Source organism: Vibrio sp. DNB22_10_4, assembly GCF_052879755.1.
The window spans coordinates 344,467-402,137 of the sequence record NZ_JBNNXW010000002.1 but is presented as its reverse complement, the minus strand read 5'-3'; the positions used below and the strand labels follow the sequence as shown (position 1 = coordinate 402,137).

50 protein-coding genes and 2 tRNA genes (2 of these 52 only partly in view) are annotated in these 57,671 nt (G+C 47.3%); 38 read left to right on the top strand and 14 right to left on the bottom strand.

Annotated elements, in window-relative coordinates; translation table 11 throughout:
- Positions 1 to 721, bottom strand: partial view of a serine-type D-Ala-D-Ala carboxypeptidase gene (gene dacB / locus ACVA6Q_RS09905; RefSeq protein WP_353496991.1) — the 5' portion only. 719 nt of this gene lie to the left of the window's left edge; the window shows 721 of its 1,440 coding nt (coding positions 1-721); it begins with the start codon at positions 719 to 721; its stop codon lies beyond the left edge, outside the window.
- 423 nt (positions 722 to 1,144) lie between these two features.
- Between dacB and greA the strand changes: the two genes are divergently transcribed.
- Positions 1,145 to 1,618, top strand: coding sequence for a transcription elongation factor GreA (greA, locus tag ACVA6Q_RS09900; RefSeq protein ID WP_353496990.1), 474 nt, complete (start codon positions 1,145 to 1,147; stop codon positions 1,616 to 1,618).
- A 182-nt stretch (positions 1,619 to 1,800) separates the two neighbouring features.
- Here greA and yhbY read toward each other — a convergent pair whose 3' ends face one another.
- Positions 1,801 to 2,097, bottom strand: a complete 297-nt coding sequence (gene yhbY, locus ACVA6Q_RS09895) for a ribosome assembly RNA-binding protein YhbY (protein WP_042473875.1) — start codon at positions 2,095 to 2,097, stop codon at positions 1,801 to 1,803.
- Between the two features lie 112 nt (positions 2,098 to 2,209).
- Between yhbY and rlmE the strand changes: the two genes are divergently transcribed.
- The 17 genes from rlmE (at position 2,210) to ACVA6Q_RS09810 (ending at position 20,566) form a co-directional block, all read left to right on the top strand.
- On the top strand, positions 2,210 to 2,839 hold the full coding sequence (gene rlmE, locus ACVA6Q_RS09890) for a 23S rRNA (uridine(2552)-2'-O)-methyltransferase RlmE (RefSeq protein WP_353496988.1): 630 nt from the start codon (positions 2,210 to 2,212) through the stop codon (positions 2,837 to 2,839).
- Positions 2,840 to 2,945: 106 nt separating this feature from the next.
- Positions 2,946 to 4,919 carry an ATP-dependent zinc metalloprotease FtsH gene (gene ftsH / locus ACVA6Q_RS09885; RefSeq protein ID WP_353496987.1) on the top strand — a complete coding sequence of 658 codons (1,974 nt, stop codon included), beginning with the start codon at positions 2,946 to 2,948 and terminating at the stop codon, positions 4,917 to 4,919.
- Between the two features lie 55 nt (positions 4,920 to 4,974).
- Positions 4,975 to 5,805 carry a dihydropteroate synthase gene (gene folP, locus ACVA6Q_RS09880; protein ID WP_446647384.1) on the top strand — a complete coding sequence of 277 codons (831 nt, stop codon included), beginning with the start codon at positions 4,975 to 4,977 and terminating at the stop codon, positions 5,803 to 5,805.
- Between the two features lie 19 nt (positions 5,806 to 5,824).
- Positions 5,825 to 7,162, top strand: a complete 1,338-nt coding sequence (gene glmM / locus ACVA6Q_RS09875) for a phosphoglucosamine mutase (protein WP_353496985.1) — start codon at positions 5,825 to 5,827, stop codon at positions 7,160 to 7,162.
- A gap of 279 nt (positions 7,163 to 7,441) precedes the next feature.
- On the top strand, positions 7,442 to 7,777 hold the full coding sequence (secG, locus tag ACVA6Q_RS09870) for a preprotein translocase subunit SecG (protein ID WP_353496984.1): 336 nt from the start codon (positions 7,442 to 7,444) through the stop codon (positions 7,775 to 7,777).
- A gap of 34 nt (positions 7,778 to 7,811) precedes the next feature.
- Positions 7,812 to 7,895, top strand: a tRNA-Leu gene (locus tag ACVA6Q_RS09865).
- A gap of 55 nt (positions 7,896 to 7,950) precedes the next feature.
- Positions 7,951 to 8,027 (top strand) — tRNA-Met (locus tag ACVA6Q_RS09860).
- Positions 8,028 to 8,263: 236 nt separating this feature from the next.
- Positions 8,264 to 8,719: a ribosome maturation factor RimP gene (gene rimP, locus ACVA6Q_RS09855; protein WP_353496983.1), complete on the top strand. Its 456-nt coding sequence runs from the start codon at positions 8,264 to 8,266 to the stop codon at positions 8,717 to 8,719.
- A gap of 33 nt (positions 8,720 to 8,752) precedes the next feature.
- Positions 8,753 to 10,240 (top strand): transcription termination factor NusA, encoded by a 1,488-nt coding sequence (gene nusA, locus ACVA6Q_RS09850; RefSeq protein WP_446647383.1) that lies wholly within the window; start codon positions 8,753 to 8,755, stop codon positions 10,238 to 10,240.
- A 22-nt stretch (positions 10,241 to 10,262) separates the two neighbouring features.
- Entirely contained in the window at positions 10,263 to 12,968 is a 2,706-nt protein-coding gene (gene infB / locus ACVA6Q_RS09845; protein WP_446647382.1) for a translation initiation factor IF-2, read from the top strand.
- Between the two features lie 108 nt (positions 12,969 to 13,076).
- Positions 13,077 to 13,493, top strand: coding sequence for a 30S ribosome-binding factor RbfA (rbfA, locus tag ACVA6Q_RS09840; RefSeq protein ID WP_103879120.1), 417 nt, complete (start codon positions 13,077 to 13,079; stop codon positions 13,491 to 13,493).
- Positions 13,493 to 14,443, top strand: coding sequence for a tRNA pseudouridine(55) synthase TruB (gene truB / locus ACVA6Q_RS09835; protein ID WP_446647381.1), 951 nt, complete (start codon positions 13,493 to 13,495; stop codon positions 14,441 to 14,443). The genes rbfA and truB overlap by 1 nt, the downstream gene beginning before the upstream one ends.
- 334 nt (positions 14,444 to 14,777) lie before the next feature.
- On the top strand, positions 14,778 to 15,047 hold the full coding sequence (gene rpsO, locus ACVA6Q_RS09830) for a 30S ribosomal protein S15 (protein WP_005380094.1): 270 nt from the start codon (positions 14,778 to 14,780) through the stop codon (positions 15,045 to 15,047).
- Positions 15,048 to 15,376: 329 nt separating this feature from the next.
- A complete protein-coding gene (gene pnp, locus ACVA6Q_RS09825; RefSeq protein ID WP_353496979.1) occupies positions 15,377 to 17,509 on the top strand; it encodes a polyribonucleotide nucleotidyltransferase in 2,133 nt (710 codons plus the stop codon).
- Between the two features lie 173 nt (positions 17,510 to 17,682).
- Complete coding sequence (gene nlpI, locus ACVA6Q_RS09820) at positions 17,683 to 18,618, top strand: lipoprotein NlpI (RefSeq protein WP_112459596.1); 936 nt, start codon at positions 17,683 to 17,685, stop codon at positions 18,616 to 18,618.
- Positions 18,619 to 18,738: 120 nt separating this feature from the next.
- On the top strand, positions 18,739 to 19,152 hold the full coding sequence (locus ACVA6Q_RS09815; RefSeq protein ID WP_353496978.1) for a MarR family winged helix-turn-helix transcriptional regulator: 414 nt from the start codon (positions 18,739 to 18,741) through the stop codon (positions 19,150 to 19,152).
- 73 nt (positions 19,153 to 19,225) lie between these two features.
- Positions 19,226 to 20,566: an MATE family efflux transporter gene (locus ACVA6Q_RS09810; protein WP_446647380.1), complete on the top strand. Its 1,341-nt coding sequence runs from the start codon at positions 19,226 to 19,228 to the stop codon at positions 20,564 to 20,566.
- A gap of 62 nt (positions 20,567 to 20,628) precedes the next feature.
- Here the strand turns inward: ACVA6Q_RS09810 and ACVA6Q_RS09805 are convergent, their stop codons facing one another.
- The 3 genes from ACVA6Q_RS09805 to ACVA6Q_RS09795 all read right to left on the bottom strand — a co-directional run bounded on the left by ACVA6Q_RS09805 (position 20,629) and on the right by ACVA6Q_RS09795 (position 24,734).
- Positions 20,629 to 21,507 carry a U32 family peptidase gene (locus ACVA6Q_RS09805; protein WP_446647379.1) on the bottom strand — a complete coding sequence of 293 codons (879 nt, stop codon included), beginning with the start codon at positions 21,505 to 21,507 and terminating at the stop codon, positions 20,629 to 20,631.
- 12 nt (positions 21,508 to 21,519) lie between these two features.
- On the bottom strand, positions 21,520 to 22,533 hold the full coding sequence (gene ubiU, locus ACVA6Q_RS09800; RefSeq protein WP_446647378.1) for a ubiquinone anaerobic biosynthesis protein UbiU: 1,014 nt from the start codon (positions 22,531 to 22,533) through the stop codon (positions 21,520 to 21,522).
- 161 nt (positions 22,534 to 22,694) lie between these two features.
- Positions 22,695 to 24,734: a putative bifunctional diguanylate cyclase/phosphodiesterase gene (locus tag ACVA6Q_RS09795; protein ID WP_353496974.1), complete on the bottom strand. Its 2,040-nt coding sequence runs from the start codon at positions 24,732 to 24,734 to the stop codon at positions 22,695 to 22,697.
- Between the two features lie 179 nt (positions 24,735 to 24,913).
- Between ACVA6Q_RS09795 and ubiT the strand changes: the two genes are divergently transcribed.
- The 7 genes from ubiT to ACVA6Q_RS09760 all read left to right on the top strand — a co-directional run bounded on the left by ubiT (position 24,914) and on the right by ACVA6Q_RS09760 (position 29,448).
- A complete protein-coding gene (gene ubiT, locus ACVA6Q_RS09790) occupies positions 24,914 to 25,441 on the top strand; it encodes a ubiquinone anaerobic biosynthesis accessory factor UbiT (RefSeq protein ID WP_353496973.1) in 528 nt (175 codons plus the stop codon).
- Positions 25,425 to 25,940 (top strand): GNAT family N-acetyltransferase, encoded by a 516-nt coding sequence (locus tag ACVA6Q_RS09785; RefSeq protein ID WP_353496972.1) that lies wholly within the window; start codon positions 25,425 to 25,427, stop codon positions 25,938 to 25,940. Before ubiT ends, ACVA6Q_RS09785 begins: the two co-directional genes overlap by 17 nt.
- Positions 25,941 to 26,106: 166 nt before the next feature.
- The gene (locus tag ACVA6Q_RS09780) at positions 26,107 to 26,544 is read left to right on the top strand and encodes a DNA polymerase III subunit psi (protein ID WP_353496971.1); all 438 of its coding nucleotides are present in this window, start codon (positions 26,107 to 26,109) and stop codon (positions 26,542 to 26,544) included.
- A gap of 16 nt (positions 26,545 to 26,560) precedes the next feature.
- Positions 26,561 to 26,995 (top strand): ribosomal protein S18-alanine N-acetyltransferase, encoded by a 435-nt coding sequence (rimI, locus tag ACVA6Q_RS09775; protein WP_353498728.1) that lies wholly within the window; start codon positions 26,561 to 26,563, stop codon positions 26,993 to 26,995.
- A 172-nt stretch (positions 26,996 to 27,167) separates the two neighbouring features.
- Positions 27,168 to 27,959 (top strand): hypothetical protein, encoded by a 792-nt coding sequence (locus tag ACVA6Q_RS09770; RefSeq protein ID WP_353496970.1) that lies wholly within the window; start codon positions 27,168 to 27,170, stop codon positions 27,957 to 27,959.
- Between the two features lie 217 nt (positions 27,960 to 28,176).
- A complete protein-coding gene (locus ACVA6Q_RS09765; protein WP_353496969.1) occupies positions 28,177 to 28,944 on the top strand; it encodes an SDR family NAD(P)-dependent oxidoreductase in 768 nt (255 codons plus the stop codon).
- A 9-nt stretch (positions 28,945 to 28,953) separates the two neighbouring features.
- Entirely contained in the window at positions 28,954 to 29,448 is a 495-nt protein-coding gene (locus tag ACVA6Q_RS09760; RefSeq protein ID WP_446647377.1) for a hypothetical protein, read from the top strand.
- Positions 29,449 to 29,536: 88 nt separating this feature from the next.
- Here ACVA6Q_RS09760 and ACVA6Q_RS09755 read toward each other — a convergent pair whose 3' ends face one another.
- Positions 29,537 to 31,150: a transmembrane adenylate cyclase gene (locus ACVA6Q_RS09755; RefSeq protein ID WP_446647376.1), complete on the bottom strand. Its 1,614-nt coding sequence runs from the start codon at positions 31,148 to 31,150 to the stop codon at positions 29,537 to 29,539.
- A 325-nt stretch (positions 31,151 to 31,475) separates the two neighbouring features.
- On the opposite strand from ACVA6Q_RS09755, the gene ACVA6Q_RS09750 reads away from it, so the two are divergent.
- A complete protein-coding gene (locus ACVA6Q_RS09750; RefSeq protein WP_446647375.1) occupies positions 31,476 to 32,612 on the top strand; it encodes a BamA/TamA family outer membrane protein in 1,137 nt (378 codons plus the stop codon).
- A 255-nt stretch (positions 32,613 to 32,867) separates the two neighbouring features.
- Positions 32,868 to 34,457, top strand: a complete 1,590-nt coding sequence (prfC, locus tag ACVA6Q_RS09745) for a peptide chain release factor 3 (protein WP_353496964.1) — start codon at positions 32,868 to 32,870, stop codon at positions 34,455 to 34,457.
- A 236-nt stretch (positions 34,458 to 34,693) separates the two neighbouring features.
- Here the strand turns inward: prfC and ACVA6Q_RS09740 are convergent, their stop codons facing one another.
- The 4 genes from ACVA6Q_RS09740 to ACVA6Q_RS09725 form a co-directional block, all read right to left on the bottom strand.
- Positions 34,694 to 35,659: an ABC transporter permease gene (locus tag ACVA6Q_RS09740; protein WP_418641981.1), complete on the bottom strand. Its 966-nt coding sequence runs from the start codon at positions 35,657 to 35,659 to the stop codon at positions 34,694 to 34,696.
- A 2-nt stretch (positions 35,660 to 35,661) separates the two neighbouring features.
- Positions 35,662 to 36,792 (bottom strand): ABC transporter permease, encoded by a 1,131-nt coding sequence (locus ACVA6Q_RS09735; protein ID WP_353496962.1) that lies wholly within the window; start codon positions 36,790 to 36,792, stop codon positions 35,662 to 35,664.
- Entirely contained in the window at positions 36,789 to 38,366 is a 1,578-nt protein-coding gene (locus ACVA6Q_RS09730) for an ABC transporter ATP-binding protein (protein ID WP_446647374.1), read from the bottom strand. The genes ACVA6Q_RS09735 and ACVA6Q_RS09730 overlap by 4 nt, the downstream gene beginning before the upstream one ends.
- A 113-nt stretch (positions 38,367 to 38,479) precedes the next feature.
- The gene (locus ACVA6Q_RS09725; RefSeq protein WP_353496960.1) at positions 38,480 to 39,475 is read right to left on the bottom strand and encodes a BMP family lipoprotein; all 996 of its coding nucleotides are present in this window, start codon (positions 39,473 to 39,475) and stop codon (positions 38,480 to 38,482) included.
- 324 nt (positions 39,476 to 39,799) lie between these two features.
- Between ACVA6Q_RS09725 and ACVA6Q_RS09720 the strand changes: the two genes are divergently transcribed.
- From ACVA6Q_RS09720 to deoD, 7 genes are all read left to right on the top strand, one after another.
- On the top strand, positions 39,800 to 39,925 hold the full coding sequence (locus ACVA6Q_RS09720; RefSeq protein ID WP_446647373.1) for a DUF5363 family protein: 126 nt from the start codon (positions 39,800 to 39,802) through the stop codon (positions 39,923 to 39,925).
- Positions 39,915 to 40,688, top strand: coding sequence for a TatD family hydrolase (locus ACVA6Q_RS09715; protein WP_446647372.1), 774 nt, complete (start codon positions 39,915 to 39,917; stop codon positions 40,686 to 40,688). Before ACVA6Q_RS09720 ends, ACVA6Q_RS09715 begins: the two co-directional genes overlap by 11 nt.
- Before the next feature lie 205 nt (positions 40,689 to 40,893).
- Positions 40,894 to 42,159: a NupC/NupG family nucleoside CNT transporter gene (locus tag ACVA6Q_RS09710; RefSeq protein ID WP_353496957.1), complete on the top strand. Its 1,266-nt coding sequence runs from the start codon at positions 40,894 to 40,896 to the stop codon at positions 42,157 to 42,159.
- 456 nt (positions 42,160 to 42,615) lie between these two features.
- Entirely contained in the window at positions 42,616 to 43,392 is a 777-nt protein-coding gene (deoC, locus tag ACVA6Q_RS09705) for a deoxyribose-phosphate aldolase (RefSeq protein WP_353496956.1), read from the top strand.
- Between the two features lie 251 nt (positions 43,393 to 43,643).
- The gene (deoA, locus tag ACVA6Q_RS09700; RefSeq protein WP_446647371.1) at positions 43,644 to 44,978 is read left to right on the top strand and encodes a thymidine phosphorylase; all 1,335 of its coding nucleotides are present in this window, start codon (positions 43,644 to 43,646) and stop codon (positions 44,976 to 44,978) included.
- A gap of 16 nt (positions 44,979 to 44,994) precedes the next feature.
- Complete coding sequence (locus tag ACVA6Q_RS09695) at positions 44,995 to 46,215, top strand: phosphopentomutase (protein ID WP_353496954.1); 1,221 nt, start codon at positions 44,995 to 44,997, stop codon at positions 46,213 to 46,215.
- Between the two features lie 84 nt (positions 46,216 to 46,299).
- Complete coding sequence (deoD, locus tag ACVA6Q_RS09690) at positions 46,300 to 47,019, top strand: purine-nucleoside phosphorylase (protein ID WP_353496953.1); 720 nt, start codon at positions 46,300 to 46,302, stop codon at positions 47,017 to 47,019.
- Between the two features lie 69 nt (positions 47,020 to 47,088).
- Here the strand turns inward: deoD and ACVA6Q_RS09685 are convergent, their stop codons facing one another.
- Complete coding sequence (locus tag ACVA6Q_RS09685; RefSeq protein ID WP_353496952.1) at positions 47,089 to 47,691, bottom strand: YtjB family periplasmic protein; 603 nt, start codon at positions 47,689 to 47,691, stop codon at positions 47,089 to 47,091.
- Positions 47,692 to 47,798: 107 nt separating this feature from the next.
- Between ACVA6Q_RS09685 and serB the strand changes: the two genes are divergently transcribed.
- Entirely contained in the window at positions 47,799 to 48,767 is a 969-nt protein-coding gene (serB, locus tag ACVA6Q_RS09680; protein ID WP_418641984.1) for a phosphoserine phosphatase, read from the top strand.
- A 78-nt stretch (positions 48,768 to 48,845) separates the two neighbouring features.
- Here serB and ACVA6Q_RS09675 read toward each other — a convergent pair whose 3' ends face one another.
- On the bottom strand, positions 48,846 to 51,191 hold the full coding sequence (locus ACVA6Q_RS09675) for a PilZ domain-containing protein (RefSeq protein ID WP_446647370.1): 2,346 nt from the start codon (positions 51,189 to 51,191) through the stop codon (positions 48,846 to 48,848).
- 255 nt (positions 51,192 to 51,446) lie between these two features.
- Here ACVA6Q_RS09675 and radA point away from each other — a divergent pair, with 255 nt between their 5' ends.
- Together radA and fusA are read left to right on the top strand one after the other, a co-directional pair.
- Positions 51,447 to 52,826, top strand: coding sequence for a DNA repair protein RadA (gene radA / locus ACVA6Q_RS09670; protein ID WP_338165214.1), 1,380 nt, complete (start codon positions 51,447 to 51,449; stop codon positions 52,824 to 52,826).
- A gap of 292 nt (positions 52,827 to 53,118) precedes the next feature.
- Complete coding sequence (fusA, locus tag ACVA6Q_RS09665) at positions 53,119 to 55,200, top strand: elongation factor G (protein ID WP_446647369.1); 2,082 nt, start codon at positions 53,119 to 53,121, stop codon at positions 55,198 to 55,200.
- A 69-nt stretch (positions 55,201 to 55,269) separates the two neighbouring features.
- On the opposite strand, the gene ACVA6Q_RS09660 is transcribed toward fusA, so the two are convergent.
- Positions 55,270 to 56,217 (bottom strand): LysR substrate-binding domain-containing protein, encoded by a 948-nt coding sequence (locus tag ACVA6Q_RS09660; protein ID WP_446647368.1) that lies wholly within the window; start codon positions 56,215 to 56,217, stop codon positions 55,270 to 55,272.
- 91 nt (positions 56,218 to 56,308) lie between these two features.
- On the opposite strand from ACVA6Q_RS09660, the gene ACVA6Q_RS09655 reads away from it, so the two are divergent.
- Complete coding sequence (locus ACVA6Q_RS09655) at positions 56,309 to 56,518, top strand: DUF1127 domain-containing protein (protein WP_353496947.1); 210 nt, start codon at positions 56,309 to 56,311, stop codon at positions 56,516 to 56,518.
- A gap of 42 nt (positions 56,519 to 56,560) precedes the next feature.
- Here ACVA6Q_RS09655 and ACVA6Q_RS09650 read toward each other — a convergent pair whose 3' ends face one another.
- Positions 56,561 to 57,671 carry the 3' portion of an AMP-binding protein gene (locus tag ACVA6Q_RS09650; RefSeq protein ID WP_353496946.1) on the bottom strand. Its footprint extends 578 nt past the window's final position, so 1,111 of the gene's 1,689 nt are visible here — the last part of the coding sequence; its start codon lies off the right edge, out of view; it ends in the stop codon at positions 56,561 to 56,563.

The following is a 57,671-nucleotide window of genomic DNA, read 5'->3' as shown; positions in this document are numbered from 1 at the left end:
GCTCAGGTGACGAAACGGCAAACTTGAGTGGTATTGGCGACTTTCGCTCAACAGCGCAGCCACTAAGCGAGTATTGATTGTTAGGGCTTACTTCAAGCTGCAGATCGCAATAGCTCTGCTCTTGGTAGTCCTTAGAGACGCTCTTAGCGGAGGTCGACGCACTAATAGGTTGATGTGAAGGCACATTGATGCGTGTCGTACCATTCTTATTAGTGTATAACGCGCCTTGAACACAGTTGCCATCAAGCGTAATCGCAGAGGCTGGTGCGCTATAGCAAACGCCAAGAATATCCCAAGGCCAGCCAACACCGCGCTGGTAACCCGTAAACACGCTGTCATCCAACCAAACATTATTAAATCGAGCTCCCACCTCTGATTTGGCCTGTTTTAGCATTGTGGTGAGTGAAGCACGACTAAATGTTGGGTCACCCGAGTATTTGATAATGAGGTCATTGCCTGAGGTATAGAGCGTGGTCTCAAATCGAAAGCTATCAGGTAGCGCCAGCTTGGCTGCCAGCGCTGTAACGACTTTTAGTGTGCTGGCAGGGGGAAAAAACTGCTCAGTATTGTTCTCAATTAGCGCCTGTTGCGGAGCTGAGAGTGGCGCGATGAGCTGTGCACTGCGGCTTCCGTAAGGAAGGTGTTTGGTTGCATCGACACCGCCTGCAAACGTCGCAGTGGAGAAAATAAGTAAACAGGTGAGTGGGAGTTTGGCTGTCATAGCGAATTCATCAGGATGGGCTTAATTTTTAATGTAGGCTAACAACCTATTAAGTCGAGATAAAGCGTTAAATTTTCGCAAAAAAGTCGCTTCGAATAGTCTTCGTACAGTGCAGCGAAACGGACGCAAGCTCGCTCACACTTTCATACTGTCGTCAGCGTGGTTTACCTTGCGAAATCAAAGCCAACTAGGCTATATTGTTGTGTTGCTCTAAAAGAATAACTCTGATTGTTATCAGAAAGAGCACCACAGCCAGTGCCAGCAATAAGTGTTCCCTTATTAGCTCAGAATCCGAATCACAGTGATTTGTATCCACGGATTGATTACACTAGGCTTAATCCAGTTTATTTTTCAAATTGTACTCAGGCTTGCTTGAGTAGGATTTTATTGTCCAAAGGGTGCTTTGGAAAAGAGGTTGTTATAATGGAAAAGGTTCCAATGACTGTACGTGGCGAACAGCAGCTACGTGAAGAGCTAGATCGTCTACTTAAACTTCGTCCACAGATTTCTGAAGCAATTGCAGAAGCTCGTGAACTTGGTGACCTAAAAGAAAACGCAGAGTACCACGCGGCTCGTGAAGAGCAGGGCATCTGTGAAGCGCAAATTCGTGATATCGAGTACAAGCTATCTGTCGCGCAAGTGATTGACGTGACTAAGCTAGACAACACAGGCAAGATCATCTTTGGTTCTACCGTTACTTTGATTGATATCGATACGGATGCTGAGCAAACTTACCAAATCGTGGGTGATGACGAAGCGAACATCAAAGCCGGCCGTATCTCAGTCAGCTCACCAATCGCTCGTGGCCTTATCGGTAAAATGGAAGGTGACGAAGTAACTATCGTGACCCCAGGCGGTCAAAAAGACTTCGAAATCGACAAAGTAGCTTACGTTTAAACTGCGTTGTTGACTGAAAGGTTGTGAGAAAGTCGCCAAATTGGCGGCTTTTTTTGTGCCTGCATGTTGGTGGTGTTGTCCTCGTTTGGCAAACACACCTTGTCAGAAAAATGAAAAGGCCGCCTAAGCGACCTTTCCCACTTTGAAACAAATTGTTTCTATAAAACCAACTGCTGGGCTAATTACTTGCGTGGCAGTTCGATTTTTTTTTGCTCTGACTGACGGTAAAGAACAAGAGTCTTACCGATAACCTGAACTTTTTCTGCTTTTGTCTCGCGCACAATCGCGTCGATAATCAGCAGTTTAGTTTCACGGTCTTCTGACGCCACTTTCACTTTAATCAGTTCGTGGTGGTCAAGAGCGATTTCGATTTCCGCTAGTACAGCCTCTGTTAGTCCATTTGCGCCCATAAGCACAACGGGTTTAAGTGCGTGTGCTAGGCCTTTTAGGTGCTGCTTTTGTTTGGTGCTTAGGTTCATAACGCGGCCAAATTTATTTACTATTAGGGTTGAAAAGTCGTATTTTAACGCCATCTAATGACGAAGACTATACTTTATTCTAAGGGCATGCCCTTATTGAGTTGGAAATTGAATGAGTAAGCAAAAACATTCGGCCAGTTCGGGTCGTTGGCTAAAAGAGCATTTTGATGATAAATATGCCAATGAGGCCAGAAGAAAAGGCTATCGTTCACGTGCTATCTTTAAGATTGAAGAGATTCAAAACAAGGATAAGCTACTGAAACCTGGGATGACTGTGGTTGACCTTGGTGCTGCTCCTGGTGGGTGGTCTCAGTACGCTGCTAAAGTCGTTGGCGACGAGGGACAAGTGATTGCTTGTGACTTGCTGCCGATGGATCCTATCTCTGGTGTGAGCTTCCTTCAGGGCGATTTTCGTGAAGAAGCGGTGCTTGATGCACTACTAGAAAGAATCCAACCGGATATGGTCGACGTAGTAATGTCAGATATGGCTCCTAACATGGCTGGAAACTTATCTGTTGATCAACCTAGAGCTATGTATCTTGTTGAACTAGCATTAGATATGTGTCATCAAACTTTAGCCCCTGGCGGCAGTTTCGTAGTGAAAGTGTTCCAAGGCGAAGGGTTTGATGATTACGTAAAACAGGTGCGTGAAGCCTTCAAAGTGGTGAAGATTCGCAAGCCGGACTCATCTAGAGCTCGCTCTCGTGAGGTGTTTATTGTAGCTAATGGCTTCAAAGGCTGAACATTAGTTTACAAAGACAAAATTAACAATGTAGCTACAGCCTAAAAACTGTAGTACCCTACCTTTAATTACAATTAGTTATCGAGAGGCTGACACCTTGAGTGACATGGCAAAGAATTTAATTTTGTGGTTAGTCATCGCCGTTGTGTTGATGTCGGTATTCCAAAGCTTCGGACCGGGGGAAAGTAACGGTCGAGCGGTAGATTACACCACGTTCGTACAGGAAGTTGGCAATGGCCAGATTCAGGAAGCTCAATTCAAAGACAGCGAGATAACCTTTACTCGCCGTGGTGGTGGCAGTCGCTTTGTGACTTACATGCCGGTTTATGATCAAAAACTTCTTGATGACCTAATTAACCAAAACGTAAAAGTTTCGGGTACTCCACCAGAAGAGCAGAGCCTGCTAGGCACTATCTTCATCTCGTGGTTCCCAATGATTCTTCTTATCGGTGTCTGGATCTTCTTTATGCGCCAGATGCAAGGCGGCGGTGGCAAAGGCGCCATGTCGTTTGGTAAGAGTAAAGCTCGCATGATGAGCGAAGAACAGATTAAGACCACGTTTGCTGACGTTGCAGGTTGTGACGAAGCAAAAGAGGACGTTAAAGAGCTAGTAGACTATCTACGTGATCCAAGCCGATTCCAGAAACTGGGCGGTAAGATCCCAACGGGTGTTCTAATGGTTGGTCCTCCTGGTACAGGTAAAACGCTCCTTGCTAAAGCCATTGCTGGTGAAGCGAAGGTTCCGTTCTTTACTATCTCAGGTTCTGACTTCGTAGAAATGTTCGTGGGTGTGGGTGCATCTCGTGTACGTGACATGTTCGAGCAAGCGAAAAAAGCGGCACCTTGTATCATCTTTATCGATGAGATCGATGCGGTAGGTCGTCAGCGTGGCGCTGGTGTAGGTGGTGGTCACGATGAGCGTGAGCAAACCCTTAACCAAATGCTGGTTGAGATGGATGGTTTCGAAGGTAACGAAGGTATCATCGTTATTGCAGCAACTAACCGTCCTGACGTACTTGACCCTGCACTACTTCGTCCTGGTCGTTTCGACCGTCAAGTTGTGGTTGGTCTACCTGATGTACGTGGCCGTGAGCAAATTCTGAAAGTACACATGCGTAAAGTACCTCTAGCGTCAGACGTAGAGCCATCATTGATCGCACGTGGTACACCTGGCTTCTCTGGTGCAGACCTTGCTAACCTAGTGAACGAAGCTGCTCTATTTGCAGCGCGTGGTAACAAACGCAACGTATCTATGGTTGAGTTTGAGCTAGCGAAAGATAAGATCATGATGGGTGCAGAGCGCCGTTCAATGGTGCTTTCTGAAGAGACTAAAGAGTCAACGGCATACCACGAAGCGGGTCACGCTATCGTTGGTCGCTTAGTGCCTGAGCACGATCCTGTGTACAAGGTATCTATTATTCCACGTGGTCGTGCGCTAGGTGTAACTATGTACCTACCAGAGCAAGACCGTGTGAGCATGTCTCGTCAGCACCTTGAATCGATGATCTCAAGTCTATACGGCGGTCGTCTAGCTGAAGAACTTATCTACGGTAAAGACAAAGTATCGACAGGCGCATCAAATGATATCGAACGTGCGACAGACATCGCTCGTAAGATGGTGACACAATGGGGCTTCTCTGAAAAACTGGGTCCTTTGTTGTACGCAGAAGATGAAGGTGAAGTATTCCTAGGTCGTAGCGTTACTCAAACGAAACACGTATCGGGTGAAACGGCTAAGCTGATTGACGAAGAAGTACGTCTCTTGATTGACCGTAACTACGATCGCGCTAGAAAGATCTTAGAAGACAACATGGATATTATGCATGCTATGAAAGATGCTCTCGTGAAATACGAGACCATCGATGCAGGTCAAATTGATGACCTGATGGAGCGTAAAACAGATATTCGTGAGCCAGCAGGTTGGGCTGACCAAGCAGCAGCCCAGCAAGAAAAGGCAGAGGCGAAGCCTGAGCCTAAAGCTGAAGAACCGAAAGTAGAAGAGCCAGCAGCGCCAGCCGCGGACTCAGAAACTAAGGCTGAAAATGTGTCTTCTGAGCCAACTAAGAAAGACTCAGAATAACCACTACTGATTAAGCCCCGAGCCTAGCTCGGGGCTTTTGTCGTTTAAAGCAGTTATGATTTTACAAGCAAACCAGAAAACTCTCTCTCTCGATACACCACAAGTGATGGGTATCGTCAATGTCACCCCTGATTCTTTTTCTGACGGTGGCAAATTCAATTCAGTGGATGCTGCGCTTGAGCAGGTTGAAGCGATGATCGCTTCAGGTGTGACGATTGTTGATATCGGTGGTGAATCAACGCGTCCAGGGGCACCTGATGTTGAGCTGCAAGAAGAGCTGGCACGTGTTATCCCCGTGATTAGGGCAATACGTGAGCGATTTGATGTTTGGATTTCCGTCGACACCAGTAAGGCAGAAGTCATGCGCCAAGCCGTAGAGGCCGGTGCCGATATCATCAACGACGTCCGTGCCCTACAAGAGCCCGGCGCTCTGGAGGTAGCCGCAGCCGCGGGTGTGCCGATCTGTCTTATGCACATGCAGGGGCAGCCGCGCACGATGCAAGCCAATCCTACCTATGAAGATCTTCTGACAGACGTGGCGCAATTCTTACAGGAGCGTATCGCAGCCTGTGAAGCGGTAGGTATTACGCGCGAACAATTAATCTTGGATCCCGGCTTCGGATTTGGCAAAACACTGGAACACAATTATCATCTGCTAGCGCATTTGGACAAATTTCATCAGTTTGGACTGCCAGTGCTTGCCGGTATGTCGCGTAAATCAATGATTTTTAAGCTGCTTGATAAAGTACCTGCGGACTGTTTAGCAGGGAGCTTAGCTTGCGCTACTCTTGCTGCTGCGAAAGGGGCGCAAATCATCCGTGTTCATGACGCGGCTGAAACAGTCGAGGCGGTGAAGATCGTCCAGATGATGCAATCAAATCTATAAAAACGAATAAGGAAATAGAATGTCACAACGACGTTATTTTGGTACCGATGGTGTTCGAGGTAAAGTGGGCCAGTACCCAATCACACCGGATTTTGTACTTAAGCTAGGTTGGGCTGCTGGTCGAGTGCTTGCAAAGCAAGGCACTAAGAAAGTGATCATTGGTAAAGATACGCGTATCTCAGGCTACATGCTGGAATCGGCACTCGAAGCGGGTTTATCGGCAGCTGGGCTTAAAGCGATCTTCACCGGACCGCTGCCAACGCCGGCAGTAGCATATCTTACCCAGACGTTCCGTGCGGAAGCGGGTATCGTGATTTCTGCATCTCACAACCCCTACTACGACAACGGCATTAAGTTCTTCTCATCGGAAGGCACGAAACTGCCTGACGCTATTGAGCTTGCAATTGAAGAAGAGCTGGATAAGGACATCGAGTGTGTTGAATCTTCTGAGCTTGGTAAAGCAAGCCGTCTTAACGATGCTGCTGGTCGCTATATCGAGTTTTGTAAGAGTACTTTCCCACACAACCTAAGCCTTGCGGGTCTAAAAATTGTTATCGATTGTGCGCATGGCGCAACCTACAAAATCGCGCCTTCGGTATTTAAAGAGCTAGGTGCAGACGTTATCGCAATAGGGGTTGACCCAGACGGTACCAACATCAACGCGGAAGTAGGTGCGACAGATGTGCGTGCGCTACAAGCAAAAGTAGTTGAAGAGAATGCAGCTCTTGGTCTTGCTTTTGATGGCGACGGCGACCGCATCATTATGGTTGACCACTTGGGTAACAAAGTGGATGGCGACCAAATCGCTTACATTATTGCTCGTGACGCGCTTCGCTGTGGCGAGCTAAAAGGTGGCGTTGTTGGTACTCTAATGACCAACCTCGGTATGGAAAATGGCCTTAAGCAGCTTGGTATTCCATTTGTACGTGCCGCCGTTGGTGACCGCTACGTAATGGAGCAGTTGCTCGAGCGTGACTGGCGTATTGGCGCAGAAAACTCAGGCCACGTTATCCTACTGGACAAAGTGACGACGGGTGATGCCATTGTCGCTGCGCTGCAGGTACTTGCATCAGTGGTTGGCGCGAAGATGTCACTTAATGAGCTTGCCAGCGGTATGACCCTATACCCACAAGTGCTGATCAATGTTCGTTTCAGTGGCGATGCGAATCCGCTAGAAGCAGACGCTGTGAAGCAGGCGGTTGCAAAAGCAGAAGCCGATCTTGGCGATAAAGGTCGTGTGCTGCTTCGCAAATCGGGCACTGAGCCTTTGTTGCGAGTCATGGTTGAAGGCGAAGATGACGCGCTAGTGAATAAATCAGCACAATACATTGCTGATATCGTAAAAGAAAACTGCTAAGTCTCGACTATTTAATATGAGCAAGAACCAAATTAGTTCTTTTGGTTCTTGCTTATTTTTTATATGATTACTCGCTTATTCTTATTGGTAATTGTTCTTTTGCCCTTTTTTTGAGCGGTCAGTTGCTCGGCGGAAGATTTTTGTCATTTTTCTCTTGTCAGTCAGTGCGGCATTCGCTAGTATTGCCACCGCCTTCGCTTAGGAGGTCATAGCCAGGTTTTCAATGCGTTCTGCAAGGAAAGCGGCGCTGGCTCAACAATTAGGAACATAGGTGGACACATGATTCAAGTTCTACTTGTGATTTACCTGTTGGCTGCGCTCGGTGTTATTGGCCTAGTGTTGATTCAACAAGGTAAAGGCGCAGATATGGGAGCCTCATTCGGTGCTGGCGCTTCAAACACAGTGTTTGGTGCTAGTGGCTCAGGAAATTTCCTAACCCGAATGACTGCAGTTTTTGCAATCGTATTTTTTGTTATCAGCTTAGTACTTGGCAACATGTACACTCACAAAGGTGAGTCTCAATGGGTTGACCCTACTCAAGGTCAAGTAATTGAGCAAGCAGCTGATACTGCGAGTGATGTTCCAGCTGAAAACAGCGACGAGATCCCTCAATAAGTAGATTGGTTCTAACGAATCAAGAAACTTAGATGCCGAGATGGTGAAATTGGTAGACACGCTAGCATGAGGTGCTAGTGCCTTTGGTGTGAGGGTTCGAGTCCCTCTCTCGGCACCATTATTTATAAACTTGTAATACAGTTTGGTGAGCGTATAATGCTCAGCAAGTCGGACGCGGGGTGGAGCAGCTTGGTAGCTCGTCGGGCTCATAACCCGAAGGTCGTCGGTTCAAATCCGGCCCCCGCAACCAATACTTTCCAAGTGTTGATGGATTGCAAGTTTAGCAGTGTGAAAAAATCACTGCACATCGAGAAAACACCAGCTATGTTTTTAGGGTGTTACTTTTTCTCGATGATCAGGGTCCAGCAACAAAAAACCCCGACTTTCGGGGTTTTTTGTTATTTGCGCTTTTTAAAAGGCAGCAAATACAAGTGCTTGGAATTTAAATTGGGCTATATGCCCTTTTTTTGTTTCTGGAGTGGTTAAATGACTGGTTTAGAAAGACAACTTACAGAATTGCTCGAAGCGCCTGTAGAGGCAATTGGCTACGAGCTTGTTGGTTTAGAGTTCATCCGTGCTGGTGAGCATTCTACCCTTCGAATCTATATCGACCATGAAAATGGTATTACTGTTGATGCTTGCGCAGAAGTAAGTCATCAGGTAAGTGCAGTAATGGACGTCGAAGACCCAATTACGGTGGCTTATAACCTAGAGGTGTCTTCACCAGGCCTAGAAAGACCACTTTTCAAAGCAGCACATTACCAACAGTTTATTGGTCACGAGGTCAGCATCGTGTTGAAAATGGCTGTCGGCAACCGTCGTAAGTGGAAAGGTGTAATCCAATCTATTGATGGCGAGACAGTGACCATCCTTGCCGATGGTACCGAAGAAGAAATGGCGCTAAGCAACATTTCCAAAGCTAACCTTATCCCTAAATTTTAGGTCCCTAATAATAAAAGCTTAGAGGCTAGATAAATGAGTAAAGAAATTTTAGCGGTAGTAGAAGCAGTTTCTAACGAGAAAGCTGTTCCTCGTGAGCGTATTTTTGAAGCGCTAGAGATTGCACTAGCAACCTCTTCTAAGAAAAAACACGAAATCGAAATCGATGTACGTGTTGCCATTGACCGCAAAACAGGTGAATTCGAAACCTTCCGTCGCTGGATGGCAGTAGAAGAAGTTGAATTCCCAACGAAAGAAATTTCTATTGAAGCGGCACAGTACGACGACGAGTCTGTTCAAATTGGTGACTTCGTTGAAGAACAGATCGAGTCAGTAACGTTTGACCGCATCACCACGCAAACGGCTAAGCAAGTTATCGTACAAAAAGTACGTGAAGCTGAGCGCGCGCAAATCGTTGAACAGTTCATCGACAACGAAGGCGATCTAGTGACCGGTGTGGTTAAGAAAGTTAACCGTGACACTATCATCCTAGACCTTGGTAACAACGCAGAAGCCGTTATCCTACGTGATGACCAGCTTCCTCGTGAAAACTTCCGTCCAGGTGACCGTGTACGTGGTCTTCTATACAAAGTGGCTCCAGAAGCTCGCGGCTTCCAGCTATTCATTACTCGTTCTAAGCCAGAAATGCTAGCTGAGCTATTCCGTGTGGAAGTGCCAGAGATTGCTGAAGAGCTTATCGAGCTAAAAGGCGCGGCACGTGATCCAGGTTCTCGCGCGAAGATCGCCGTGAAAACCAACGACAAGCGTATCGACCCAGTGGGTGCGTGTGTTGGTATGCGTGGTGCACGTGTACAAGCGGTTTCTGGTGAGCTTGGCGGCGAGCGTATCGATATCGTTCTTTGGGACGATAACCCAGCTCAGTTCGTTATCAACGCAATGGCGCCAGCAGACGTTGCTTCTATCATCGTTGATGAAGATGCACACGCAATGGACATCGCAGTTGAAGCTGACAACCTAGCGCAAGCTATCGGTCGTAGCGGTCAAAACGTTCGTCTAGCTTCTCAGCTAACAGGTTGGGAACTGAACGTAATGACGGTTGCAGACCTTCAGAAGAAACACCAAGAAGAAGCAACAGCTTCTATCGAAAACTTTATGAAGCACCTAGACATCGAGCAAGACTTCGCAGAAATGCTTGTTGAGGAAGGCTTCTCTACGCTAGAAGAAGTGGCATACGTGCCAGTTAATGAACTTCTAGAAGTCGACGGCTTAAACGAAGAGCTTGTAGAAGAGCTTCGTAGCCGTGCAAAAGATGCCCTAACAACACTTGCTCTTGCTCAAGAAGAGTCATTCGAAGGTGTTGAGCCAGCAGATGACCTACTAGCACTAGAAGGTCTAGAGCGTGAAATGGCATTCAAACTGGCTGCAAAAGGTGTAGCTACTCTTGAAGACCTTGCAGATCAAGGTGTCGATGAGCTAGAGGGCATTGAAGGGCTAACAGAAGAACGCGCAGGCGAGCTAATCATGGCTGCACGTAACATCTGTTGGTTCGGCGACGAAGAATAATAATCAGCAAGGAGGTAGTTGCATGACAAAACTTACGGTTAAAGCACTTAGCGAAGAGATTGGTACGCCAGTTGAACGCCTAATTGAACAACTTGCTGATGCTGGTCTGAAAAAATCAGAAAGCGATCAGGTGAATGATGAAGAGAAGCAAACGCTTCTTACTCACCTTAAGAAAGAACATGGTGATACATCTGGTGAGTCAGAGCCTACTCGTCTTACGCTTCAGCGTAAAACTCGTAGCACTCTGTCTGTTTCTGCCGGTGGCGGTAAGAGCAAAGATGTACAAGTAGAAGTGCGCAAGAAGCGCACTTATGTCAAGCGCAGTGCGATCGACGAGCAAGCAAAACGTGAAGCTGAGGATGCAGCAAATCGTGAGGCGGAAGAGCGTGCCCAACGTGAAGCCGAAGAGCTAGCCAAACGTGAAGCTGCAGAGAAAGCACAGCGTGAAGCAGAAGAGAAAGCTCAGCGCGAAGCCGAAGAAAAACGTCTAGCAGAGGAAAACGCTAAACGTGAGGCGGAGCAACCTGAAGCAGATACTGCTAAGCGCGAAGAAGCGGAAAAGGCTAAGAAAGAAATGAACGCAAAGAATGCTGAAGCGAAGAAAGAAGCAGACGAACTAAAACGTCGTCAAGAAGAAGAGGCGCAACGTAAGGCGGAAGCTGAAGCGGCTCGTCTAGCTGAAGAAGCTCGCAAACTAGCGGAAGAGAATGCCGCACGCTGGTCTGAAGAAGAGAAAAAATCTAAAGACAACGAAAAAGCAGACTACCACACGACAACCTCTACGTACGCTCGTGAAGCAGAAGATGCTCAAGACCGTAAAGAAGAGAAAGCGCCTCGTCGTCGTAAGAAGAAAGCAAGCCCACAAGAAGACAACCGCGGTGGTCGCGGTGGTCGTAACCAACGTGGTAGAAAAGGCAAACTGGCTAAGCCTACGTCTATGCAGCACGGCTTCGATAAGACCGCTCAAGTTGCTAAGCAAGACGTTGTGATTGGCGAGACTATCGTCCTTTCTGAGCTAGCAAACAAGATGTCTGTTAAAGCAACTGAAGTTATCAAGGTGATGATGAAGATGGGCGCGATGGCGACTATCAACCAAGTTATCGACCAAGAAACTGCACAGCTTGTTGCTGAAGAAATGGGTCACAAAGTTGTTCTACGTAAAGAGAACGAACTGGAAGAAGCGGTACTGTCTGACCGTGATGAAACATCAGAAGCAGTATCTCGTGCACCTGTTGTTACTATCATGGGTCACGTTGACCACGGTAAAACATCGACACTTGACTACATCCGTCGCACTCACGTTGCATCAGGCGAAGCAGGTGGTATTACCCAGCACATCGGTGCATACCACGTAGAAACTGACAACGGCATGATTACCTTCCTTGATACTCCTGGACACGCGGCGTTTACTGCAATGCGTGCTCGTGGTGCTCAAGCGACGGATATCGTTGTTCTAGTTGTTGCTGCGGACGATGGCGTAATGCCACAAACAATCGAAGCGATCCAACACGCGAAAGCGGCTGGCGTTCCTCTGATTGTTGCAGTGAACAAGATCGATAAAGAAGACGCAAACCCAGACAACGTTAAGAACGAACTGGCGCAATACGACGTTATCCCTGAAGAGTGGGGCGGTGAGAACATGTTTGTTCACATCTCTGCGAAACAAGGTACTAACATCGACGGTCTTCTAGAAGCTATCCTACTTCAATCAGAAGTACTTGAGCTAACAGCGGTTGCTGACGGTATGGCATCGGGTGTGGTTGTTGAATCATTCCTAGATAAAGGTCGTGGTCCAGTTGCTACTGTTCTTGTTCAGTCGGGTACGTTGAACAAGGGTGACATCGTACTTTGTGGTCAAGAATACGGCCGTGTACGTGCGATGCGTGATGAACTAGGTAAAGAAGTGACGCAAGCTGGTCCATCTATTCCAGTTGAGATCCTTGGCCTATCTGGTGTTCCATCATCAGGTGACGAAGCAACAGTTGTACGTGATGAGCGTAAAGCTCGTGAAGTAGCAAACTACCGTCAAGGTAAATTCCGTGACGTGAAACTTGCGCGTCAGCAAAAAGCGAAACTAGAAAACATGTTCTCTAACATGACTGCTGGTGACGTTGCTGAGCTTAACGTAGTACTGAAAGCCGACGTACAGGGTTCTGTAGAAGCAATCTCTGATTCTCTACTGAAACTGTCTACTGAAGAAGTGAAAGTAAACATCGTTGGTTCTGGTGTTGGTGGTATCACAGAAACTGATGCAGTACTAGCAGCAGCTTCTAACGCTATCATCCTAGGCTTCAACGTACGTGCTGATGCTTCTGCTCGCCGTACTGTAGATACAGAAAACCTAGACCTACGCTACTACTCAATCATCTACCAGTTGATTGACGAAGTGAAACAAGCAATGGGCGGTATGCTTGCTCCTGAATTCAAGCAAGAAATCATCGGCCTTGCAGAAGTACGTGACGTATTTAAGTCTCCAAAACTTGGCGCAATCGCTGGTTGTATGGTGACAGAAGGTACTATCAAGCGTAACAACCCTATCCGCGTACTGCGTGATAACGTTGTAATCTACGAAGGTGAGCTAGAATCTCTACGCCGCTTCAAAGATGACGTTCAAGAAGTTAAGAACGGTTACGAGTGTGGTATCGGCGTTAAGAACTACAACGATGTTCGCGTTGGCGACCAAATCGAAGTATTCGAAATCGTTGAAATCAAACGTACTCTAGACTAATAGACAAAATCGCTACTCAGTATCAAACTTGAGTATTGATGGTTGTTGAATACGCCATGGGGGGCTGGTTATTACCATCCCCCCATTCTTTCTATAGTGAGAAAAGAAATGTCAAAAGAATTTAGCCGCACACAACGTGTTGCGCAGCAACTACAAAAAGAGCTTGCTCTTATCCTTCAACGCGAAGTTCGTGATTCTCGCCTTGGCATGGTGACGATTTCAGACGTAGAAGTGTCTCGTGACCTAGCTTATGCAAAAGTATTCGTTACTTTCCTATGTGTTGGTGAGCAAACCCCAGAATCAAGCATTGCAGCACTTCGTGAGCACGAAGCTCATATTCGTATGATGCTAGGCAAGCGCATTCGCCTACGCCTAACGCCAGAAGTACGCTTCCAATACGACAACACACTTGTCGAAGGTATGCGTATGTCTAACCTAGTGAGCGAAGTGGTTAGCGAAGACAAGCGTAAGCAAGATGAAGCTGGTCGTAGCGAAGAAAATGGTGCTGAGGGAGAAGAGCAATAATGGCTAGACGTCGCAAGGGACGTCCAGTCAACGGCGTTATCCTTCTAGATAAACCTACCGGTATCTCATCGAATGACGCTCTGCAAAAAGTAAAGCGCATCTACTTCGCTGAGAAAGCAGGGCACACCGGTGCTCTTGACCCGCTAGCAACAGGCATGCTGCCAATTTGCTTGGGCGAAGCAACCAAGTTCTCGCAGTTCCTATTGGATTCAGACAAGCGCTACCGCGTTATCGCTAAACTTGGTGAACGCACCAATACCTCTGATTCTGATGGCGAAGTCGTAGAAACTCGCGAAATCAACGTAACGCCAGAGCTTCTTGATGAGTGCATCGACAAGTTCCGTGGTGAGTCTGATCAAGTTCCATCAATGTTCTCTGCATTGAAGTATCAAGGTAAGCCGCTTTATGAGTACGCTCGCCAAGGTATCGAAGTGCCGCGTGAAGCGCGCAAGATCACTGTGTATGAAATCGTCCTACATCGCTTTGAAGGTGATGAAGTGGAGATGGAAGTACACTGCTCGAAAGGTACGTACATCCGTACTATCGTCGATGATTTGGGAGAAATGCTAGGCTGTGGCGCACACGTGACTATGCTGCGCCGTACCGCTGTTGCTAAGTACCCTTATGAGAACATGGTGACCCTAGAGCAGCTTAACGAGCTATTCGAGCAGGCACAGCGTGAAGAGCGTCAGCCGCGCGAGCTGCTTGACCCACTGCTGATGCCAATGGACAGTGCAGTACAAGACCTTCAAGAAGCGAATGTATCGCCTGAGCTTGGTGATTTGCTTCAGCATGGTCAGCCGGTGCAGGTTTCAGGTTTGCCAGTGAATGCGCCAGTGCGTATGACTATGGGTGAAGAGCGTTTGTTTATTGGTGTTGGTGCCATGAATGACGATGGTAAGCTTGCGCCTAAGCGTTTGGTTGTTTTTCGTGAGGAAGAGCAGCAGTAGGGTGTGTTGTAAGGTTGGTGGTTGAGAGCTTTGAAGCTATAGAGCTTAAGAGCACCCCTCCTAGCCTCCCCTTATTAAGGGGAGGAACTACTGGCTCGCTGCGCATCGCTTGGTTATTTAAGTGCGGTGCGACGATAGGAGCTAGCAGTGGTTCTCCCCCTTAATAAGGGGGAGTTAGAGGGGGTAGAATGCGAGACTCAAAGTGTCTCCACCTTTTTATCTCGTAACCTCTTGCCTTTAATTAATCCCACCCTTATAATCCCCGCTTCGCGTAGCGGCTGAATCAGAGATTGGCTGCTACAACTTTTAAATCTACTCTTATTAGGAGAGAATTATGTCTCTGAATGCAGAAACTAAAGCAGCAATCGTTGCAGAATACGCACAAGGCGAAGGCGACACTGGTTCACCAGAAGTTCAAGTAGCTCTACTTACAGCTTCTATCAACCACCTACAAGGTCACTTCAAAGCACACAAAGGCGATCACCACAGCCGTCGTGGTCTTCTACGTATGGTTTCTCGTCGTCGTAAGCTTCTAGATTACCTAAAAGGTAAAAACCTAGCTCGCTACCAAGACCTAATCAAACGTCTAGGCCTACGTCGCTAATCAGCGTCTGCATAGAAAGTTTGTTAAAAGGGGCTATATGCCCCTTTTTTGTTGGCTAAATTCTTTAGTTAATAGCAAAACTTCCACTAAGTAGTTTATACTACGTCCCGTCTAAACAGAGTTGTCTAACGCGCATTCGTTTAGCCACAATCTGCTCAGTACATTACAGTCCATTTTGTCGACCGCAGGGTCGCGACTATTCCAAGCACATTTGCTCGCTTTAAGCTGTTTAAAGCAACGAGCTAAGTTTGTTTGAACTAGTCGCGATTTGTAATGCATTGAGCGCACAATCAAATGATCTGGACTTGCTCCAGAAAAAAGGAAATACAATGTTCGAAAAACCAGTTGTTAAGTCGTTCCAATACGGCAACCACACTGTGACGCTAGAAACAGGCGTTATCGCACGTCAAGCTACTGCAGCTGTAATGGTAACAATGGACGATACGTCAGTATTCGTTTCTGTTGTTGGTAAAAAAGAAGCTGTGGAAGGTCAAGACTTCTTCCCACTAACTGTAAACTACCAAGAGCGTACTTACGCGGCAGGTAAAATCCCTGGTGGTTTCTTCAAGCGTGAAGGTCGTCCTTCTGAAGGCGAAACACTGACTGCACGTCTAATCGACCGTCCAATTCGTCCTCTTTTCCCAGACGCATTCAAAAACGAAGTTCAGGTTATCGCGACAGTAATGTCTGTAAACCCGAACGTTCAACCAGACATGGTAACAATGATCGGTACTTCAGCTGCTCTTGCTATCTCTGGTATCCCGTTTAACGGTCCTATCGGTGCCGCGCGTGTTGGTCACATTGACGGTCAACTAGTACTAAACCCAAGCAACACTGAGCTAGAAAGCTCTAAACTAGACCTAGTCGTTGCGGGTACTGAAGGCGCTGTTCTTATGGTTGAGTCTGAAGCAGACAACCTAACAGAAGAAGAGATGCTATCAGCAGTGGTTTACGGCCACGACCAACAGCAAGTTGTTATCAAAGCAATCAACGAGTTCGCAGCAGAAGTTGCTACTCCAGCTTGGGATTGGGTTGCTCCACAAGAGAACACAACTCTTAACAACCGCATTGCTGAACTAGCGGAAGCTAAGCTTGTTGAAGCTTACCAAATCACTGAAAAGATGGCTCGTTACGATCGTATCCACGCGATTGCAGCTGAAGTGAACGATGTTCTTCTTGCTGAAGACTCAGAAGCGAATCTTAAAGAAATCCACACTATCTTCCACGATCTAGAGAAGACAGTTGTTCGCCGTAGCATCATCGCGGGTAACCCACGTATCGATGGTCGTGAAAAAGACATGGTTCGTGCACTAGATGTACGTACTGGCGTTCTTCCACGTACTCACGGCAGTTCACTATTCACTCGTGGTGAAACTCAGGCAATCGTAACTGCGACTCTTGGTACGCAGCGTGATGCTCAAATCATCGATGAGCTAACAGGTGAGCGTAAAGATCACTTCCTACTACACTACAACTTCCCTCCATACTGTGTTGGCGAAACTGGTTTTGTAGGTTCTCCTAAGCGTCGTGAAATCGGTCACGGTAAACTGGCTAAACGCGGTATCGCAGCAGTAATGCCTTCTGTTGATGAATTCCCATACACAGTTCGTGTTGTATCGGAAATCACTGAATCTAACGGTTCATCTTCAATGGCTTCTGTATGTGGTACGTCTCTAGCACTTATGGATGCTGGTGTTCCAATCAAGTCTTCTGTTGCGGGTATCGCAATGGGTCTTGTTAAAGAAGGCGACGACTTCGTTGTTCTTTCTGACATCCTTGGTGATGAAGACCACCTAGGTGACATGGACTTTAAAGTAGCAGGTACTAACACTGGTATCACTGCACTTCAAATGGACATCAAGATCGAAGGTATTACTAAAGAGATCATGCAAATTGCTCTTAACCAAGCGCAAGGTGCACGTAAGCACATCCTTTCTGTAATGGATGAAGCTATCTCTGGTGCTCGTGAAGATATCTCTGAGTTCGCTCCACGTATCCACACAATGAAGATCAGCGCAGACAAGATCAAAGACGTTATCGGTAAAGGTGGCGCGGTTATCCGTCAGCTAACTGAAGAGACTGGTACAACGATTGAGATCGAAGACGACGGTACTATCAAGATCGCTGCGACTGACGGTGACCAAGCGAAAGATGCGATTGCTCGTATCGAAGCTATCACTGCAGAAGTTGAAGTGGGTAAGATCTACACGGGTAAAGTTGCTCGTCTAGCAGATTTCGGTGCATTCGTAACGGTTCTTCCAGGTAAAGATGGTCTAGTACACATCTCTCAAATCGCTCAAGAGCGTGTTGAGAAAGTGACTGACTACCTGAAAGAAGGCCAAGAAGTTCAAGTTAAAGTACTTGAAATCGACCGCCAAGGCCGTGTACGTCTAAGCATGAAAGAAGCGGTAGAACAGCCAGCTGAAGCTGCGAATGAAAAAGCGGCACCTGACGCAGAATAATTCGCATTTCTAGACCATTGCGTCTAAAAGCATGCTATAAAGAGGGGGCAATCGCCCCCTTTTTTAGTGCGCGAAGGAAATTACCTGCTATACCATTAAAGCAGCACGGCAAAAAAATTAATAAAAGCCGTCAGTTACGCTTAGCGATAGCAGGCATTAAGGAGAAGAATATAGTGAAGTGGTTTCGAATCTTAGGATTGAGTTTAGTGGCCGTAGTGACGGGTTGTGCATCCAACTCATCAACGCAAGATCAGCAGTGGTTGAATCCACCGATGGCAGTGCCTTTACAAGCCAATGTTCAATATGAAGTCCAGGTTGCAAGACTGACTCAGCTACTTCAGCGCAGCGATCTCGATAACGATGTGCGCGCGAAAATGCATTTCGAGCGTGGTTCTTATTTCAATAGCCTAGGTATGCGCGATTTGGCGCAGCTTGATTTCAACCAGTCGCTTCAATTAAACCCAGCTCAGCCAGTGGTGTTCAACCAAGTCGGTCAATACTTCACTCAGATCGGTGATTTTGACTCTGCGTATGAAGCGTTTGATTCAAGCCTAGAGCTGGATCCTGCCAACTCTTACGCACTTCGTAACCGTTCTATCGCACTGTACTACGGCGACCGTATTCCTCTAGCGATTGAAGGAATGACGCGTTACTACCAAGAGAATCCATCCGATCCGTACCGAGCGCTGTGGCTTTACATCATTTCTCGCCAAGCGAGCCCATCGGAAGCGGCTATTACGCTAAATAAACAGTATCTTGCTCGCAATAACGACTGGGGCTGGATTTTGGTTGCCTTGATGCTTGACCAAGTGTCAGAAGAGCAAGCATTCCAAGCGATCCTAGCGAGCAGCCGAGACAACAATGTATTGGCAGAGCGTCTGACTGAGGTGTACTTCTACCTTGCTAAGCGTCATCAAATCGACGGTGACTACCCAACCGCCGTCTCGCTCTACAAGCTAGCTATCGCACAAAATGTGTATGATTTTGCAGAGCATAAGTACGCATTCCTAGAGCTCACCAAAATCTTTGAAATTGTTCGCGCTCAGCAAGCAGAAGAAGCGAAGAAACAGCAAGAAGAACAAGCGAACGCAGAACCAAGCGACGCCTAGTTTCTCTCAATAAATCCAATACCTTAAAACACCAGCGATAAGCTGGTGTTTTTTTATGCGTTGCAGTTTACTTCCAATATCTCTAAAATAGTTAGCCAAGCTAATTAATAAGTAACGTGAATGTCTATAGAAGTCAATTTAGAGAGAATGGAACGCCTCACTGCTAAGGTTTGGCGCAGTTACTGTAAAGAAGATCCATTATCTCACCTTAGCTTTAATGAATATGACTATCTCAAAACCGTGCAAGCCTCCGAGGAGCCTATTAGGCTCACTGACTTGGCTCGAGAGTTAGAGGTGTCCAAGCCGTCAGCCACCAATATGGTCAAGCGGTTGGAGAAGAAGGGGCTAGTGGAACGTTTAGCGTGTCCAGAAGACGCTCGTGCTAAACGGGTAGTACTGACAGAGAAGGCGCGTATCCCTCTAGCGTCAGAGCTGGAAATTTATAGAGTAGTTGCTGATAAATTAAAGGTGAACCTCACAGACAGCGAGTTTACCGAACTCAATCAGCTTCTGACTAAAGCGTTAAAACCTTAATACCTATTAGTTCTTAATCAACAGTAAGACTCTGAAGAGTCATTTGATAACAAATAATCGTAGTAACGTCGTGATGAATCAAAAATCAATTTACCAACAGTTTTGGCGTTATGCCGTACCTACCGTTGCCGCTATGCTGGTCAACGGCTTATACCAAGTGGTAGACGGCATCTTTATTGGACAGTATATGGGAGGCGACGGCCTTGCGGGCATCAATGTCGCTTGGCCAGTGATTAGTGTCATTCTTGGTCTTGGCATGATGATTGGTGTCGGTACTGGAGCGCTGGCGTCGATCAAACAAGGTGAGAGCGATCTTGTTGGTGCGAAGCAAGCTTTGGCAACCGGTTTAATGGCATTGCTAGCGTTGAGTCCTGTCGTTGCTGTCCTACTTTGGCAATACGCCGACAAGATGATCCTGATTCAAGGCGCACAGGGACGCATGTACGATCTCGCGATGCAGTATCTCGACATCTTGATCGTAGGCGGTGTGTTCACCCTCGGCTCAATTGCAGTGCCGTTCTTATTGAGAAATGATGATAGCCCAAATATGGCGACTATCTTGATGGTGCTTGGCGCGGTGATCAATATCGTCCTTGATTACTGGTTTATCGCTATTCTCGATTGGGAGCTTACTGGTGCAGCGCTCGCAACAGCGATAGCTCAAGCTGTGGTGACAGTGTTGGGTGTAGGATATTTCTTCACCTCAAAAGCGAAAATGCGCCTTTCACTGCGTGACTTTAGGTTACATTGGCCACTGTTACCTAAGATATTTTCCATTGGCGTCACAAGCTTTTTCATGTACGCCTATGGCTCTTTTATGGTAGCACTGCATAACGCTCTGTTTGCGGAGTACGGGTCGATGACCTTGGTCGGTGCATACGCCATCTTGGGTTATATCGTTGCTTTCTATTACCTAATTGCCGAAGGTATCGCTAATGCGATGCAGCCACTATTGAGCTACAACTATGGTGCTCGTCGTGAAGACAACATGCGTAAGCTGTTCAATGTCGCCATGTTCAGTTCCGTACTCGGTGGTGCGGTTTTTGTGGGACTCCTTAACCTGTTTCCTTACCAAGCGGTTTCAGTGTTTAACTCCAGTGAGCCACAACTTATCGAACATACGGTGGTCGGTATCCGCTTGCATTTGTTCTCAATGTTCCTTGATGGGTTCATCGTTGTGGCAGCCGCATATTATCAAGCGATCAGTCACAACCGAAAAGCCCTGTTCGTGACATTAGGAAACATGCTGATCCAACTGCCATTCCTCTACGCCATGCCAAAGCTTTGGGGAGTGAACGGTGTGTGGATAGCGTATCCGCTGTCTAACATTGCGTTGAGTTTGGTGGTTGGAGCCATGATGTGGAAAGACATTCGCAAACTGCGTGCGAATGGCTATGAGACGGCAACGGTTTAACGCCACTGAATTGGAACCTTGCCATTGAAAAAGAGCCTCGCTGATTAGCGAGGCTCTTTGGTTTAGATTTGCTTAATATCGAGGCCAGCAATCTGATGCCAGTAGCCGTTGCATTGACGATCAAGCGACGCTTGTGGATTGCTGCCGTCTTCATTGGCTTTGAAACGATCCACTTCTGCAAAGGTATCCAGTCCAAGTGGACTCAGACGTGCAACGTCGACCAAGCCTTCCATCGACTTAAGATCGTTAATTAGGTTGTACTGATAACCAGATTGGGTTTGGATTCCGTTTAGATTAAATACTGACTGACCTTCTTGGCTCTCCACTTGAAGGCCTGTCGGGTATTTAATACAGCAGGTTTCGCAGTCATCTTTCGCTCGGTTTTCCGCGCGAGCAGTGAAGCAGCGTGCAGAGTAAGCTAACGGCAGATAACCGTGGCTAAACACTTCTACTTCGAATTGACCGCGGATGCCTAAGTCGTCTGCTTGGTTCATGGCGTTCTCAAGCCACTCTCGTGACAGCTCGACTGGCATACACCAACGAATCATGCCTTGCTTAGCAAACAGCTGCAGCGTGCGGGCGTTGTAGGTGTTGACCGCAGGTCCCACGACAAAGGGTACCTTGCTTTCGCTAGCTAGTTGGATAGCGGACACGTCATTAGCTTCAATCGCAAAGTCACCGTTGTCGATGTACTTTTTCATAATATTTACTTCACTCGGCGCTTCGAGCAGTGCCATAGTGGACAGCACCACTTGCTTACCAGATGCGCTGAGCTCTTTAGCAATATCAAACCAATGAGCAGGTTTCATCTCACGGCGTTTGGAACAAACGCTCTCACCCAAATAGATGATATCGGCAGAGCTAGATTTTGCTTGCTCGTAGAAGCTCTCTACATCTTGCTTTGGCCAAAAGTACAGCAGTGGGCCTAATGCATATTTCATGTCGTTTGCTCCTTATTGCCACTTACGGTGGTAAGCACCGAGTGTTGTTTGTGTGCCTTCAGAAACGTTGGCTAGAGCACTGTCCCAGCTTGGTTTAACTTGGTATTGCTCTGGGTTACGTTGGTACATATCAATCGCTTCACGCCACGTGCGAGTTACTTGCTCGACGTAGGCAGGACTGCGTTGACGGCCTTCAATTTTCACTGATGCGACATTCGCAGCAAACAGCTCAGGCAGCATAGACAAGGTATTCAAGCTGGTTGGCTCTTCAAGGGCATGGTAGCGCTTGCGCTCACCATCCACTTCCGCTTCAAATCGGCCTTTACACAAAGTAGGGTAGCCGGCGTTTTCACCTTGTGCGTAGCGGTCAATCAGAATGTCGTTTAGACGTGATTCTAAGCCGGTTTCTGTTTCTTGCCAGCGAACGTATTTTGCCGGAGAACATGCACCTACTGTGTTTGGTGACTCGCCTGTCAGGTAAGAAGATAGGTAGCAGCGACCTTCAGACATAATACAAAGACTGCCGAAGGCAAATACTTCTAACTCGACATCAGAGGTCATGTTTCGAGAAAGCTGTTTTACTTGATGGATCGACAGCACGCGTGGCAGTACTACGCGTTTGACGTTGAAGTTCTTGTGATAGAAGTCGATGGCGGCAACGTTGGTCGCTGAGGCTTGCACTGATAGGTGCAGTTCAAGATCTGGATATTTGTTCGCGGCGTAATCGAGTACAGCGATATCGGCAACGATCAACGCATCCACGCCCAGTTCCGCGGCTTGGTCGACCGCGTTAGTCCAGCGTTCAAATCCATTCGGGTGAGCGAAGGTGTTCAGTGCAATGTGCAGTTTCTTGTTGTGGTCGTGAACATATTGAGCCGCGCGCTCAAGCTTCTTACCTGTAAAGTTAAGACCCGCAAAGTGACGGGCATTGGTGTCGTCTTTAAAGCCGATATAGACGGCGTCGGCACCGCAATCAATTGCCGTTTTTAATGCAGGCAAGTTACCCGCTGGGCATAAGAGTTCCATATGCTCAATACCATAATTCTGTCAGTAGAGCGCATTTTATGAAAAGTTACTGTAGGCGAGTTTGATATAAGGCAGGTTTCGCTTAATAAGCAATGAATTAACACCAAAGAGGTAAGCTTGCTGAAAGGTCAACATCTGGCCTCTTTGGATAACAATTATAACTAGTTTCGGTGGCGACGATTTTGGGCAAATAGCGCTTCCACTTCGTGCTTAGGCTGCGGACGGTGGAAGTGGAAACCCTGAATAGAGTTACAGTTGAGATTTGACAGCAGCGTCGCCTGATGACGCGTTTCCACCCCTTCGGCCACTACAGACAAGTTGAGTGATTTACCTAAGTTGATGATGTTTTCAATCACCGTTAGCTGCTTAGGCAGGGTATCAATATCCATGATGAAAGCGCGGTCGATCTTAAGTTCATCAATAGGGAAATGAGCCAGATACGAGAGCGAAGAGTAGCCCGTACCAAAGTCATCAATCGACAGTGCAAAGCCAAGCTTTTTAATAGAGTTGAGCATTTGCAGCGTGTGCTCACTGTTGCTCATGACGGCACTTTCGGTCAGCTCGAAGGTGATGCAGCTTGGATCAAGCCCAGTGCTGCGCAGTAGGCGCTCCATGTAATCAATGAGTTTAGGGTTACCAAACTGTTCTGGGGACAAGTTGATCGCCACACGTCCAGGTAAAATGCCCTGTAGCTTCCAGCGTTTAACGGTAGTAAACACATCGCGCATGACCACGCGGCCAAGACTTTCGATCAAGCCCGCTTGCTCAGCAACTGGGATGAAAGAGGCTGGGCTGATGTAGCCTTCCACTGGGTGCTTCCAACGCACCAGAGCTTCTGCGCCATTGATGCTGAAATCGCGCGCGTTAACTTTAGGCTGATACCAAACCTCGAGGCCATTTTGTTGCAGCGCCTTTTGCAGTTCAATTTCCAGCCATAGACGCATTCGCGCCTCTTTGTTCATCTGGTCATTGAACTTGACTAATCGGTTACGACCGCGCGCTTTGGCTTCGTACATTGCAGTGTCGGCATTTTGCAGCAAGATACGCGCATCATTGCCGTCGTTCGGCGATTGTACGCTACCGATGGAGCAGGCGAGTCGTTTGCTAAAGTGGTGTAGATCGAAGGGCTGATTAATTAAGCCGATGATTTTTTCTGCCAGTTCGTCGGCAGCGATATTGCTATCGGGTTCCGGCAAAATGATGCCAAATTCATCACCGCCTAAGTGAGCGAGCACCGCCTCTTGCGGCAAGTAGCGCTTAAGACGTGCCGACACTTCTTGGATAACTCGGTCACCAATGTGGTGGCCAAGTGAATCGTTGATATTTTTAAAGTTGTCTATGTCCAGATAGAGCATGACAAACGGCGTACCAGCCTCAATAAAATGATCGAGACAGCGGGTAAAACCAAGGCGATTATAGAGTTTCGTTAGCGCATCAATGTTGGCATCTTCGTGACTGGTTTGTGTCACTGGGCTTGGCTTTTCATCTAGGTCTTGCACTAAGATCAAATGCGCATTGGCACCAAATAAATTCGCAGTGTCGACATGCAACGCCAAGCGTCGTTGGATGCCACAATACTCGCTGGTCATAAAGTGCAGTGGCACTTTGGCATTGACCTGATGCAGATCGAGCTGCACTCGCTGGTTATCACTTTCGTTGCGCAGCAAGCGCGTGAGTGACTCGCCCAGTAAATCACTTTGGCTTGAGTAACCAAATAGTCGTGCCGACGCTGGGTTGGCTGAGATAATACAACCATCTTCGACTAATAATAGCCCGTCAGGAATCAGCTCTGTCAGCTTTAAAAACTTAGTTTCAGACTCTTCGAGTGAACGGGTAATGATCTGTTTTTCAGAGGTATCAATAGCATGAAAAACCACATACTCAACCACACCATTGAGCTCAATGGGAGAGACACTAAAATGCAGGCTAGATTCGATGTCCGATTCGTCGAGTGTGACTTCTGCCTCAATCGACTCACCAAGAAAGGCGCGTTCGTAATAAGGTTTGAGCTGGTGGTAGAAACGGGTGCCAAGTACCTCATGATCATTCATGCCTATGAGGTCGCTGTGAGTAAGTCCGGCCACATCGCAGTAGCGATCATTGACCATCCAATAACGGTGCTCGTCGTCTAAAATAGCAAAAAAGAAGGGGCTATTAGACGTTAACTTAGCAAAGTATTCCTTTAACAATTTGGATGACATCAATGTACTACCAGTTCTCTGAAGCGCTTATATATCAGTAACCCACACACTATAACTGTGATTTATCGGTTAGGAAAGGGTTAAGACAAAAGCAAAAAATTTTTGACGCACAACAGGATTTTTTTTGTACGAATACCGTATTATGGCGTTTCTTAAGTACAAACTAACGGAAAAACCGCGTGTTAGACAAGATTCGTAGTCAACTAGTTAAAAACGCAGCACAAATTTTGCGATCTCCAGTCCATTTTCTGCCGAACAAAATTCAGAATCGTGCCTTGCTTGAAGGACTAAAAACCGTTTTTAAAGAAGCACTTGAGGATGGTGACTTCGAATTTCTTGAAGATAAGTGGTTGAAAGTTCATATTCGTGATCTAAACCTCAGTTGGTACATTTCCTACAGCGATGAATCACTGATTGTTGCCGATTTTGAGCCACAAGAAGATGTCAGCTTCAGCGGTAATCTCAATGACTTAGTTTTGATCGCTGGTCGTAAAGAAGACCCGGATACGTTATTCTTCCAACGCCGCTTAAGTATCGAAGGCGATACTGAGTTGGGTCTAGAAGTGAAAAACTTGATGGACAGTGTCGATCTTGATGCGCTGCCAAAGCCGATGCTATCTGCACTCATGCACTTAGCTGAATTTGTACATAAAGGGTTGCAACCCGACTCTGAGGTGAAAGAGGTGTCCAATGCTTATTCGAACTGAGGCACCTGCCGACATATTGGCGATTGACCGCCTACTGAAGTCGGTGTTTGAAACCGACGCCGAAGCCAATCTGGTCATGGTGCTGCGTGAAAACAGCCGATTAACGCTCTCTTTGGTTGCGTGCAGTGATGAAGGCGAGGTGATTGGTCATGTACTGTTTACACCAGTATCGATAGATGGCGAAGAGCTGTCTTGGCAAGGGCTTGCACCACTTGCTGTGGCGACGTCACACCAAGGTAAAGGTATCGCGAAAGCTTTGGTTAAAGAGGCATTCGAAACGTTACTCGATTTTGGTTATCCTGCTTGTGTGGTGCTAGGTGACCCGAACTACTACTCGAAATTTGGTTTTACCTCTGCCAGTGAGTTTGGCTTAAAGTGCCAGTGGGAAGTGCCAGAGGGCGCATTCCAAGTGCAGTCATTAACCGAACAGACGATTCCAGAGTTATTGGAAGGCAAAACGGGCACCATTGAGTACAGTCCTGAATTCTTAGAGTTGTAATCGACCTCAGCCTAAGTTTGTCGTTAATCGTAGGCCATACCCTTATGGCCTACATACGTTTTTGGAAGGGCTCGTCGTTTGGCTAACCCTATCTGCTCTGTTACACTTCGCTCAATCGCCTCTGACGGCGCAACATCTTTGCTCAACCCTGAGAACAGGCCAATCTATGCATAACCGCACTACGTTACAGTTGATGGGGATCCAGACCTGGGAATTGACGCATCCTGAGCGACTACCGCACAGTGCTCAGGCTCGCTTTTCTTTGCCCGAATCTTGTCAGTTGTTACTTGTCTCGCCGATGAAACCACAAGGTGACAAGGTTGCCTTTTTCGAAAAGATCCTCAAAGCGATGAAGCTTGAACTGTCACAGGCGCTGCATATTACGCCGGACATGCTCAGTCAATTGGATGCAGAGCCGATGCCGGGTTGGATTTGGCTTTGTGGCGTTGAATCGGCGCAACAGCGGCTGGGTCAATGGACAGAACAACATGCCAAGCAGCTCAACCAATCACCACGTACTTTAATCTCGCCACCGCTGGCAGAGATAGAAGGTCAAGATGCCCACAAGCGTCAACTTTGGAATCAAATCCGTGCCAAACAGTAACATTAGCTTCACTCAGATGAGTGAAACACACCTTGATGATGTCATCGCGATTGAGCAGCAAGCCCACAGCCACCCTTGGAAAACGTCGATGCTTACTGAGCTAAATGGACGTGGTGCCCACAATGTGGTGATGCTTGAAGATGATAAAGTGGTGGGCTACTTCTACGCTCAGAATGTGGTAGGGGAAGTTTCATTACTCAACGTTGCAGTGTCGCCGCGTCATCAAGGACAAGGTTATGGCCGTCAGTTGATTCAGCACCTATTGGCCTACTGTGAGTCTTGCCAAGCTGACAGCGCTTGGCTTGAAGTGCGTGAAAGTAATAGCGCCGCAGTGTCGCTTTACCTATCAGAAGGCTTCAACGAAGTAGACAGACGCCGAGACTATTACCCAACTGAGCACGGGCGCGAAGACGCCGTCATCATGTGCTATCACTTCATGTTTTCAGTGTAGTGACGGTCGGACGCTGAGTTAGTGCTATTGTCCATCATGTATAAAATGTAGCGATAGAAGTGGTGTTCATCCTTCTGGTTTGTATATAGGTTACATTACCCAGAGTTACTTCGATTACCCTACCAGTGCTTCATACTTCCCAGCAATTATTGATAATCATGGGATTAAAAACATGAAGCACTTTTCTACTCTTTCTGCAGCAATTCTTGCCGCGCTAGCGTTCAATGCGCAAGCTACTGAAGAGCAAACGAATGATCCTGCTGATGTAACTCGCCCACAAACCTACCTAAAATTCGATTCTGGCGCGAAAGGCAAAGATGGCCTAACTCGCTTGCAATTGAACATGGCAGGTTCGTATAACGAGAACATCGGTTACCTAGGTCAATTTGAAACTGATTTTCAAACCAACCTAGACGGACAAGACGGTAAGTCGAAGGACTTTGGTCTGTCTCGTATCCGTGCACGTTACTTCCAAGTACACGCGACTGGCTCAGAAGTGCTTCCTGAAATTGGTTTCTCGCTTGATTACATCAGCTATGGCTCTAACTGGGTAGCGAAACAAAGCGGCACTGAGCAAACGGCAGCAGTCGGTGCGGTCGCGAAAGTGATCACCCCGTTTGAAAACTGGGTTTCTTACCCAAATGTGGCTTTGATGCGTAACGAGTACGACAACGGTCGTTCAGAGAACGGTTGGCAAGCAAACTGGTTCAACTCGTTCTACCTATCAGAGCAAGGTCACTACGTAACAGTGAACCCACAATATGCTAACTACAACAACGCATTCGGTAAGAACGAGCAGTCGCTTGAGCTTAACTTTGAAGGTGGTGTACCGCTAACATCTGACGGCAGTATTTGGGGTAACCTGACCTACTCAGAGCACTTCTTCAAAGCGGGTGGCGAGTCACGCATGAAACACCTTGATGGCAACCGTGAAGTTCGCATTGGTGCGACTTGGTTCTTCTAACCCGGTAGTCAAAACAGTTCCTCTCAACTCTAAGGCAAGGATGCCTTAGTCTCATACTTCAAAAATCCCTTCATTAATAAAATTCATTTATTTTTCAACTTATTTACTGCCTGTTACTGGATCGTTTCCAGTTACTAACTGCTGTCAAATGCGCTCAATCGTTACACTGGTTCACAGTGAAATTTTAACCCTGTTTAATCAATGAGGACGCAGAACAATGTCTATGCCTTTTCAGCTCACAGACAAAGTCGTGGTGTTAATTGGTGGTACTTCGGGTATCGGTGAAGCGATAGCCAAACGTCTAATCAATGCTGGCGCCAAACTGATGATTGCTGGCATCAATGCCAATGAACCAGAATTGCAAACCCTAGAGGCACACTATGTCTATGCCGACGTCACCGATGAGTTTTCATTAAGTGAGCTGATGGCGATTGCGTTTGAACGTTTTGGGCAAATTGATGTACTGGTGAACTGTGCGGGCTCGACCAATGGTTACAGCACCATTATGGAATCCAAAAAGTCCGAATATAACGCCAACTTTGAAGTCAACGCGCTGGGTACTGCACTCACCATTAAACATGCGGTGCCATACATGCCAAAGGGCAGCAGCATTATTAATATCGCTTCTGTGGCGGGTACTCAAGGGGTGCCATATCTTGGTGCGCTTGCCAGCTCTAAATGGGCGGTGTTAGGCATTACCCAAACCGCGGCACTTGAGCTTGGCACTAAGCAAATTCGCGTCAATGCCGTGTGCCCAACCTCTGTTGATACCCCGCGCGCTTACGCGTCAGGCGGTGAGCCTCAGCTTCGAATGGAAAAACGTGCAGTACCACTTGGGCGCATTGCGAAGCCAGAGGAAGTCGCGGCGGTGGTGCACTTTTTAGCGTCAGAAGACAGCAGCTTTGTGAATGGTCAGTCGATTGGTGTCGACGGCGGATTTAGCGCAGGCATGAGTATCGATGCTTACAATCAGCTTGCGCAGTAGGAGAGTAGAATGAACAAGTTAAGTCTAATTATTGGTGCCTGTTTGATGATGCTAAGCTCGATGAGCTTTGGTTACTACTGTGATCAAGAAGCGGAAGGTGCTGTCGTCGGTGCCGTCGATGGTGCGGTTACAGGTGCGATTGTTGGCGGCATTGTTGATGGCAGTGACGGTGCAAAAACGGGAGCCTTGATTGGTGGCGGCGCTGGTGCGGTTGGCGGTGCAATTGATGGCGCGTATTATGAAGCTGAGTGCGAAGTGGCCACCGATGTGATCATTGAAGATGAGTACATCGCAGAAGAATACTTGGCCGAAGAGTATATCGAAGAAGAGTACATTGCCGAAGAAGTGGTGGCAGAAGAGATCATTGAAGAAGAGTACATTGCCGAAGAAGTGGTGGCAGAAGAGATCATTGAAGAAGAGTACATCGCGGAAGAGATAGTCGAGGAGCAAATCGAAGAGGACTATCTTGAAGAGGCGTATGACGATGATGTCTACGATTACTAGTTCTCACTGAATCGGACACCAATGAACCCTAAACTAAAAAGAGAGCCGCTTGGCTCTCTTTTGCTATCTACTCGTTGCTTTTTATGGCTTACAAACGAGCAAGCCCCTCAAGCAACTTGTTCTTAATCGCAGGGCTGGAGATAAACGCGCCTAGGTAGCGCTCTTCATTGCCCTCAAAGTCAGGACGGATTTGCAGCATCTCTTTGTAGCTTGCTTGCGCTTGTTTGAATTCGCCTTTGTAAACCTGAATCACAGCTTTCAACATCGGCACCCAGAATAGGCGGCGTAGTGACAGTTTACTAATAGACTTTTCCGCGCCGTCAAAATCGTCTTGCATGATTTTGTACACTACAGAAACCAGCGAGAACCATGGCGGACGGAATGGGTTAAGCGCTTTAGAATTCTCTAAAAGCTCAAGGCCGCGTTCAAACTCTCCCGCCATGCACAATGCCCAGCCACACAGACCAATTTGATAGGCTGCATTCGGGTTGATAGCGAGTACTTTATCAACGGTTTCGATAATGCCGCTGACATCGTCTTTCAGCTGATACGCCATCAGCATAGCCATTTGCGCTTCTTGATTGCTTGGCTCAAGCTCCACGGCACGACGAGCGTGATTCAGACCGGTTTCTACCGCATTGTCGACCTGTCCCATACCTAGCATTTCGGCATCGAAATAGAGCACGGCGAGCATCGCATGTATCAGGGCAATATCCGGTTCGTTTTGTACCGCGCTTAGCAGTGCCTGCATTGCCTGAAGGTGGGTATCTTCGGTCAGCGTCATGAGATAGTGACGATAGCGTAAAGTCGCCTCATACGTCGACAGGTGTTCAATCTTTTTCTGATTGCAGCTGGCGTAGATCTCACGGTGGATAATGCCAAAGCTTGAAGCAAGCTCAGCGACGATTTCAGCGATGATGTCATCTTGCACAGAGAACAGATCGTCTGTGGCCAAATCACAGGTGTACTTCTCAGCCCATACCTGCTCGCCACTATCAGTGCGATAAAGCTTAGCGTAAATGCGTATTTTGTTGCCAAGGGCTTGCATCGTACCTGAGGTGATGAAAGAGACATTGAGTTTTTCACCTAGACCTTTTACGTCAGCAGAGGTGCGAGGGTCGATATTGGTGTCACCCAGCGCGTGCATTGATACCACTTTAAGCATGTCAAAACGGGCTAGCTCAGTGGCAAGCTCTTCACCAAAACCTTCTGCGAAGAAGCGCTTTTCGGCATCATCGGAGAGCGACAAAAACGGCAGTACAGTCAGAGTAGGGTTTAGCGCCCTGTTGGTGTCACCTACCATTTGTGCCAGCGTGGTTGATTGACGTGCCGCTTGAGGGATCTGCGGGGTGAAAATCGGGCTATAACGACCTTTAGGGATCGATAGCACCAACGGGTCATTTACCCCTTCCGTTAGGTAATAGGTTTCAAGTGTACGGCGAACACGCCCTGCTTGAATACGTACAATAGGGTCAGCTTGGTGATCAAAGTCGGCATCACGATCAAACACTTCGGTCGCGATGGTGAACTGCTTGAGTCGGTCTCCATTGCCCGCCAAAGTCTGTTCGACGACGAAAGAGAGCAACTGCTTCATCTTCGGGCTTTGGTCGAACGCTTTACTGGAAAGAATACGATTAAGTTGATCTTTCACTCGGGTTTGATTTTCTTCGATTCGAATATCTAATGGAGCTTGTTCTGACACCGTTTCTGACTCTCTTTTTGTAGGTTCTGAGTATTTTGCCACTTTAGGACATTGAAAAATAGTAACGAGTTCACTTCTTAATGAAAAACTCGATATCACTCGCTACTCATACCAATATAAAGGTATGCATGCCATTAAAATAATAATCTGAACCATAAACTTATCATTACTAACTATAGACGAGCTAAATGCTTACAGCGAACCGACAGACTGACATTTTTACTAAAAAGTGCCGCTAACTCAGTGGCTTTTGTTATCTAAGTGTGATTATTATGTAATTATCAATACCCAGTGATATTGTGCGTTTTACGTGCAAGGAGAGGTCATGGAAAAGACGAATAGTAAGATAATTCTGGCAGCTATTTCAGCCTTATGTGTTTCTTTAAATGTAGGGGCGATGCAGCAATTTATCGATCCCAAGGATGGTATGTTCGATGCAAGTCAATGGGTATTAGATAATGCCATTGGCTTTATGCCGGTACCTATCATCATCACTGATCCTGCGGTTGGTGTCGGTGGTGGTGCGGCAATGTTGTTTTTCCATGAGTCTGAAAAGCGCAAGCAGCTTCGTAAAGAAAACCCTGATGAAGTCGTTGGGTTGCCACCTAGCGTGACAGCGGTCGCTGCTGCGGGAACCGAAAATGGCTCTTGGCTCACAGGAGCGTTTCACTTTGGTTCTTGGCAGGAAGATACGTGGCGTTACCAAGGCGGTCTGTTTTACGGCTCGTTCAACTTAAAGTATTACCAAGGCGATGTGCCGTTCGATTTCAACATCGATGGCCTCTACTTTATGCAAGATATCGATTATCGGATTGCCGGCAGCAATTGGTTTGTCGGTGCGAAATACTCACTTCTTTCTTCTAAAAGTACATTTGATATTGGCAATGCCATTCCGGGTATCCCACCGATCGATTTCGATCTTGAAGACGCTGGTGTCGAACTAAAAGTGACTTACGACAGTCGCGATACGATCTTTACCCCTAATGATGGCCTAAAAGCGAAATTCAGTACGGATTTTCACAATAAAGCCTTTGGCGGCGATGTGGATTATCAAAAAGCGCGAGCTCAGGTGAATTACTTTGCGCCAGTGCGAGAGGATCTCATCATCGGTGTGCGTGGCGACTATCAAACGGTGAGCGACGATGCGCCATACTATGCACGTCCTTTTATCAATATGCGTGGTATTGCCGCGATGCGCTACCAAGGCCAAGACATGGCCTTGGCTGAGCTTGAAGCTCGCTATGATGTGACGCCGCGTTGGTCGATTGTTGGATTTACCGGAACCGGCAAAGCGGTAGAAGATGGGCAGAGCTTTTCTGATACGGACTATCAAAGTGTTGTCGGGGGCGGCTTTCGTTATCTAGTCGCGCGCCAACTGAACATGCGAGTAGGTGTCGATGCAGCCAAAGGCCCTGAGGAGTGGGCGTATTATATTACAGTTGGTCATGCTTGGCAGTTATGATCAAAAAAGTGGGCTGGAAGACTCCAGCCCCAAAATCATCGTGACGATGATTCTTGCGGCGCAGCAGTTAACTTCAGAGACAAAGCCTCCCATATCAATCAGCTGTCCGGAGATAAGACGGCCTGAGGGAAACTAGTGATTGAGAATCAAAGCTAGATCGGTGAAAATAGCGCCCATTATTTTTTCGACGCCTTCGAGTAGTGGTTGAGCCAATGCCTTCAAACGCTATTCTACAAATCAAGAAGATCGAGATTCATGTCAAATCCTCAATTTTTGCAACAAGTTTCTAAGCGTAGAACGTTTGCGATCATCTCTCACCCGGATGCGGGTAAAACCACCATTACTGAAAAAGTACTGTTATTCGGAAACGCGATTCAGAAAGCAGGTACAGTAAAAGGCCGTGGCAGTGCACAGCACGCGAAGTCGGACTGGATGGAAATGGAAAAAGAGCGTGGTATCTCGGTAACAACTTCCGTGATGCAGTTTCCATACAACGACTGCTTGGTAAACCTTCTCGATACCCCAGGACACGAAGACTTCTCGGAAGATACTTATCGTACACTAACGGCGGTAGACTCTTGCTTGATGGTTATCGACGCTGCGAAAGGTGTCGAGGATCGTACTCGTAAACTGATGGAAGTTACCCGTCTTCGTGATACGCCTATCGTTACCTTCATGAACAAACTCGACCGTGACGTTCGTGACCCAATGGAAGTATTGGACGAAGTAGAAAGCGAACTTGGCATGATGTGTGCGCCAATCTCTTGGCCAATTGGTTGTGGTAAAGAGTTTAAAGGTGTTTATCACATCCACCGTGACGAAACGATTCTTTACGAATCTGGCCACGGTCACGAAATCCAAGAAGTACGCATCATCAAAGGTCTTGATAACCCAGATCTTGATGAAGCCGTAGGTGCTGATCTCGCAGAGAGCGTGCGCGAAGAGCTTGAGCTAGTAATGGGCGCATGCCCTGAGTTTGACCTAGAGTCATTCTTAAAAGGCGAACTGACGCCAGTTTACTTCGGTACTGCTCTTGGTAACTTCGGTGTTGACCACATGCTAGATGGTCTGACTAAGTGGGCTCCAGCGCCACAAACACGTCAAGCAAATGAGCGTGACGTTGAAGCAACAGAAGACAAGTTCTCTGGTTTCGTATTTAAGATCCAAGCAAACATGGATCCTAAACACCGCGACCGTATCGCCTTCATGCGTATCGTATCAGGTACCTACAAGCAAGGTATGAAGATGAACCACGTTCGCACTGGTAAAAACGTCAGCATCTCTGACGCAGTAACCTTTATGGCGGGTGACCGTGCGCGCGCAGAAAATGCGTACGCAGGTGACATTATCGGTCTTCACAACCACGGTACTATCCAGATTGGTGATACCTTCACTCAAGGTGAATCACTCAAGTTCTCTGGTATTCCAAACTTCGCACCGGAGCTATTCCGCCGTATTCGCCTAAAAGATCCATTGAAGCAGAAGCAGCTACTGAAAGGTCTGGTTCAGCTATCTGAAGAGGGTGCAGTACAGGTATTCCGTCCACTACAGAACAACGACCTGATCGTTGGCGCGGTTGGTGTGCTTCAGTTTGACGTGGTTGTTGCGCGTCTAAAATCTGAGTACAACGTTGAAGCGATCTACGAGAGTGTGAACGTTGCGACAGCACGCTGGATTGAGTGTGATGACGATAAGAAGCTCGAAGAGTTCAAGCGTAAGAACCAAACCAACCTAGCGTTGGATGGTGGCAACAACCTAAGCTATGTTGCACCGACTATGGTGAACTTGAACCTAGCGCAAGAGCGTTTCCCAGATGTTAAGTTCCGTGCGACGCGTGAGCACTAATGCTGGTTGATTGAATGGGAAAGCCGCTCGGGAGAGCGGCTTTTTTTTGTTTGGAGTGTGGGGGAGTTAAGAGCCTACCTCTCCTAGCATCCCCTAATAAAGGGGAGGAACTACTGGCTCGCTAACGCGTCGCCTGACTATAGTTGTTCAGCGATGCGACGATAGGAGCGAGCCCGAGGTTCTCCCCCTTAATAAGGGGGAGTTAGAGGGGGTAAACGCGAAGCGTTAGCAGCGCTCTACTCACGCTCCTTAGTATAAGGCACCCCAATCGCCTTAGGCGCCACCGCCTTACCAATAAACCCAGCCAACAAGAACACCGTCAACACATACGGAATCGCTTCAATCGCTTGTACAGGAACTGGGAAATCACCAATCGATACACCCTGCATACGAATCGCTAATGCGTCTAAGAAGCCAAACAGCAAACACGCAGCCATTGCCGTAAACGGTCGCCATTTACCAAAGATAAGCGCCGCCAGAGCCATATAGCCCTTACCTGCACTCATGTTAGGAATGAACTGCGCCGTTTGTGCTACAGACAAATAAACGCCACCGATACCCACCAGTACGCCACAAATAGCGACCGCAGCATAACGCATACGAACCACTGAGATACCCGCGGTATCAACGGCTGATGGTGACTCGCCTACCGCGCGCAGACGAAGTCCAAAGCGCGTCTTAAATAGCAGGTACCAGCAAGCTGGGACGATGAACACCACCATGTAAACCAGAATCGAGTGACCACTGATAAGCTCTGAGTAAAGCAGACCAAGCACAGGCACATCCGCAACCGCATCAGCACCCGGGAAGGTGATAGGCGCAAATCGTGCGTCGCCAGATAGTGCTGGTGTTTGACCACCTTGTTGGAACCAGTGACGACCAAGGGTAATGGTGAGACCGGCAGCGAGGATGTTGATTGCCATACCACTGACCACTTGATCTCCGCGGTGGGTGATCGAAGCAAAGCCGTGGAGCAGGGCAAGTAACACAGATACGCCAATGCCTGCAAACAGACCAAGCCAAGCCGAGCCAGTAATATGTGCCATAGCTGCACCAGCAAACGCCGACGCGAGCAACTTGCCTTCTAGAGCGATGTTAACGATACCCGAGCGTTCACAAAACATACCGGCAAGTGAGGCAAGGATAAGCGGGGTTGCCACACGCATTGTGGCATCAAGCATGAGAATAATCGTTTCAAACATAATCAAGCGACTCCTTTCTCTGCTTGTTGTTCAGCTTGTTTTTTGCCGAACAGTTTGAGGTAGGTTCTCTCTAGAGAAGGACGGAACATGTGCTCCAGTGCGCCAGAGAATAGGATCACCAAACCTTGCAGTACCACAACGATGTTTCGGTCAACACCGTACTCAAAGCTCAGCTCCGCACCGCCTTGGTATAAGAAGCCGAACAGCAAGCTTGCCAGCAGTACACCTACCGGGTGGTTACGACCCATAAGTGCGACAGCGATACCGGTAAAGCCAAAGCCTTCAACGAAGTTCAGCTTGATTTGGTGCAGTTCACCTTGAAGTACGTTGAGGCCAAAGAAGCCTGCCAACATACCAGAGATAAGCATGGTTAAGATGATGATTTTCACATACTTGATGCCTGCGTAATCAGCAGCTGATGGGTTAGAGCCCACAGAGCGGATTTCGTAACCCCAGCGTGAGTGCCACATCAGTAGCCACACAAACACACAGCATAAAAGAGCAAAGATAAAGCTCAGGTTCATTGGGCTTGGTGCCATCTCAATCCCAACGACCGCGAGGATCTCATGCATCTTTGGTAGCCAACTTGAAACCGCAAAGACACGGCTTTCTGTTGCCATTGTCGTTTCTGGCTTGAGGATATCGACCAACAAATACGCCATCAGCGATGAGGCAATAAAGTTAAACATGATGGTGGTGATCACGATGTGTGAGCCGCGTTTGGCTTGTAAGTAAGCTGGGATAAATGCCCAAGCTGCGCCAAATAAGCCGCCGACAACAATCGCTACCGGAAACACAATATACCAAGGGGCATATTCGCCTAAGGTGAGACAGATAAGACCGACACCGAGGCCACCAATGTAAGCTTGACCTTCACCACCGATGTTAAACAGACCCGCGTGAAACGCGACGGCAACAGCAAGTCCGGTAAAAATAAAGCCTGTGGCGTAATACATGGTGTAGCCAAAGCCTTCGGCGTAGCCAAAGGCACCCGTCCACATCACTTTTGCGGCATCAATCGGATTGATGTCGATATACATAAACAGCAGGGCAGACACTAGGAACGCCACCAACACGTTAATCGCTGGTAGCAGAGCCACGGTTACCCAAGCTGGAACTTTTGCTTGGCTCATGCACTTTCTCCTTGTGGCTGATCGGCGGCTGCCGATTTAAGGTGGTCAGGCATGATGTTTGCCATCATAAGACCTAAGGTTTTCTCATCGGTATCTTTAATCGAAACTTCGCCGACAATCGCGCCATCGAACACGACCAGAATTCGGTCAGAAAGGCTTAAGATTTCATCAAGCTCTACCGAGACTAAAAGTACTGCCTTATCGGCATCACGCGCTGCAATGATTTGCTGGTGGATGTATTCAATGGCGCCGATATCAACCCCACGGGTTGGCTGTCCGACCAAAAGCACATCCGGGTTTTGCTCCATTTCACGGGCAATCACCAGTTTTTGCTGGTTACCACCGGAGAAGTTAGCGGTTTTCAGAGTGGTGTCGTTAGGACGCACATCCCACTTATCCATGCTCGCCTGACAGCTATCTTTGATGGCCTGCTTGTCTTGCAAAAGACCTTTGTTGTATTGCGGCAGGTGATGGTAGCCAAGGATATAGGCTTCCTGCGCTTCGAACTTGTTGATAAGCCCTTGCTTGTGGCGATCCTCTGGAATATGCCCCACACCAATCGCGCGAACTTGCTGCGGATCGAGCATGGTGTGCTTATCAATGTGGCTGCCGTTGATTTCAATGCTCCCAGAATAAGGCTGGAGAATGCCGGAAAGCAGGGCGAGTATTTCTGATTGCCCGTTGCCAGAAACACCAGCGATACCGACGACTTCGCCTTGACGCACTCCGAAGCTCACGCTTTTCACGCGCTCGACGCCTGCGTCATCGAAGTACTGTAAGTTGTCGACTTTGATCAGCTCTTTCTTTGGAGTGGCTTCTGACTTATCGACTTTGAGGCGAACTTTGCGTCCCACCATCAGCTCAGCCAGTTGCTCTTTATTGGTGTCGGCAGTAACAACATGCTCTACCATCGCCCCTTGGCGCATAACGGAGATGTTATCGGTGATCGCCAATACTTCACGCAGCTTGTGCGTGATGATCATAATAGTGGTGCCTTGCTGACGCAGTTTGTCGAGGATCTTAAATAAGTGATCCGCTTCTTGAGGAGTAAGCACGCCGGTTGGCTCATCGAGGATCAAGATCTTTGCTCCGCGATAGAGTGCTTTTAAGATTTCCACTCGCTGCTGAAGACCTACCGGAAGCTCGCCAACAATGGCGTCTAAAGGGACTTCCAAACCATAATCTTCGGCCAGTGCTTTGAGTTTCTTCTTAGCCTTGCCAAGACTCTCTTGTAGCTTCCATCCATCTTCAGCGCCGAGAACAATGTTCTCGAGTACGGTAAAAGTTTCCACCAACATAAAGTGTTGGTGCACCATGCCGATGCCTGCCTTGATGGCTTCTTGAGAGTTCGCTGGCTTGTAACGTTCGCCATTGACGGTCATCTCGCCTGCATCTGCGTGGTAAAAACCGTAAATAATACTCATAAGAGTGGACTTGCCTGCACCATTTTCACCAATGATGCCGTGAATCGTGCCTTGCGGAACTTTCAGGTCGATAGTTTTGTTGGCGTGCACCGCGCCAAATCGCTTATCGATCTGCTTGAGTTCGATGGCAATAGGTTGTCCATGTGTCACTAGATACTGCCTTATAATTATACGCCGCTGCTTGAGGGCAACGGCGTTGTTATGGTTGCCTAGGTTATTGATAAAAATACCAATCCTAGGCCTTCATTCTGAATGAGAAGTCGTTAGATGTTACATGTGTTGTCAGACATGTAGTCGTGAACGGCGATTTTGCCTGATACGATGTCAGCTTTAAGACCGTCTAGGTAAGTCTTCATTTCTGGTGTGATCAGATCTTTGTTGTAGTCATCGTATGCCCACTCAACCGCACCTTCTTTAAGACCTAGTACCTTGATGCCAGCTTCCCAATTGCCTTGCTCTGCATCTTCCCATGTGTTGTAAGCGGCAACGCCTACTTTCTTAACCATTGAAGTCAGCATAGTGCCTGGTTGCAGGTGGTTTTGGTTTGAGTCAACACCGATAGCGAAGTTGCCCGCATCTTTCGCTGCTTGGTAAACACCCATACCTGTGCCGCCAGCTGCTGCGTAAATAACGTCAGCGCCTTTAGAGAACTGAGATTTCGCAAGCTCAGAGCCTTTTGCTGGGTCAGCAAATGCTGCTGGCGTAGAGCCAGTCATGTTTTGGAAGGTTTCGATTTGTGGGTTTGCGTATTTCGCACCTTGGCGGTAGCCACACTCGAACTTACGAATCAATGGGATATCCATACCACCAACGAAGCCTACTTTATCTGTCTTAGACGCTTTAGCGGCAAGCGCACCCACTAGGAATGAACCTTCGTGCTCTTTAAAGACGATAGATTGAACGTTTGGCTTGTCGACTACCATATCGATGATAGTGAATTGAATGTCTGGGAATTCAGTCGCGACTTTTTCAACAGCAGATGCCATGTTAAAGCCGACCGCCACGATTGGAGTGAAACCACGGCTTGCTAGACGGCGTAGGCCTTGCTCGCGCTGTGCTTCATTCTGTGGTTCAAATTCACGTACTTTGATGCCTTTGTCTGCATTGAAAACTTTAACACCGTTTTGGAATACAGCTTCGTTAAACGATTTGTCGAATTTACCGGCTGTATCGTAAACCACTGCTGGTTTTGCTGCGAATGCACCAAAAGAAGTTACTGCCACTGCAAGTGCAGACATTTTTAGAATAGTTTTTTTCACGATCAATTCCCTTATAGTGTCGAATGATGGGGCATCATTGACGTTTCGATAGGCTAGGCGATGTCCAAATTACTCGTGCCTAGAAAGTAGTCGTTTGTAAATATCTGAACAGTCATGCTGATAGCAAACCGTTCACTTTACAAACAATGTGCGACATTTTATCGTTTGCGTGTGCAAAAAAAACGCCTTGCATGGCAGCATTGAGGTGTAAGTCACAACTTAGTGACAAAACACTAACTATTACAGCTATTCTTTGTATATCGGGGCGCAACATCTTGTTATTGCAATCGATTACAATGTTTTTAGATGAAGGAGCGGAGCATCATGTTGAAGTTGTTCAAGAGATGGCTTGCTAGATATGATCAATGGTGTGAGTCACTTGGCTTAACACCAGAAAATAAGCGCAGTTGTGTGCCATACAAGAAAGAGCCGCAAGACGATGATAGATAGTCACTGTCATTTAGATTTACTTGCACAGCAAAAAGATTTGCAGCAAGTGCTAAGCGATGCGAAACAGCAAGGGGTCGAGAAAATCATTGTCCCTGCTATTAATGAAAGTAACTGGGCAACCGTTCAAATACTTAGTGAGCAGAATGAAGACATCTATTACGCACTCGGCTTTCATCCACAGTTTCTTGATGGGTTGAGTGAACACAGTCTGGATAATTTGGCCTCAAGGGTTGTCTCTTCAGTGCCTGAAAAGTGTGTCGCTATTGGTGAATGCGGTCTGGATTTCTACCATGGCCGGGAAAATGAAACGCTGCAAAAACAGTATCTCAACGCTCAGATTGATATTGCTAACCAGAGCCAATTGCCGATTTTACTCCATTGTCGAAAAGCGCATCAGGATCTGGTGGCGTTATTAAAACGCAATCCTCCTAAATATAGTGGTGTGGTTCATGGATTTAGCGGTAGCGTTCAACAGGCAATGGATTTCATCAAATTGGGGTTAAAAATCGGTGTTGGCGGTGTGATCACGTATCCAAGAGCGAAGAAAACACGCGCTACTATCGCCGCGATTCCGTTGGAAAGTTTGTTAATAGAAACGGATGCCCCTGATATGCCATTAAGTGGTTATCAAGGGCTTCCTAACGAACCCAAAATGGTAAACATGGTGCTAACGTCTTTAATTGAGCTGCGAAATGAATCTGGGCAAACGGTTGCCTCACAGTTATCAAATAATGGCAAATTGACGTTTAGATTTTGTGACTAAAAATGCGTTAATTTGTGAATTCGAAATCGTTTGCACTTGCTTTTTGTGATCCAGGTCGCAAATTTTAGTGTATCCCCCATGTGTTCAGGACGAAAGTGTGAGGGGGGTACTACTTTCTTTTCTGTGGGTTTGTATAATCGCCCCCGCTTTTGAGCTTCAAATTTTGTTACACGCCAAATTATTAATTATAAGGAAGTCATAAACTATGAGCCTGTTTATGAGCCTGGTTGGTATGGTCGCACTTATTGCAATCGCAGTACTGCTTTCTGACAACCGCAAAGCTATTAATATCAGAACCGTGGCTGGCGCATTCGCTATCCAATTTGCACTAGGTGCATTCGTTCTTTACGTTCCATGGGGACAAGAAGTACTACGCAGCTTCTCTGACGCTGTATCTAACGTTATCAACTACGGTAATGACGGTACGTCATTCCTATTTGGTGGCCTAGTATCAGGTAAAATGTTTGAAGTATTCGGCGGCGGCGGTTTCATCTTCGCTTTCCGTGTACTACCTACACTAATCTTCTTCTCTGCGCTTATTTCTGTACTTTACTACCTAGGTGTAATGCAGTGGGTTATCAAGATCCTTGGTGGCGGCCTGCAAAAAGCACTAGGTACTTCTCGTGCGGAATCTATGTCAGCAGCAGCTAACATTTTCGTAGGTCAAACAGAAGCACCTCTAGTGGTACGTCCTTTCGTACCTAAGATGACGCAATCTGAACTATTCGCAGTAATGTGTGGTGGTCTAGCTTCTATCGCTGGTGGTGTACTAGCAGGTTACGCATCAATGGGTGTGCCAATCGAGTACCTAGTTGCAGCATCATTCATGGCAGCACCAGGTGGTCTTCTGTTTGCTAAAATCATCAAGCCAGAAACTGAAGAGCCAGTTGATCAGCTACATGACATGAGTGCAGAAGGCGAAGACAAGCCAGCTAACGTTATCGACGCAGCAGCGGGCGGTGCATCAGCAGGTCTTCAACTAGCACTTAACGTAGGTGCAATGCTAATCGCATTCATCGGCCTTATCGCACTAGTTAACGGTATGCTTGGTGGCATCGGTGGCTGGGTTGGTATGCCTGAACTACGTCTAGAAATGATTCTAGGTTGGTTGTTCTCGCCACTAGCATTCCTACTAGGTGTGCCATGGTCTGAAGCGACTATCGCGGGTGAGTTCATCGGTATGAAGACCGTTGCGAACGAATTCGTAGCATACTCTCAGTTTGCCCCTTACCTAAGCGAAGCAGCGCCAGTTGTTCTATCTGAGAAAACTAAGGCAATCATCTCATTCGCTCTATGTGGTTTTGCGAACCTATCTTCTATCGCAATCCTACTAGGTGGTCTGGGTAGCCTTGCGCCTAAGCGTCGCGGTGATATCGCTCGCATGGGTGTAAAAGCAGTAATCGCTGGTACGCTATCTAACCTGATGGCTGCAACGATTGCAGGCTTCTGTCTAACTCTAGCTGGCATGTAATTGCTCGCGTTAGGTTAAACAGTATATAGACGCCATTATAAATCGCCCCGTAGCAAGATATTGCTGCGGGGCTTTTTTGGTTTTTGGGGACCAGAAAACCTCAATAGTCCTTTTGGGATAAGGGATGAATGATGGACAACGGAACTTTTTTGAGATACAAACCGTTTGCGTTTTAATCAGTACTACCGTTTTAGATATCGCTCCTATACTGTATAGGCTACTCAGTAACTCGTGATGTTTTTTCTTTATTGCAGACTCATGGGTTATACAGCCAGAGCCAGTTCTCACCCAGATAGGAATCAGGTGATCTTAACGAGCAGGTACTGTGCGGTGACAGGGATAGCAATTGGTAAGGCAGTGAGTTTGCCCTACCGAGTCTTCAAGGAACCAAGTCCGTTCATTTATTGCTGACGTGTTTGTCAGATAATTAATTGAATATATTGACCGGAGATAGAAATGAGCGATTTAAAATCAGCAGCTCTACGTGCACTTAAACTTATGGATCTAACCACGCTAAATGACGACGACACAAACGAAAAAGTGATCGCACTATGTCACGACGCGAAAACCGCTGTGGGTAACACAGCAGCGATCTGTATTTACCCTCGCTTTATTCCTATTGCTAAGAAAACCCTTCGCGAACAAGGTACGCCAGAAGTACGTATCGCGACGGTAACGAACTTCCCACACGGCAACGATGACATCGAAATTGCTGTAGCAGAAACCAAAGCAGCAGTTGCTTACGGCGCAGACGAAGTAGACGTAGTATTCCCATACCGCGCACTTATCGCTGGCAACGAAGAAGTGGGTTTTGAGCTAGTGAAACAGTGTAAAGAAGCGTGTGGCGACATTCTTCTGAAAGTGATCATCGAAACCGGCGAGCTAAAAGAAGAAGCTCTGATCAAGAAAGCATCAGAAATCTGTATCAAAGCAGGCGCTGACTTCATCAAAACCTCAACAGGTAAAGTGCCAGTTAACGCAACGCCAGAATACGCTCGCATGATGCTAGAAGTTATCCGCGATATGGGCGTAGCAAAGACAGTTGGTTTCAAACCTGCTGGCGGCGTACGTACTGCAGAAGATGCAGCAGCGTACCTAGCAATGGCAGACGACATCTTAGGCGCAGACTGGGCAGACAACATGCACTACCGCTTTGGTGCATCAAGCCTACTGACCAACCTACTGAATACATTAGAAGTAACTGACGAGACGGCGGATCCTAGCGCTTACTAAGTTACTTTGCGGGAGTGTAGGTCGTTGGTTCTGCGCTTTCACCCCCTCTAGCTCCCCCCTTATTAAGGGGGAGAACCACTGCTCGTTACTGACGTAACGTTGCACTTTTTTATAAGGCGATGCGAAAGCGAGCCAGTGGTTCCTCCCCTTAATAAGGGGAGGCTAGGAGGGGTAAAATCCACCACTCCCAAATCCCGCAACTTCTACCCTACACTTATTCTGTACTTCAGCACTTCGCTGTGGAGGCACTAATGTATTTACCACAAGAAATTATTCGTAAAAAACGCGACGGTCATGAACTGAGCGCGGAAGAGATCAACTTCTTCATTCAAGGCGTTGCGAAAGACACGGTATCAGAAGGTCAAATTGCAGCATTTGCGATGACCATCTTCTTCAATGAAATGACCATGCCAGAGCGTATTGCACTGACTTGTGCCATGCGTGACTCTGGCATGGTTATCGACTGGAGCCATATGAATTTTGGCGGGCCGATTGTCGATAAGCATTCAACCGGTGGTGTTGGTGATGTGACGTCGCTAATGCTTGGCCCAATGATTGCCGCTTGCGGTGGCTTTGTCCCTATGATTTCTGGTCGTGGCCTTGGCCACACAGGTGGTACGCTGGATAAACTGGAATCTATTCCGGGTTACAACATTACGCCGACCAATGATGTGTTTGGTGAAGTGACCAAAGATGCTGGTGTTGCGATTATTGGTCAGACTGGCGATCTTGCGCCAGCAGACAAGCGTGTTTACGCAACTCGTGATATCACCGCAACAGTGGATAATATTTCGCTTATCACAGCGTCAATCTTGTCGAAGAAGCTAGCCGCAGGCCTAGAATCTCTGGTTATGGATGTCAAAGTGGGCTCGGGCGCTTTCATGCCAACCTATGAAGCATCGGAAGAGCTGGCGAATTCTATTGTTGCTGTTGCTAATGGTGCGGGTACTAAGACGACGGCTATCCTGACCGATATGAACCAGGTACTCGCATCGTCTGCGGGTAATGCTGTTGAAGTGCGGGAAGCAGTGCAGTTCCTAACGGGTGAATACCGTAACCCACGCTTGTACGCAGTGACCATGGCGCTATGTAGTGAGATGTTGGTACTGGCTAAGCTTGCAGAAGATACAGAGCAAGCAGAAGCTTTGCTTAACGAGGTACTCGATAACGGCAAAGCGGCTGAGTGTTTTGGCAAAATGGTGAAAGGTCTTGGTGGCCCAGCTGATTTTGTTGAAAACTACGACAACTACCTAGAAAAAGCAGAAATCATTAAGCCGGTGTTTGCAGATACCGAAGGCATCGTTTCTGCTATGGATACGCGCGCAATCGGCATGGCAGTAGTAGGTATGGGCGGTGGTCGCCGTGTAGCTACTGATGCTATCGATTACGCGGTCGGTTTCGACCAATTCATTAGGCTTGGCGAAACGGCAAACCAAGACAAGCCACTCGCGATGATTCATGCTCGCAGTGAAGCTCAGTGGCAAGAGGCGGCAAGTGCGCTGAAAGCGGCGATTACTGTCTCAGATGAACCTTATACAGAAACGCCTTGTGTATACCGCCATATTCGTGCGGAAGACCTAGCATAAGGACGGAGAGAAAGTTATGAAACGTGCATTTATTTTAGTGTTAGATTCTTTTGGCATTGGCGCTACCGCGGATGCGGACAAATTTGGTGATGTCGGCTCAGACACAATGGGTCACATTGCAGAGCAGTGTGCGAAAGGTCTGGCTGACAACGATCAGCGCAGCGGCGAATTGAAGCTTCCAAATCTTTCTAAACTAGGCTTAGCGATGGCTCATAAAGAGTCAACCGGTAAGCTTGCTCTTGGTCTTCGCGACGACGTTGAGATCATCGGTGCTTACGGTCACGCGGCTGAGCTATCTTCTGGTAAAGATACTCCGTCAGGTCACTGGGAAATTGCCGGTGTTCCAGTTCTGTTTGACTGGGGCTACTTCACTGACAAGCAAAATAGTTTCCCGAAAGAGCTGACTGACCGCATTCTTGATCGCGCGGGTCTTGATGGCTTCCTAGGTAACTGCCACGCATCAGGCACGCAAGTGCTGGATGACCTAGGTGAAGAGCATATGAAGACAGGGCAACCTATCTTCTACACCTCTGCAGACTCGGTATTCCAAATCGCGTGTCATGAAGAGACTTTCGGTCTTGACCGCCTACTAGAGCTTTGCCAAATTGCCCGAGAAGAGCTAGAGGATTACAACATTGGCCGCGTGATTGCGCGCCCATTTATCGGTGCGGGTAAAGGCCAATTTGAGCGCACGGGTAACCGTCGCGACCTGTCTGTTGAGCCGCCAGCGCCAACAGTGCTGACTAAGCTTGTTGAAGAGAAGCAGGGCGAAGTGGTCTCTATCGGTAAGATTGCCGATATCTACGCCAACTGCGGTATCACTCAAAAAGTGAAAGCAACCGGTATTCCTGCGCTTTTCGAAGCGACGAAAGAGCAAATCCAAAAAGCAGGTGATAACACCATCGTTTTCACTAACTTTGTCGACTTTGATTCCGCATACGGCCACCGCCGTGATGTGGCAGGTTATGCTGCAGCGCTTGAGTACTTTGACTCACGCATCCATGAAGTCATTGAACTGATGCAAGAAGACGATGTGCTGATTCTAACAGCGGACCACGGCTGCGACCCAACATGGCAGGGTACTGACCATACTCGTGAGCATATCCCGGTTATTGTCTACGGCCAAAAAGTACCAGCAGGTTCTTTGGGCCTTCGTGACAGCTTTGCTGATATTGGTCAAAGCCTTGCAAGCTACTTTGGTACATCCTCAATGGATTACGGGAAGAACTTCCTATAATTAACAGTGGCTGAGTACCTTAGGTGCTTGGCCGTATCTTGCTCCAACCCTAAAATTTACACGAACAACATAAAGGAAAAAATAATGGCAACTCCTCACATTAATGCGGAAATGGGTGATTTTGCTGACGTAGTATTGATGCCGGGTGACCCACTACGTGCAAAATACATCGCGGATACCTTCTTAGATGACGCTGTACAAGTGTGTGATGTTCGTAATATGTACGGTTACACAGGCACTTACAAAGGTCGTCGTATCTCAGTAATGGGCCACGGCATGGGTATCCCTTCGTGCTCAATCTACGTGACTGAACTTATCAAAGACTTTGGTGTGAAAAAAATCATCCGTGTGGGCAGCTGTGGTGCGGTAAGCGAAGACATTAAAGTACGCGACGTTGTTATCGGCATGGGCGCATGTACTGACTCGAAAGTGAACCGTATTCGCTTCAAGAACCATGACTTTGCAGCAATCGCTGACTACAAAATGGTGAAAAACGCGGAAGAAGCAGCAAAAGCACGTGGTATCGACGTAAAAGTGGGTAACCTGTTCTCAGCAGAGCTGTTCTACACGCCAGATCCAGAAATGTTCGACGTGATGGACAAATACGGCATTGTTGGTGTGGAAATGGAAGCGGCAGGCATCTACGGTGTTGCTGCAGAATATGGCGCGAAAGCTCTGGCTATCTGTACCGTTTCAGACCACATTAAAACGGGTGAGCAAACCACATCTGATGAGCGTGCAACGACGTTCAACGAAATGATGGAAATTGCACTGGATTCCGTTCTTCTGGGTGACGCTGAGTAATTTAGTGTTCCTTCTGAATAGACAAAGCCTCGCGAATGCGAGGCTTTTTTAGTTTTGACTACTATTTTGTTAAGGCTGCTTGAGCAATAGGTTTTCGCCTTTATTCTTTGGCTGCTTGCGAAGCAGCACCATCAGCAATAGTCCACATAAGAAACTCATTAAGATCATCATGTACATAAAGCGATCACTCTTGCGGTAGTGATGATCAGAGATAGCGGTCACTTTACCGGTCTCAAAGGTAATGCGCACGAAGCCAATAATGGTGTTGTCGTTAATGATCGGTTCGACGAGCTGCTGACGGCCGATACTCGCAGTAGACAGCGGGGTATCGAGTCCCAACACGTCACGAACCGTCTTTGCTGCATCACTGGCTGCAACTTTGACCCCTTCCGAATCATAGACGGTCGCATCAAGTACTAGGCGCTCGCTAGCAAGTTGGTTGGTCAAGGCTCCAAGTCGCTCTTGATCTTGGTCGATCAGCATCTGTCTTGCCGATTGCGAGGCCTGAGAAATCAGAACTTTGGAGAGAACTTCGAGCTGATTGGCTTGAATACGCTCGTTGCCTTTACTGATCAGCACACTATTGGTGGTGATAAAAAACACCATGGCACCAATCAGACAAAGCGCGACTAAGCGTAAAAAGTTTCTAAACGAAAACAGTGAACCATCCATAAAAGTGCAAAAGTACTAAGAAATGACGAATTGGTTCATATTGATGCTTGCACAACTAAATTGCAATAGGTAACGTTTTGGGAGCACATTTAAAGGAAGGATTAGCCATGGATGCTATTAAGCCGCTTGCAATCAGTAAGCGTATTCCACTTAAACAACGATTCCCAGAGACGCTTCTCGCTCATTCTTTAGAGCGACGTACAGCAACATGGATTGTGTACGCACAGTACCTGTCGACAGACATGTTCAACGATTTGGACTTTTACATTGGAGAAACCACTCGCATTTTAGATATTTGGCAAGTCGGTCGTTATGAGGTTGCGCTAATGGAGGGCAACTTAACTGCTGAGCATAGCCAAATATTGGATGAATTGAATGTCGATTACGCACGCTTGTGCGACGTACCTGATCTCAACAAGCCAGGCGTTATTGTGCTGGATATGGATTCTACCGCGATTCAAATCGAGTGTATTGACGAGATCGCGATACTTGCTGGCGTTGGTGAGCAAGTCTCTGAGGTGACAGAGCGCGCGATGCAGGGGGAGTTGGACTTTGAGCAAAGCTTACGTCAACGTGTCGCCGCGCTAAAAGGCGCCGATGAGTCAATTTTGGCCGAGGTTCGTGAGTCACTGCCATTGATGCCAGAGCTTCAAGAGATGATCAAAACGCTGCAAAGCTATGGCTGGAAGACGGCAATTGCCTCTGGTGGTTTTACTTACTTTTCGGATCATCTCAAAGAGATGTTGAACTTGGATTTTGCCCAGTCTAATACACTAGCAATCAAAGAAGGCAAGCTATTAGGTGAAGTCGTGGGTGATGTGGTATCGGCTCAAACCAAAGCGGACATCTTGCTAGATCTCGCCGAAGAGTATGATGTTGAAGCACATAACACTATCGCCGTAGGGGATGGTGCCAATGACTTAGTCATGATGGGCGCAGCAGGACTTGGCATCGCTTATCATGCGAAACCAAAAGTGGAAGCGCAGGCTCAGGTAGCGATCAGGCACGCAGGTTTAGGCGGGATTGTTTGTATTCTTTCGGGGCTGCTGGCAAGGCAGAAAAAAATCGGTTGGTAAGCTTGAGCTTATCCAGTCAAGCTTATAAAAACGGCCCTAGCAGGGGCCGTTTTTCGTAAGCGGTTCAAGGCTTCGCGGTTAGCTATTCATCTCTAGGCGAATCAACACTTCTTCTGTGATATCTACCAATTCGCAATAGCCAATAATGGCGGTCATTTCATTTTCAAGATTTCGCGCATGACTGAGGCTTAACGACAATAGTTCATTGATGTCTTTTTTCATTAGTGTGGTCAAGGCATCATACACTGGGCCTGAAGTAACCCGGAGGATATAGAGCTCCCCCATATTGAGCGCATCTTTAATAAAGTTGATGCGTTGTTGGGTTGATTCAAATTCATCGCGTACTTTGGTGTGAATCGATTGGATCCTATCCCCAAGCTTGAGCACACCTATGTACAGTTCGAATGCGACAGGCTTAGCTCCTGGCTTGCGCTTGAGAGGCTCAGCTAATAGCGAATTGCTGCGGCCTTTGAAGATAGGTTCGAGCGCAAGCTTTTGCTCGTGACCGATACGCTCAAAAAACTGTAAGTAACCAGGAAGTGGGAAGTTAACCCCAACCGAGCGACATTTGACAGATGTGCCGCGTTTATCGACGTAAACGGGTGTCGAGACCATCTTTCCAAGCAGTACATTATGCAGGGCTTCAAGTAGTGATGAGCTTGGCAAGATCTCTTGCTGAGCCACCAATTTGTCCTGATTGCTCTCGATAATACCGCGGAAAAACGCAATGGTTTTGACGGTTTTACCTGACTCGACAATTTTAAGGTGAATGGTCTTCCTATCTGCAGATAAACGAACGATTTCGTAGGGCACCTGGTTAAGTGGAATACGTTGGTTGTAGCGCTTTAGCTCTAGATAGTCGACGGAAATAAGAGAGCCCGAAGGTATGTTAAGCGGCTCGGTAAGCTGAATGCTGGCGCCATGTTTGGATAAGTCGACCGTGGCGCCTGGTATAGTGGTGCCGTCCGGTGTTGTCGTCACCAGTGGGGAGCGAAACTGATATCTGGGCTCCTTGCGACGGGATTTTGCATCAAAATACAGGCCACGCGGCTGCGATTTGACGTTTCTCGGGTGCCTAAACCGGTTCAAAGAACTGGCTGGTAGACGCGGTTTTTCGGTAAACAGATAGTCACTGGCCGACTTGTCGTCACTGATTTCTTGCAAAATACCAAAGTGGGTCAGTTTTTCATCGTGCCCAACCAGTTCGCCGTAATGTTTTGAAATAGTCAGCATGTCGTCGGTGGAAAGTTCAAACACCGATAGACGGAATGCGCGCCAGCTAGCGCGTCGTCCACCCACGTGCCAGAACAGTTGTCGCTCTTGGCGCTCGGCTTCTGGCATCATCATTGAGTAAAACAGCTTCATGCCGTTGTGCTCATGGGTAAAGGTATAAAGAACGTTGCTACAACCTTTGATTCCAGCCTTTACCAACATCTCCATACGTTCAGTGGAGAATAATGAGGCCAGTGATTGCTGGTTACGCTCGTCATTCCAATAACGCCAGATGTCTTGGTTGTTTTCGGTAAGCAAGGCGACCTTAAGATCATTGCCGCTGAAAAACAGCGGTAGATTACAAGCATGCTTAAGATAGGTGTGTTCAAAACCGCGGGTACGGGCACGAGTAATGCGATCTTGGTTGTCATGGCGAACTTTTTTGGACTCAGTATTGAGCATCTTATTAACTACAAGCTCAACCGCGTTAGTGCGAGTTAGTCTTAGAGTTCGCAAGTATTTCACAGGTGAGACGCCATGCAGCCCATCGACGCCTAGAACGCGATACTCGATCGGCTTGGTGATTTCTTTAAGCTGACTGGTTTCGGCAAGCTCATCGAAACTCACACTAATGATCTGGCCTAAATCGTAGTCAAAGGTGCCTGGGACTTTGAATTTGGCACCGGAACTCGATAGGTCGACACTGAGGCCAATGATGGTTTCACCATTTTCTAGTGTTATGGAGACTTGCGATTCCACTTTTAAACGGCATTCTTTGCGTTTTAGGTCATACCCTAAGTTAATTGGGCTGGCAGCATATGGGCTTTGTGGATCGGTGAGATCGCCGCGGTGGGCGTTGCGCTGCTCATCACCAAGGTTACTAAGGGTTTTTTTATCGACCAAAAGCTCCCACACCCCCTCTGTATAACCGCCGTATTTCCGGGTTAGGTGATGGTAGGAGTTAAATGCACGATCGTCGAGCCAGTGAGACAGTCCGTCTAATTGATATTCGTGGCAGTTCGTTGATACGCGACCACGTAAGTCTATACGCTTGTGACACGGTGCCATAAGACGGTTGAGCTCCATTTTTACCAACAACTTGGTAGAAGGAGATTCACCTTCGGTGACTTGATTCAGCACTAGTTCGAAGTCTTCTGCGTGATAGGCTGATATCAAGCGCTCTGCGATGGAAAGTATTTCTGTTTGCTGCATGAGTTTTGTTAAAGTGTCCCTGTGATGATGGATTTCATCAAAATAAGTACAGCGTAATGCCCTATATCGGCTACCATGCCGAAAACCTTAACGGTATGTACAAGAAAGATAAGTTATTCTTGCACCTTATTCTTTGTGTATTGTCATAACTTGACAATACTTTGAGCGTTTGGATGCTCAAAACTAATAGATTAATCAATAATTAATGCAACCCAGTGCATTTATAGCACCAGAGTAAGTAGGTTAGTTCAAAATATGGCAAAAGCGAAAAGAGCTTATGTGTGTAATGATTGTGGCGCAGATTTCCCACGCTGGCAGGGGCAATGTAATGCTTGTGGCAGTTGGAATACGATCAGTGAGGTGCGTTTAGCGGCATCTCCGCAAGTCGCGCGCAACGAGCGACTAACGGGCTATGCTGGTGGTGCAAACGAATCGACGATTCAAACTCTGTCTGAGATTGACCTGCAAGAGGTGCCACGTTTTACTAGCGGCTTCAAAGAGCTAGATAGAGTGTTAGGTGGCGGCGTGGTTCCAGGCGCAGCGATTCTGATTGGTGGTAACCCAGGTGCGGGTAAGTCGACACTCCTATTGCAAGCGATGTGTTGGTTATCCTCACAGATGCCGACACTTTATGTTACTGGTGAAGAGTCGCTTCAGCAGGTAGCGATGCGAGCTTCTCGTTTAGGGCTGCCTAAAGAGCATCTTAAGATGCTGTCTGAAACCAATGTCGATCGTATTTGCCAAATCGCTGAAAAAGAACAGCCAAAGTTGATGGTCATCGACTCGATTCAAGTTATGCATGTGGCTGATGTTCAGTCGTCTCCTGGTAGTGTGGCTCAAGTTCGCGAATCGGCGACGGCATTAACCCGTTATGCAAAACAAAATAATGTGGCGATTTTCATTGTTGGCCACGTAACTAAAGACGGTACGTTAGCTGGCCCTAAGGTGCTCGAGCACATTATTGACTGTTCCGTACTTCTCGATGGGGGCACCGATAGCCGATTTAGAACACTTCGCAGCCACAAGAACCGATTTGGCGCGGTGAATGAGCTGGGTGTGTTCGCAATGACAGGGCAGGGCTTAAAAGAAGTCAGTAACCCGTCGGCTATCTTCCTGTCTCGTGGTGAAGAAGAAACTTCGGGCAGTTCGGTGATGGTGGTTTGGGAGGGGACTCGTCCGCTGCTTGTTGAGATCCAAGCGCTGGTGGATTATAGCCAACTGGCGAACCCGCGCCGAGTGGCTGTTGGTCTTGAGCAAAACCGTTTGTCGTTGCTACTAGCGGTACTGCACAAGCACGGAGGGCTTCAAATGGCGGATCAAGATGTATTCGTCAATGTAGTGGGTGGTGTGAAGGTGACAGAAACCAGCGCTGACCTTGCTTTAGTTATGGCACTGCTTTCCAGTTTCCGTGACCGTCCATTGCCAAAAGATGTGGTTGTGTTTGGTGAAGTGGGTCTTGCGGGTGAAATTCGTCCGGTACCAAGTGGCCAGGAGCGTTTAATGGAAGCGTTTAAACACGGCTTTAAAAAAGCGATTGTTCCAGCGGCGAACATGCCAAAAGGCGGCATTGAAGGCATGCAGATCCACGGCGTGAAGAAGCTTTCAGAAGCGATTTCAGCATTTGATGAACTTTAATGGTGGTTTTTGCTTGAATTCAGGTAGAATACCGCCAACGAAAGTATGATTTTGCGAAATGACATCGAAAAATCACCAAGAGCAGCTAAAATTAACTGCGATCTGGTAACAACTCCCAAACCCGTTGAAGCTTGATGACGTAAGCCTTGAGAGACCATTTCTCCCAAGGTGGCGTGTTATCGAGTCGGGTTCGGGTAACTTTTTTTTAATACACATGCACGCAGAGGTATCGGTCTTTACAGATTGTGATATACTCTGCGCGCAATTTATACCTTATAAACAGAGTAAGACAATGGCAGATTTATCAAAGTACAGAAACATTGGTATTTTCGCGCACGTTGATGCGGGTAAAACTACCACCACTGAGCGTATCCTTAAGCTTACTGGTAAAATCCACAAAACTGGTGAAGTACACGACGGTGAGTCTACAACTGACTTCATGGAGCAGGAAGCTGAGCGTGGTATCACAATCCAGTCTGCTGCGGTAACTTGTGAGTGGAATGGCCACCGCCTAAACGTTATCGATACTCCGGGACACGTTGACTTTACAGTTGAAGTATATCGTTCACTTAAAGTACTAGACGGCGGTATCGGTGTATTCTGTGGTTCTGGTGGTGTTGAGCCTCAGTCAGAGACAAACTGGCGCTATGCTAACGAATCAGAAGTATCTCGTCTGATCTTCGTTAACAAACTAGACCGTATGGGTGCAGACTTCTTTAACGTTGTTGACCAAGTTAAGAACGTTCTAGGTGCTAACCCACTAGTAATGACTCTGCCTATCGGTCGTGAAGACGATTTCGTTGGTGTTGTAGACGTACTAAACCGTAAAGCTTACGTTTGGGATGATTCTGGTCTTCCAGAAAACTACGAAGTTCAAGACGTTCCAGCTGATATGGTTGACGATCTAGAAGCTTACCGTGAAGAGCTAGTTGAGACTGCTGTAGAGCAAGACGACGACCTAATGGAAGCTTACATGGAAGGTGAAGAGCCTTCTATCGAAGACCTTAAGCGTTGTATCCGTAAAGGTACTCGTGACCTAGCGTTCTTCCCAACATTCTGTGGTTCTGCATTTAAGAACAAAGGTGTTCAGCTAATCCTTGACGCTGTTGTAGATTACCTACCAGCTCCAACTGAAGTTGACCCACAACCTCTAACAGATCCAGAAACTGGCGAGCCAACTGGTGAAGTTGCTACAGTATCTGTAGATGAGCCACTACGCGCACTAGCGTTCAAAATCATGGACGACCGTTTCGGTGCTCTTACGTTCATCCGTATTTACTCAGGCCGCTTGAAGAAGGGTGACACTATCCTTAACTCTGCGACTGGTAAAACAGAGCGTATCGGTCGTATGTGTGAGATGCAGGCTGACGAGCGTAACGAACTTACTGAAGCACAAGCTGGTGACATCATCGCTGTTGTTGGTATGAAGAACGTTCAAACTGGTCACACTCTATGTGATCCTAAGCACGAATGTACTCTAGAAGCTATGATCTTCCCAGAACCAGTAATTTCTATTGCTGTTTCTCCAAAAGACAAAGGTTCTACTGAGAAAATGGGTATCGCGATCGGTAAAATGGTTGCAGAAGATCCATCTTTCCAAGTTGAGACTGATGAAGATTCAGGTGAAACTATCCTTAAAGGTATGGGTGAACTTCACCTAGACATCAAGGTAGACATCCTTAAGCGTACTTACGGCGTTGAGCTAGAAGTAGGTGCACCACAGGTAGCTTACCGTGAAACTATCACTCAACCAGTTGAAGATAGCTACACGCACAAGAAGCAATCTGGTGGTTCTGGTCAGTTCGCGAAAATCGACTACCGTATCAAACCAGGCGAAGCGAACTCTGGCTTCACGTTCTCTTCTTCAGTTGTTGGTGGTAACGTTCCTAAGGAATTCTGGCCAGCAGTTGAGAAAGGCTTCGCGAGCATGATGGACAACGGTGTTCTAGCTGGCTTCCCTACGCTAGACGTAGAAGTTGAGCTATTCGACGGTTCATTCCACGCAGTTGACTCTTCGGCAATCGCTTACGAAATCGCAGCGAAAGGTGCATTCCGTCAGTCTATGCCAAAAGCTGGTGCACAGCTTCTTGAGCCAATCATGCACGTTGACGTGTTCACTCCAGAAGATCACGTTGGTGACGTAATCGGTGACCTTAACCGTCGTCGTGGTATGATCAAAGACCAGCAAGCTGGTACTACTGGTGTTCGTATTAAAGCTAACGTTCCTCTATCAGAAATGTTTGGCTACATCGGTCACCTACGTACTATCACTTCAGGTCGTGGTCAGTTCTCTATGGAGTTCGAACACTACGCACCATGTCCAGCAAACGTTGCTGAAGAAGTTATCGCTAAAGCGAAAGAAGACAACAAGTAATTGGTCTTTAACTTCAGATAGTAAAAACCCGCCATTCGGCGGGTTTTTTTATAGCTTAATTATTAGGTTCTACAGAGAGCTTGGTCTTAGAACGTAGTCGGTATCGATGATGGTGAGGTGCGACATATCACAGCGCTTAAACTCATCCACTTCTTTGCTTAGCCAAGATAAAAAAGTTTGGATTTTAGGGCGATTGAAATGATTTACCGGTGCACATACGTAGTAGGCGAATCGAGGCTTTAATGCGAAATCGCCAATACGAACTAATGTCCCTTCTTTAATGTATCGATAAGCCAGGCTATGTTTAATCAATCCGACACCTTGTACAGACAGTGCCCCCTCTACCACAAAGTGCGCCCCATTATACTGGAGCGTTCGCGTGCCAATAGGCGCGCCGACATGATTGAGCCATAAACTCCAATCCATATCAGGCCATGTATCTTCAATTAAGTCGGCTTTATGCAGATCATGGATAGTGTGGATTCCATATTGCTGCTGATACAGGGGATGGCAAACGGGATAGATAATATCCTCCATCAAAAGTCGGCTCTCTACATCCGGGTAATGCCCCTCACCATAGCGAATACAGATATCCACTGAATCGTCTTTGAAAGTAACCAGTTTGTTGTTTGGTTCGAGTAGCAGACTAAGTTCTGAATGCTGCTCACGAAAGCTCTGAATTCTAGGCACCAACCAATGCTGCGCAAAAGAGGGAAGGGTGGAGATTGAAAGCCGATTGGGCTCTGCGTCGTTATGAATGCTCTGAACGCCGCGCAGGATATGTTCAAACCCCTGACTCAACTCCTTAAAGAGCAAGTGCCCTTCAGCAGTGAGCATGACTTTTCTGTGCTGTCGATAAAACAGTTCGCAACCAAGCTGCTCTTCTAACTGCCGTATCTGCTGGCTAATCGCCGCTGCCGAGACATAAAGCGTTGCTGCCGCATCTTTAAAGCTGCCAAGCTTGGCTGCTTGATAGAAATAATACAGCCCTTGTAGTGGAGGGAGTTTTTCTTTCACTTAAGTTTTCCTTAACTCAATGGCAGGATAGATCGTTTGTCAGTTTTCTCTGTGTGCATAAAAATTATACAAAAAGACGGAGGGAAAACAAATGGACAGAACAATTACGAAGCTCGAATGTACAGAGCTGGAAAACGATGGATTTCAACTGAGAAAGAATATCTTAACTGTACTTAGCGTTTGGTATCGAAATTACAGAACTCGAAAAGCACTTGCAGAGATGTCAGACCGATTGCTTGATGATGTCGGCATTAGCCCCTATGAGGCGAAACAAGAAAGTCATAGACCTTTCTGGAAATAAAATAGGCGACCTTGAGGTCGCCTATTCTTGATTAAAGAGTAGTTACTCTTCCCACACCACCAACTGACCTTTAGGCCAGTTTTGACCCACTTCGTGGTATTTCTGCTCGAGAAGATGACGTTTAATTTTCAAGGTAGGGGTTAGCAAGCCATTTTCAATGCTCCATGGCTCCTTGACCATCAACACACCTTTGATTTGAGCATGGGACTCTAGCTCTTGGTTCATACGCTTGATGACGCGCTCTGCGGTTCGTGCGTAGCGCTCACGGTCAAAGTTAGGGAAGTCGTGAGGCACGACCAATAAGATAGGCGCTGGCAGGCCTAGTCCGATCAGACACATCATCTCGACGCGACTGTATTCTGCGAGCTTGTTCTCAATCGGTACAGGAGCAACGAACTTACCTTTTGCTGTTTTAAAAGTGTCTTTCTTACGGCCGCGAATGGTTAAATAGCCTTCGCTATCGATAACACCAATATCACCGGTATGCAGCCAACCGTCGCTGTCAAAAGACTCCTGAGTGGCAATGTCATTTTTGTAGTAGCCGGAGAACATACCCTGACTGCGCACCATGATCTCGTCATCGTCGGCAATTTTCAGCTCAATCCCTGGCCCTCCATTACCCACGCTACCAATTTTGTCGGCTCTGAATGGATGATTAATCGTGCTGTAGGCGAACGATTCGGTCATCCCCCAAGCTTCAGTAATGTTAAGGCCGACACTGTGATACCACTCAAGTAGAGCTGGCGATACTGGCGCTGATCCGCAGCCCAACACACGAGCTTGGTCTAAGCCTAGGCCATCGGCGAGCTTCTTCTTAATAAGTGAATTTACAAATGGGATCTTCAGTAAGATGTTGAGCTTTTTCTGTGGCAGCTTGTCTTGGATTCGCTGTTGGAACAAGTTCCACAATCGTGGTACTGAGATAAACAGCGTTGGGCGCTGCATCTTCACATCTTCGATAAAGGTATCGAGAGATTCTGGGAAAGCTGTTGGTACGCCACCGATGACCGACGAGCCGAAGATGTAGACACGTTCTGTAATGTGTGCCAGTGGTAGGTATGAGAATAAGCGGTCGTTGGGCTCAATTCCTATGTGGTCAATCAACCTTTGTACTGACCAGTTGAATGCGCCATAAGTCAGCATCGCCCCTTTT

Coding starts and splice junctions, on each gene's coding strand:
- greA (WP_353496990.1), top strand. CDS start 1,145: ATGGAAAAGGTTCCAATGACTGTACGTGGCGAACAGCAGCTACGTGAA.
- yhbY (WP_042473875.1), bottom strand. CDS start 2,097: ATGAACCTAAGCACCAAACAAAAGCAGCACCTAAAAGGCCTAGCACAC.
- rlmE (WP_353496988.1), top strand. CDS start 2,210: ATGAGTAAGCAAAAACATTCGGCCAGTTCGGGTCGTTGGCTAAAAGAG.
- ftsH (WP_353496987.1), top strand. CDS start 2,946: ATGGCAAAGAATTTAATTTTGTGGTTAGTCATCGCCGTTGTGTTGATG.
- folP (WP_446647384.1), top strand. CDS start 4,975: ATGATTTTACAAGCAAACCAGAAAACTCTCTCTCTCGATACACCACAA.
- glmM (WP_353496985.1), top strand. CDS start 5,825: ATGTCACAACGACGTTATTTTGGTACCGATGGTGTTCGAGGTAAAGTG.
- secG (WP_353496984.1), top strand. CDS start 7,442: ATGATTCAAGTTCTACTTGTGATTTACCTGTTGGCTGCGCTCGGTGTT.
- rimP (WP_353496983.1), top strand. CDS start 8,264: ATGACTGGTTTAGAAAGACAACTTACAGAATTGCTCGAAGCGCCTGTA.
- nusA (WP_446647383.1), top strand. CDS start 8,753: ATGAGTAAAGAAATTTTAGCGGTAGTAGAAGCAGTTTCTAACGAGAAA.
- infB (WP_446647382.1), top strand. CDS start 10,263: ATGACAAAACTTACGGTTAAAGCACTTAGCGAAGAGATTGGTACGCCA.
- rbfA (WP_103879120.1), top strand. CDS start 13,077: ATGTCAAAAGAATTTAGCCGCACACAACGTGTTGCGCAGCAACTACAA.
- truB (WP_446647381.1), top strand. CDS start 13,493: ATGGCTAGACGTCGCAAGGGACGTCCAGTCAACGGCGTTATCCTTCTA.
- rpsO (WP_005380094.1), top strand. CDS start 14,778: ATGTCTCTGAATGCAGAAACTAAAGCAGCAATCGTTGCAGAATACGCA.
- pnp (WP_353496979.1), top strand. CDS start 15,377: ATGTTCGAAAAACCAGTTGTTAAGTCGTTCCAATACGGCAACCACACT.
- ACVA6Q_RS09815 (WP_353496978.1), top strand. CDS start 18,739: ATGTCTATAGAAGTCAATTTAGAGAGAATGGAACGCCTCACTGCTAAG.
- ACVA6Q_RS09810 (WP_446647380.1), top strand. CDS start 19,226: ATGAATCAAAAATCAATTTACCAACAGTTTTGGCGTTATGCCGTACCT.
- ACVA6Q_RS09805 (WP_446647379.1), bottom strand. CDS start 21,507: ATGAAATATGCATTAGGCCCACTGCTGTACTTTTGGCCAAAGCAAGAT.
- ubiU (WP_446647378.1), bottom strand. CDS start 22,533: ATGGAACTCTTATGCCCAGCGGGTAACTTGCCTGCATTAAAAACGGCA.
- ACVA6Q_RS09795 (WP_353496974.1), bottom strand. CDS start 24,734: ATGTCATCCAAATTGTTAAAGGAATACTTTGCTAAGTTAACGTCTAAT.
- ACVA6Q_RS09785 (WP_353496972.1), top strand. CDS start 25,425: ATGCTTATTCGAACTGAGGCACCTGCCGACATATTGGCGATTGACCGC.
- ACVA6Q_RS09780 (WP_353496971.1), top strand. CDS start 26,107: ATGCATAACCGCACTACGTTACAGTTGATGGGGATCCAGACCTGGGAA.
- rimI (WP_353498728.1), top strand. CDS start 26,561: ATGAGTGAAACACACCTTGATGATGTCATCGCGATTGAGCAGCAAGCC.
- ACVA6Q_RS09770 (WP_353496970.1), top strand. CDS start 27,168: ATGAAGCACTTTTCTACTCTTTCTGCAGCAATTCTTGCCGCGCTAGCG.
- ACVA6Q_RS09765 (WP_353496969.1), top strand. CDS start 28,177: ATGTCTATGCCTTTTCAGCTCACAGACAAAGTCGTGGTGTTAATTGGT.
- ACVA6Q_RS09760 (WP_446647377.1), top strand. CDS start 28,954: ATGAACAAGTTAAGTCTAATTATTGGTGCCTGTTTGATGATGCTAAGC.
- ACVA6Q_RS09750 (WP_446647375.1), top strand. CDS start 31,476: ATGGAAAAGACGAATAGTAAGATAATTCTGGCAGCTATTTCAGCCTTA.
- prfC (WP_353496964.1), top strand. CDS start 32,868: ATGTCAAATCCTCAATTTTTGCAACAAGTTTCTAAGCGTAGAACGTTT.
- ACVA6Q_RS09740 (WP_418641981.1), bottom strand. CDS start 35,659: ATGTTTGAAACGATTATTCTCATGCTTGATGCCACAATGCGTGTGGCA.
- ACVA6Q_RS09735 (WP_353496962.1), bottom strand. CDS start 36,792: ATGAGCCAAGCAAAAGTTCCAGCTTGGGTAACCGTGGCTCTGCTACCA.
- ACVA6Q_RS09720 (WP_446647373.1), top strand. CDS start 39,800: ATGTTGAAGTTGTTCAAGAGATGGCTTGCTAGATATGATCAATGGTGT.
- ACVA6Q_RS09715 (WP_446647372.1), top strand. CDS start 39,915: ATGATAGATAGTCACTGTCATTTAGATTTACTTGCACAGCAAAAAGAT.
- ACVA6Q_RS09710 (WP_353496957.1), top strand. CDS start 40,894: ATGAGCCTGTTTATGAGCCTGGTTGGTATGGTCGCACTTATTGCAATC.
- deoC (WP_353496956.1), top strand. CDS start 42,616: ATGAGCGATTTAAAATCAGCAGCTCTACGTGCACTTAAACTTATGGAT.
- deoA (WP_446647371.1), top strand. CDS start 43,644: ATGTATTTACCACAAGAAATTATTCGTAAAAAACGCGACGGTCATGAA.
- ACVA6Q_RS09695 (WP_353496954.1), top strand. CDS start 44,995: ATGAAACGTGCATTTATTTTAGTGTTAGATTCTTTTGGCATTGGCGCT.
- deoD (WP_353496953.1), top strand. CDS start 46,300: ATGGCAACTCCTCACATTAATGCGGAAATGGGTGATTTTGCTGACGTA.
- ACVA6Q_RS09685 (WP_353496952.1), bottom strand. CDS start 47,691: ATGGATGGTTCACTGTTTTCGTTTAGAAACTTTTTACGCTTAGTCGCG.
- serB (WP_418641984.1), top strand. CDS start 47,799: ATGGATGCTATTAAGCCGCTTGCAATCAGTAAGCGTATTCCACTTAAA.
- ACVA6Q_RS09675 (WP_446647370.1), bottom strand. CDS start 51,191: ATGCAGCAAACAGAAATACTTTCCATCGCAGAGCGCTTGATATCAGCC.
- radA (WP_338165214.1), top strand. CDS start 51,447: ATGGCAAAAGCGAAAAGAGCTTATGTGTGTAATGATTGTGGCGCAGAT.
- fusA (WP_446647369.1), top strand. CDS start 53,119: ATGGCAGATTTATCAAAGTACAGAAACATTGGTATTTTCGCGCACGTT.
- ACVA6Q_RS09655 (WP_353496947.1), top strand. CDS start 56,309: ATGGACAGAACAATTACGAAGCTCGAATGTACAGAGCTGGAAAACGAT.